The sequence below is a fragment of the Fibrobacter sp. genome (assembly GCF_045601785.1).
GTDB lineage: Bacteria > Fibrobacterota > Fibrobacteria > Fibrobacterales > Fibrobacteraceae > Fibrobacter.
Genome location: NZ_JAZSAF010000075.1, coordinates 1 through 57,671, shown reverse-complemented (window position 1 = coordinate 57,671; position 57,671 = coordinate 1). Strand labels below are relative to the sequence as shown.

The following is a 57,671-nucleotide window of genomic DNA, read 5'->3' as shown; positions in this document are numbered from 1 at the left end:
GGTTCTGTTCAAAGTCAACGGACGCCGTCGGAGCAGCTTCATGTTCGCCTGCATCAGCGATAGCACCTACAGAGAGAATCTTCTGGGAGTAGTCGCTCTGCCAGTTGAGCCTACCTGCACCCGAAAGCACTCCCGTCTGGAAATCATCTGACAGGTTGCCGCCAAAGTCCGGATACTTGCGTTCCACGATATGGTGTTCATAGAGCACTGCACCACTCAGCTTGGAACCAAGGATCGAGCCTTTGAAGTTCTTGTCAAGTCCACCGGTCAAGGTCGTATGGGTCTGCTCGTAGCCGTCGATGAAGGTCGCTGCATCCTTGGAATTCGCCGTGCTGCGGAAGCCCGTCGTGTCCCGGAGCGTATCGCCAATAGCTTCGCGGACAAAGCCCGCATGTGCCGAAGTTCCAAAGCGGGAGTTGTATTCGGCACCCACCACCAGGTATTCCTGCTTGCCTTCGATGATGTCGATCGAGTTCACTTGGTCGTAGGCGGTAGAGGTATCCTGATGGATGCTGTATTCATCGGAACTGTATAAGGTGCGAAGCGCCCAGGTATTTCCGCTGGAATCGGAACCATTGAACTGCGCGTAGATGTCATAGGCAGTCAGATCGAACGGATCCGAAGACTTCACGTTGCAATTATCGACGCATTCCCCGTCGCGTTTGCGGAATTCGGTAAAGAACTTTTCGCCCAGATTCTTGAGCATTTCGTCGTCGAGCCTGCGGAATGCAAAACGGAAGCTGTCCCAGAACATCCACGGAGCATCGACCACCACTTCCTGAAGCGTAATGCCAGCGGTTCCACGCAGGCCCCATTCCCCCTTGGTTTGCTCGGGAATGTACTGCACCGATGTTGCAAGTCCCTGACCAATGGGACCTTCGCCGTAGTGGTCGTGGATTTCGATGCCGCTCAAGATGTGCGGGTTCACAACCGAGAGGTTTCCAGGGAAACCGACATCTAGGTGGCGCATGTTCGGAATGCGCAAGCGACCCAGGTGGTAGGCAACATCACCTGCACGGGAGCCTTCGTAGTAAAGGGCGCTGCTAAAATCCTTCTGTCCCGAAATGCCAGGCATCTGGCTCAGGTGCTCGGTCACATCAAAGCGCATGCCGGCAGCATCTTCGAGTTTGTCCAGATTTACCTTACGCTCAAAGGTCCATTGAACCTTGTCGCCACCACCGCCGACCACGGTGCTCGTACCCAGGTTACGCACATCGGCGGTCGTCTGCATCGTCACCACCATGTCGAACAGGTCGGCAAAGTCCTGCAGTTCCACCGATACGCTGTCAAAGCCTGGCTTCTTGAAAATGAGCGAAGCATTCCTGGAATCGACCGTCAATTCAAAACGACCATCGGAATCCGTTTCGCCCACCTTCTTGCCCGAAACATAGGCAATCTCAACATCCTTCACCGGCAAGTCCGTTTCCGATTCCAGAACCACACCCACAATCAAAGTCGGAGTGGCAGCAAACACGGCTACCGCCAAAAACAGCACAAAAACAAACAGGGCGCGTAATCTCATATTTTTTAAAATAGAAAAAACTAAGTTCTAAGTTCTACCAACGAAGTTCTATATTTACCGTATGCTCGACATTTACCTAGTACAGATGGAAATCGCCCCAAATGACAAGGCGAAGAACTTCGCCAAGGTCCTTGAACTGACCGCAGGCATTCGCAAAACACCGAGTGATTCCATCCCTGGGCTGATTATTCTTTCGGAAATGTTTGCCACCGGGTACCTGCCCCTGCACCCGGAAACAGCCGCCGAAGATTTTTCGAGCAGCGACTCTGGGGAAACCGCCCACTTTTTAAGTACGCTTGCCAACGAGACCGGATGTACAGTGATGGGTGCCGGCATCAAAAGTTTGAACGGAAAACTGTTCAACCACAGCAGCGTTTACCAGCAGGGCAATCCGCTAGAATTCGCCTACTACGACAAGCGCCGTCCTTTTTTCATGGAGCAGGGAAAGTTCAACTCCGGCGAAAAAGTTAATTTATTCAAAATAGCAGATTGGAATATCGCGGCAACCATCTGTTTCGACTTGAGATTCCCCGAACTCTACCGCGACGCTGTCAAGGCAGAAGCTAGGCTCATCACGGTGCAGGCAGCATGGCCATCTGCAAGAATTGCACACTGGAAAACATTGCTACAGGCACGCGCCATCGAGAACCAAGTCTACATCGCCGCAGTCAACTGCACCAGTTCCGACGGCACCTACAACGGCTACTCCATGGTCATCGACCCGAAAGGAGAAATCATCGCCCAGGCACACTCCGAAGGCGACGAAATCATCCAGGCGCGCATCGAATCTGCACCTCAAGAAAACTATCGAAAACAGTTTCCCGTTTTAAGAGACTTACTCTAATCCAAAATATTCCAATCCAAAATATTTCATCTTAGATTGATCCAAATCACACTATACAGATTTTGCAAAATTGCAGTTAATCCACTACCTATCAACAAGTTAGGTTCATTTTTTCAAAATTGCGTGGCAAAAAAATAATTTTTGAGGGCTTTCCAGTGTCAAAAATTTAATATATCTTTCATTCTAAAGGATCGACAACGTCTAATGGTGTGAGGTAAATCATGTCGAACACAAGCAGACTCCAGTATGCGAAGGCGTTAATCAAGGCCGGCATCACGCGAGAACTGGTTCTCAAGATCACAGCAATCTCGAGCTACCAATATTCGCAAATCCAACGGGAACTCGCCGCCTAAGGAAATGACCCTTGCAGATGGTTCTTGTCATTCCCGCGCAGCCCGCCACCTCGAACGAGGAACGGCGAGCTGCGCTTTTTTGTTGCTATAAAGACGGTTCGCTTCTGCTCGAAGAAAAAGACGGGAAAAAACCGGCTAGGTTTTTCCTGAATCGCGGCGACACTTTCCCCTGGGACCAGTTTCTGCCCAAGCTGCTTGCCAACTGGCAACTCAGCGACTACAAGGACGTCCCCAAAGCTTTCGTTCCGCAAAAAAGAATTCCCGAATTTGTCATCGAAGGTTTTCTCAAAGAGCACCTTGAAAATCAACTCAAAATCCTTGCCACACTGAGAAGCCAAGGGTTCTTTTCTGCACTACCAAGTAGAAGATAGGATTTGATGATGGACAATAAATATTTTTAAATTATCAATCATCCATCATCAATTATCAATTAGGTAAATGCTTTCCGATATTTCTACCAAGCGCTGGTTCATGGGCAAGGGGCAGGCCATCCGTCAAATCAGCGAAATGGATTCTGCCGAAATCGCGGGCGTACAACTCCAAATTATTAAAGTTGAATTCGAAAACGGCACATGCGACCTGTACGCCACCATGAGCGACGAATCTAAAGCGGGCGCCCTTCTCGCCGAAGGTTTTGGAAGCTTTGCCGCAATCCAGGCGTACAAGGCCCGCAACGGGTTTTTCAAATTCCAGCGGTTCGCAGAACTTGACCGCGCGTCGCTCGCAACAGCAACCCCGCTAGGTGCCGAGCAGAGCAATTCCGCCTTCTATGTCAAGGGCAAGTCCTTTTTCAAGATGTTCCGCCGTCTACAGGCAGGCATTCACCCCGAACAAGAAATCCTCTCGCAACTGAACGCGACCCATTTTGACGGTGTTCCGCAACTTCTAGGATTCATCGAATATCAAGATTACACCGCAAGTTACGCTATCGGCATTCTCGAAAATCATATCGAAGGCGCTACAAGTGCTTGGGATTTAATGGTCCGCACACCGAACGAGAAAACGCAATCCGACAGCCAGAACTTTTTTGCAGACGCGGCACTTGAGCTCGGACGCACGACCGCCCAAATGCACAAGGCGCTCAAAGATTTAGACGGCACGCCCGTACAGTCCGAAGAAGTTCCCTTCGACAAATTGATTGCCTTACTGCAGGCAAACGGGAAACAGGATCTGGTGGCGCGAGTGGAAACGATTGCGAAAAGCGCAACCGATATAGATTCTATCGCTCCCGTTGGTCACTCCAGAATGACAGACACCTCCAAGATACTAGCGCCGCAGCGCATTCACGGGGATTATCACTTAGGACAGTTGCTTTATAAAGACGGCAAGTTTATCGTGCTGGACTTTGAAGGCGAACCCACCCGCACTCTGGAATACAGGCGCAGGCTCCGCTCCCCCGCCGCCGACATAGCCGGCATGCTCCGCAGCTTCGCCTATGCCAGCGCCGTTCGGCAAAACAACGCAACAGAAAAATGCCGCGGCGACAAGGAATTCGAGCAATTCACGGCCGAAGCCTTCTTGCAAGGCTACAGCCGTGAATCCGGCATTTCCGTTGCGCAATTAAAAGAAGAGGCCTCGCCCTATGTACTGGGCAAGGCCATCTACGAAGCTTGTTACGAACTGGAATACAGGCCCGACTGGTTCTGGATTCCTGAAGCAGCCTTAAAAAGCGGACTCTAAAGAATCAGCATTCCATCGCCGTAGCTGAAAAGCTTCATCTTGTTTTCAACAGCCATCTTGTAGGCTTCGAGGGTGTTTTCGCGGCCATAGAAGGCGGACACCAGCAAAATGAGGCTACTTTTCGGCCAGTGGAAATTGGTCAAGAGGCCGTCCACAATCTTGTAGCGGTATCCCGGATAGAAGAACGCATGGGTAATTCCCTTTTGCGGTTTCAGGAATCCGTTCGCATCGGCAATCGTTTCGATGACGCGGGTACTCGTGGTGCCCACCGTCACGATACGGCCACCGTCGCGTTTGGCCTTGTTGATGATGTCGGCGTTTTCGGCGGTGAGTTCATAATGTTCGCCGTGCATCTTGTGCTGCGTAAAGTCTTCCACCGAAATATTCTGGAAGGTTCCCGGACCCACATGCAGCGTGACTTCGGCAACGTAAACGCCCTTCGCCTTCAAGGCTTCGAGCATTTCTTCGCTAAAGTGCAGGCTCGCCGTCGGGGCGGCCACTGCGCCGGAATACTTCGCAAAAATGGTCTGATACGCTTTCTTGTCGTCTTCGTCATCGGGGCGGTCAATGTAAGGTGGCAGCGGTACATGGCCTTCGCGGTTCATCACCGCTTCGAGTTCCACCGGCGTTACCGCAAAGCGCAGCACGCGGGCACCGTCTTCCTTGATGTCTTCGACAACAGTCTTGACACCCGCAATATCGAGCTCGCGACCAATCTTGAATGCCTTGCCCGGGCGCACCTGCGCCTCGTAGCGAGCGGAGCCATCTTCGGCAGGAATCAAGGCCTGCACCAGGAGCGTTTCCACTTCGCCGCCGTGCATGGTATGGCCGTACAAGCGTGCCGGAATCACCTTAGTGTTATTCACCACCAGACAATCACCCGGTTTGAACAAGTCGACAATTTCAGGAGCCTTCATGATGCGGCGTTCGCCGCCATCTTTGGGGCAATGCAAAATGCGGGTTTTCCCCTTGCCTGCCGTGCGGCTCGCAATCAGCTCCTTCGGGAACTCAAAATTGTAATCGGAAAGATTATGCGATTCCATTTTAACGGTCCATTTCGGACAAAGCGTCTTTCAGTTTCTGCTTGACCGTTTCCTTAAGCGAAGCAGGTTTCAGAATACGAATATCGGTCGCAACACCCATCAGCCAAGAAACAAAGTCCGGCGTAATACGGAGTTTCATATCCACAATCATATTCTTGTTCTTGTCGTAACGCTTTGAAATCGCGGGATTAAAGTGGGAACGTTCAAACTGCGTCTGCAGCCACCTGTTGCGAATTTCCAGCGAGATATCTTCGGGTTTGTCTTTGCCCGTATACTTGCCGAATGCGTACTTGTAATGCGTCGCGGCGTCAAAAACAAACTTCGGCACGGCATGGTTCGTTTCCTGTACATTTTTGATTTGCTCGAACAGGTAATTCTTGAAAACCTGATTTCCCTTGTCGTCTTCTTCGCCGGCAATCAGATACAATGTATCCATTCGCATAATCACCTTGACCGGGAAAACTTCCTTGTTTTCGTCGATGACAGCGGAATGATCGGTTGCGTGGCTATACTGAATCTTGATCGCGAAACCTTCATGAATCGCCTTGAGTACCTTATTGACATGAGTCGAATTCAGCTTGTCGTCGCTAAACGGACCGTAATCAAGCACATAGTCCGGGTCCGTCGTAATGGCATCGGGCTTAAAATCTTCGGGATCGGTGGTCTGCATGACCTTGATCAGCTTGTCCAGCAGCTTAGTCGTCTTGATATCTGCTGCAGAAGTCTCGGACAAGTTTTTCTTGATCTTTTCGAGCTGTTTAACCACATCCTGATTAAAGTTCGCGCTCTTTTCGGTCTGGATAATATAATAGGTTTCGCCCGCTTCCTTGAACTTGCGGAGTCCGCAATTTTCTTCGGCAATGACTTCGAGATGGCGGAAAATGGTTCGGGGACCGCAACCCATCAGATGAGCAAGGCTTTTCACGGTCTGTTTGACTTTCAGCTTACTTTTAATGGCATTGATTTTTTCGTAACTGGTAGCCATAGGCATCTCCTATTTCAATCTTAAACGATTTTCGACAGCGGTCGTCTTCGCCTTTTTCAGAAGCGTAAACAACGCCAGCTGCTTTTGAATGGTCGACTGCACCCGACCTTCCAACAAGAACTTCTTGTTGTTGCACGAAACGCGGATAGATGTACCGTGCAGAAGGGAATTCATCGAAAGCTCAGTCTCTATTTCCTTGCAGAGTTCCACATTCATCGGATCGGAAATTTCATTGATCAAACAAATAAGGTCACGGACACCCGGGATCTCTCCAAGACGCATCTCGATATCCTTCGGACGTTCTCCAGAGTAGCAGGACGCTTCTACTTGCACCCTACCTCCAGACACACTCACCTTATAATCGAACATGCACATTCCGGGCGTTTCGAGCAGTTCATAAACCGCATTCTCAATTTCAGAATCCGTAATGAACGGAGAAACCTGTATCTTGGTAAAATTGACGCACCCGCGCACCCGGGGAAGCGCACTCACGCAGGCATCCATCTCTCGCTGGAGCGAAAAATTCTTGACCAAGCCCTTCAGAAAAACGATTCCCTGCCCCGCTTCCACCAAAATCTTGTCGCAATGTTCAGGGAACACCTGAGAGAGCTTACCCTTCACCATCTCGCACAACTTATCGTTAGGCAAATTCTGCGCCAGCGGCGGAAGCGTGATGAAAACCAGCGTATTGTCCTTGAGTAATACGACTAACTTGTCTTTTTCACCATCGTTTACAAGGCCGACCGCAATTCCAAACTGGTTACGGATGGCATGGTACACATAATCGCCCAGCAAGGTAAACGCACTCTGTGCCGGTAAGAGCCTGTAACCGTCCGGAGATTCTTCGCGGTCCAATTCCACCTTAGGGAGCTCAAACTTTTGGTCTGGCCCGCCATCGTAATTGACCACGACGATTTCCTTGTCAGGTCCCTGGAATATGCTCTTGACGACACCCGGCTTGGGCGTTCCCTTGAAGTAGATCCAGTTGCCCGGAGCAATACGGTTGAACCCGAAGATTTTTGCATAGTCCTGGTTTACGCAGTCGTGGCGGCAAAAGACGAACTCGTGAGAGAATGCGACAAAGATGGTCTTGCACGCATCACAGCAACACAGCAAGGGTATATGCGGATCCATCCCACCAAAGGTGGAATACGCCTCGCGGGCATAGACGCCGTGTTCTGTCACCTTTTGGCAACAGCGGCAAAACAGCCTTTGAGTGTACAACCTATGGGGAAACTGGGATCGCATGAGAAGTGGTTAGTGATTAGTGGTTGGTGGTTAGTGGTTGGTGGTTAGGATTTAGTGCTAGCTATGGGGTCGGCACTTCGTGCCTTTGGGGTATGAGGTCGGTCGCCTACGGCCTTCGGCCAGCTCCCTTTGAGGTTGCCCAAAGCGAGTTTACGAGCGCCCCCATAGCTCAAAACTATTTCATCAGCGGCATTGCGACGTCGATGCGGCGGAGGACTTCTTCCTTGCCGATGATTTCAAACATTTCCCAGAGGCCAGGGCCTGCGGTCACGCCAGAAACAGCGAGACGCGGAGCACCGACGAGTTCACCCACCTTGTGGCCGCAACGTTCGGCGAGATCGTAGAAACCCTTCTCGATAACCGGAGTCTTGAAGTCTTCGATAGAAGCGAGCATGTCGCGCACGAGGGTCGCCACTTCCTTGGAACCTTCGCCGAAGTGCTTCTTCACACCCTTCTCGTCGTAAGTCATCGGGGCCACAAAGAAGTACACCGCCATGTCGGCCAGGTCCTGCACAAAGTGGGCGCGAGGCTTCAGCTGCTTCACGATTTCGTCAAGGCGTTCTTCGGGTTCCTTCGAGAGGTCGATACCCTTGGCGGCCAGGCCTTCCTTCATGATGTTCTTGAGGAAAGCGTCGTCGCACAGGTGGATGTGCTGGCCGTTCATCCACTGCAGCTTCTTTTCGTCGAAGCTCGCGGACTTCGGGTTGATGCGTTCCAGCGTGAAGCTTTCGACCATTTCCTTGATGGTCATGACTTCGCGGTCGTCGCCCGGGTTCCAGCCGAGGAGAGCGAGGTAGTTCACGAGAGTCTCTGGCAAGTAGCCGAGGTCGCGGAAATCGCCCACGGAGGCGGCTCCCTTGCGCTTAGAAAGCTTACCGCCGTTCTTGTCGAGAATCACCGGCAGGTGGCACCATACGGGCGGCTGCCAGCCGAAAGCCTTGTACAAGAGTTCGTGCTTCGGCGTGGAACTGATCCATTCATCGCCGCGGAGCACGTGGGTCGTACCCATCAGGTGGTCGTCCACGACGCTTGCAAAGTGATAAGTCGGATAACCGTCGCGTTTGATGAGCACGAGGTCGTCCAGAAGTTCGTTCTGGTAGCTGATGTGACCGCGGATCATGTCGTCGAATTCGGTGACGCCCGTTTCGGGCACCTTGAAGCGGATCACCGCCTTTTCGCCGGCAGCAATGCGGGCTTCGGCTTCTTCGCGGCTAATGTTACGGCAATGGCGGTCGTATCCCGTAACCGGCACGTGGGACTTTTCCTGTTCGGCGCGGACTTCCTGCAGGCGTTCTTCGGTGCAGAAGCAGTAGTAGGCACAGCCCGCATCCAAAAGCTTCTTGATTTCGCGATGGTAAATGTCCAGGCGTTCGCTCTGGAAATACGGACCGCAGTCGCCTTCGCAACCCGGACCTTCATCCCACTGGAGGCCCAGCCACTTGAGGTCGCGCATCAGGTCATGCAGGGCAGTCTCGTTGTAACGCTTACGGTCGGTATCCTCGATACGCAGGTAAAACGTGCCGCCCATGTGTTTTGCAAAAAAATAGTTGTAAATAGCGGTGCGCGCACCGCCCACATGCAGGTAACCCGTGGGGCTCGGGGCAAAACGGACGCGGACAGGACGGTTAGAATTGCAATTTTCGCACATAATTTCCTCTTTTGTTTATTCCGTGTCAAAAATTAGCAATTTAAAATGATTCCTGATTCAACTTTTCTATCTTTGGGGCCGTTAATCGAAACAGCCACCCTTTTTTACGGGATTATTCATGGAAACTTTAAATTCCATTTTAGATACTATTGACGGCTATGTTTGGGGAGTCCCCCTGATTGTCATTATCCTCTTCGTAGGATTCCTGCTCACCATCCGCCTCGGCTGCATGCAAGTTCTGAACTTGCCCAACGCACTGCGTTACATGCTCCACAACGAAAAAGGCGGCGAAGGCGAAGTTTCGAGTTTTGGAGCCCTCTGCACAGCCCTTGCAGCCACAATCGGCACGGGTAACATCGTGGGCGTCGCCACCGCTATCGGTACAGGTGGTCCGGGTGCCCTCTTCTGGATGGAAGTGGCTGCATTCCTCGGCATGGCCACCAAGTATGCCGAAGGCCTGCTCGCCGTCAAGTACCGCACTATCGGCAAAGACGGCAAGGTATTGGGAGGCCCGTTCTACTACATCGAAACTGGCATCAAGGAACGCTTTGGCTGGAACATGAAATGGCTCGCTGTCATATTTGCCGTATTCGGCATCGGCGCGGGTCTCCTTGGCATTGGCACCATCACTCAGGTGAACGGTATCACCAGCGCCATGGCCCGCCTCACCCCGAACGCCCCTGAATTCATTAACCTCGGTGGCAATTCCGTTTCTTGGACCACCGCCATCGCAGGCCTTTTGGTTACGATTTTTGCCGCAACCGTTATCATCGGCGGCTTAAAGCGCATCGCAAAAGTTTCGACCTACATTGTCCCGATTATGGCGATTATCTACATTCTCGCCTGCATGCTCTTGCTGCTTTTGAACTTCGCCCAGATTCCGCTGGCGATCCAGACAATCGTGCAAGCCGCATTCAACCCGAGCGCCATTACCGGCGGTGCCGTCGGCACCATCTTTATCGCGATGCAGAAGGGAATCGCCCGCGGCATCTTCAGTAATGAAGCAGGCCTCGGTTCTGCCCCGATTGCAGCGGCCGCCGCCAAGACCAAGGAACCGGTTCGCCAGGGACTCGTCTGCATGACCGGCACCTTCTTCGACACCATTATCATTTGTACCATGACAGGCCTTGCCATCGTGGTTTCGGGCGCATGGGACCCGAAGCTCGGTCTCGAAGGCGTGAATATCACCATGGAAGCCTTCTCCCGCGGACTTGCCATCGTTCCGGCCGGATCTGTCATCGCACCGTTCTTCCTCGCCATCGCGTTGGTGTTCTTTGCGTTCACCACGATTCTTGGCTGGGCATACTATTCCGAAAAGTGCCTGCAGTACCTGATGGGCGGCAAGAACGAAAAGGCCACCCTGATTTACCGCTGGGTCTACATCGCGGCTATCTTTATCGGCCCGTACCTCACGGTAAGTGCCGTATGGACTAGCGCCGACATCTTCAACGGCCTCATGGCATTCCCGAACCTGGTCGCACTGATTCTCTTGAGCGGAATTGTCTCGAAAGAAACCAAGGATTACCTTGAACGCCTCCACAACGGCCACGTGGGCGACTAATTGATAATTGATAATTGATGATTGATAATTAATATTAGATTTTCGGTATGTGTGAAGCAAACTTGATTGGTAAATTTGCAGCGGTGCTCCCGGCGGGGGGACTCGGCAAGCGCATGGGCGGGAACATTCCCAAGCAGCTTATGGTTTTGGGCGGCAAGCCCGTTTACCGCTACAGCCTCGAGACATTCCTTTCGATGGATGAAATCGCCGAAGTCGTGATGGCCGTACCCGCCGACTGGAAAGATCATTTCGAGAAAGATTTTTCGCACCCGAAACTGAAAATTGTCGTGGGTGGCGCAGAGCGTTGGCAGTCCGTGGAAAACGGCGTAAATGCACTCACGAGTAATGCCGAATTCGTGCTGGTGCACGATGTGGCGCGCCCGTTCATCAGCAAAGAAATTATCCTCGATGTGTGCAAGACGCTTGTCGAAAAAGGCAGCTGCCTTGTGGCAAAGCCCGCAGTCGATACCATCAAAATTGCAAAAGACGGCTGCGTGCAGCAGACCATCGACCGCAATACCGTATGGATGGCACAGACTCCGCAAGCGGCCTCGGTCGCATTACTGAAAAAGCTCTACGGGCGCATTGCCGCAGAGCCTTTAAACTTTACCCCCACCGACGAAGCAAGCATTCTCGAATACTTCGGCGAGCCGGTCTACATCGTGAAAGGCAACAACCTGAACGACAAACTTACGACCCCTGAAGACTTCGAGATTTTCGCAAGCCGCGCCCGTTAAACTTTTCCGCCGAATTCAAATCCGGCTTCATCGACCGCCTTCTTGAGGTCGGTTTCGTCTATATCGTCTTCGTCGTGCCATTCCACGCGGAGTTCCTTTTTCGCGACATCGGCTTCGGCCGAAATCACGCCGTCTAGAACCCTTACGGCTTTTTCGACGCAAGCCTTGCAGTGACTGCAGCTCATGCCGTTCACGCGATAGAATTTGACCACATGTTCTTCATGGTGATGTTCGCCATGTTCGTGATGATGTTCACCGCATTCGCAATGGTTTTCGCCTTCGCAGCAGCAATCATGATCGTCGCAACCGCAGCCGCAATGTCCGCAGCCGCAACCCTTATGCGCAAACTTCGCGTAAATAATCAGCGCGGCAAACACGACTGCGCAAACGTAGTCAAATACGCCAAGTGCGCCGTGACCGTGACATTCCGCAGAACCGTGCGAGAGCATCGAAGCAAGGAACGAATCCATAAAGAAGGTGTCGACCACAAAGCCAAAGAACATGGCTCCAAGTGCAATCGAAACAAGGTAGGCCGCGAGAGTGCGCTTGCCAAAAGCCTTGCCCACGACCAACATGCTTGCGATACTCGTGGCAGGGCCCGCCATCAACAGCACCAAGGCAGCCCCCGGCGTAACGCCTTTTTCTACAAGGGCCAACGCCAGCGGAATAGAGCCCGTCGCGCACGTATACATGGGCATGGCAAGCACCAGCACCACCAACATGCAAAGCAGCGGGTATTCGTGCAGGAACAAGAAGAAATCATCCGGAACAAAGGCGGCAATCAGGGCACCGAGCAAAAGGCCAATCGTCAGCCACTTGCTCACATCGCCAATCATGTTTACAAAGCCGTATTCAAAAGTTTCTTTCAACTTTTGCGCAAAAGACTTTTTCGCATGCTCATCGTGATCATCATGGCCGCAGGAACAATGGTCGCCTTCACAATCGCGGTGTTTGTGATTGTGATGTTCGTGATGCTCATGCTCGTGAGAATTTTCAAGCACGGCAACACCCGTTTCAGGCTCGTTCTTTGTGACCAAGTTAGTAAACACGCCGCCAAGCATTGCCGTTACAAAAGCGGCCACCGGGCGCAAAATCGCAAACGGTCCGCCTAACAGCGAATACGTTGCCAAAATAGAATCTACGCCTGTCGCAGGCGTCGAAATCAAGAAGCTCACGCTCGCACCCTTGCTCGCCCCCTCTTTCCGGAGCGCAATCGATGTGGGAATTACGCCGCAGCTGCAAATCGGGAGCGGCACGCCAAACAGCGCAGCCCAAAGCACCGACTTAAAATTCGGCTTTGCAATCTTTGGCACATACAAGTGATTCGGCACCCACACATGCAAAATGCCCGCAAGCAAAAAGCCGAGCAAAAGGAACGGCGCCATCTCCGAAAACAGTGTAATGAATTGCCAAACAAACTTTTCCAGAATTTCTAAAACAGCAGGCATTTACTTACCCTTCTTGTGCAGAATATGTGTGAGACCCGTATTGAAAATCAATCCGATATGTTCATCGTCAAGCGAATAAAACATCTTGCGACCATCGCGACGCGGCTTGACCAAGTTCGCCGTACGCAGAATGCGCAACTGGTGACTCACCACGGACTGTTCCAGGTTCAACTTTTCAGCAATGTCATTCACCGAAATTTCGCCCGAAAGCATCAAGTGGATAATGCGGATACGCGTGGTATCGCCAAAGAACTTGAAGAACTCCGACAGTTCAAAAAGAACGTCCATCGAGACTTCGCTTTCCGAATTTTTTATATATGAACAATTATTCATATTTTCATATATAGAAACAAACCGTTCTTTTGTCAAGGGAAAACTGCATAATTTGCAAAATATTTCAATTTTCCCTCCAAATCCCTTGACACCTCCGCCCAATTATTCTATAATTGGGCAACCCCGCGGGAATAGCTCAGTTGGTAGAGCACGACCTTGCCAAGGTCGGGGTCGAGGGTCCGAGTCCCTTTTCCCGCTCTAAAAACGAAAGAACCACCTAACAGGTGGTTCTTTTGTTTTTACAAGTAGGCGATGGACACGGACACTCGAAGAGGGGCCGACTAAATTCTTTTGTGGGCGAAGCCCGTGAAAAGAATTTAGGACTTTGAGCGCAGCGATAAGCCCGTCAGGGTGAGGAGCTAGCCGGTCGCAGACCGGAGACTAGCGACGAATCAATCCCTTTTGACGCTCTTAAGCGCAGCTTGCATCGAGCCCGTAGGGTTAGACCGCAACCTTGCGCAAGCAAGGAATATTGCGGGCTAACAATCCCTTTTCCCGGGGGTTTTAGGGGGCGGAGCCCCTTAGGTGAGGGGGTGCTGGAAGACCCGGCTATGGATTGCTTCGCTACGCTCGCAATGACGTATGCCGGGGCTGCAAGCAGGGGGATTCTTCCCCCTTTTTATAAGTCATCCGGATTGCCTTTAAAAATTTTATTACATTTCACCCTACCGATGCAAGACGAGAAATACATACTGGTAGATAGCGAAGAATCGCTCGCGAATTTGCTCGCGGATTTGGAGCTGTACGAAATGGCCGCCGTCGATACCGAGGCGGATTCCATGTACCATTATACCACCCGTCTTTGCCTGATCCAGATTACTATCGGCGAGCACCATTACATTGTGGACCCGCTGTGTGGGCTTGACCTTGCCCCTCTGTTCAAGGCCCGCGCCATGCAGACGCTCATTTTCCACGGCGCCGACTACGACTTGCGACTGCTGTGGCAGACTTACGGATTCTCGCCCAAGCAGATTTTTGACACCATGCTCGCGGCAAAGATCCTGGGCGAAGATCACCTGGGCCTTGCGGACTTGGTGCGCGAATACTTCGGTGACGAACTCAAGAAAGAAAACCAGCGCGCCGACTGGACCACGCGACCGCTGCCGCTCGAAATGTGCGAATACGCCATCCACGACACGTTCTACCTGCACGAACTCTGCGCGATTCTCGTGGAAAAACTGCAGGAAGCTGGCCGCATGAGTTGGCTTACCGAACAGTGCGATGCCTTGATCGAACATGCCAAGCACCCTGCCCCGCCGAGAAAGGACCCCTGGCGCGTCACGGGTTCTGCTCCGCTTTCGCCGTGCGCCCTGAACGTGCTCAAGTTCCTCTGGGAATGGCGCGAAAACCAGGCTCAGGAACTGGACCGCCCACCCTACAAGGTGATGCCGGTGGAACTCATGCTCGCCATCGCACGCCGCAGCGAGGCCAACTTCCCGACCGTGGACTTGGAAAAGTTGCCGAAGCTCCCCCGCAATTTCCGCGACGAGCGTCTGGATTCGTTCGTGAACATGCTGCAGACGGCCGTGGCCGTGCCGCAATCGGACTGGCCCGAAAGACTCCCCAAGGCCCCGCCCCCGCCGGTGGTGCCGAACTCCGACCTGCTTTCGGTGCTCAAGACCTGGCGCGACCTTAAAGCCGAAGAACTGGAACTGGACCCGTCGCTCTTGGCCAACAAGGCGCAGCTCATTTGGCTAGCCGCTCCGGGTGACATGCCCTGGGAGGCCCGCTACGAAGAGGCGCACCTCATGAACTGGCAGCGCGTCCTGTGGACCGAAATTTTGCAACAGAACCTGCCCAACGCAAAGCGCGTAGGCGACCCCGACTAAATTTTTACGACTCACCTCAACCGCCCGCTACTGGACAAATCCCCCGCAGGCATACTATGGAATCTATACTTCTCGTTTCTGCCTTACTCCTTTTGATTTTCGGCTCCCGGCCGCTTTTCGAGATGTTGCGCAAAAAGCGCGACGGCGAAGAACTCATCGGAAACCCGTGGGAAGAAGTCCACGCCATCAAGGGTTACAGGGAATCGCGCAAGGTGGCGGCGTTCTACCCGCTCACGGGCGAACCGAATATCATGCCGATTATTGAACAGCTCGCCGACGAAGACCGTCTGCTGCTCCCCCGCTGCACGGGCCCCACGACCATGGAGTTCTGCCACGTGCAAAGCCTCAAGAAAGATTTGGTCAAGGGCAAGTTCGGCATCATGGAACCCCGCGGCGACATTCCGGCCTACGAAGGCGACTTCACCGTATTCCTGGTTCCCGGCACCAAGTTCAACCTGACCGGCGAACGCTGCGGGCACGGCAAGGGTTACTACGACAGGTTCCTGGCAAAGCACCCGAACGCCCACAAGGCAGGCATCGCGACACCCAAGCAGATTAGCGTCGAGCCGCTCGTGCAAAAGCTGACCGACATCAAGATGGACCAGATTATCATTTGTAGGGAAAAACCCTAAGACAGGACGTCGTTGCAAGCACGCCGTGCGAAGCAATCCAAGGAAAATTTTTAAAAGGAAGAAACATGGCTTTCGACAAGAACAAAGAAACTGAGTTCGGCATTATCCGCCACAACTTCAAGGACCGCGAACCGCGTGACGATTCCCGCGAACACCGCGAAGGATTCGAGGATTTCCGCCGCCGCGATTTCAACAAGCCGCGCGAAGGTTTTAACAGCGAACGTCCGCGATTCAACAAGGACCGCGAAGGTTTCACACGCCGCAAGACCGATGGCGACCGCCGCACAAGTTTCGGCGACCCCGATGGCGCTCCGCAAACCGCTATCGGCGGCATCCGCGAAGTGACCGACCTTCTGGAACGCAGCCCCATGCAAGTGCACCGCGTGCTCTTTATGCACCAGTCGGGCAACCCCAAGCTCTACGAACTGCAGAAGCTCGCGAAGCGTGCCCATGTGCACGTGCAGCAGGTGGATTCCAAGGTGCTGAACACTTATACGACGCAGCACCACGGCGTGGTCGCCCTGTTGAACGAAAAGGAACTCCTGGTTTGGGAAGACATTCGCGAAGAATACTTTGCCGCCAAGCAAAAAGGCGAACGCAAGCTGATTGCCGTGGGCACCAACATCGAAGACCCGCGCAACCTGGGCGCCTGCATCCGTAGCGCGCTCGCCTTGGGCGTAGACCTTTTGATGCTCCCGGCCAAGGGCATGTGCGGCATTACGCCGGCTGTCGCCCGCTCTGCCGCAGGAGCACTCGACAAGATGAAGATTTGCCGCCCGAACAACCTGGAAGCCGCCGTCGGCGAACTCAAACTCGCAGGCTACCAGATTCTCGGTCTCGATGCAGACACCGAGACGAACCTCGCCGGCTTTGAATTCAGCGACCAGGCGGTGATTGCCGTCGGTGGCGAAGACGTGGGCCTCCCGCCGTTTATCCGCAAGCAGTGCGACGCCGTGCTCCGCATCCCGATGATGCCCGAAGCGCACTCCTACAACGCCTCGGTGGCACTTTCGCTCGGTCTGTACGAATACGCAAGACTCCGCATCAAGTAAGCGACTCGGCTATTCGCCGAAAACAAAACGATTTAATACAAAAAAACGGGCCACACGGTCCGTTTTTTATACTCAAAGCGAGCTGTAAGCGAGCTATACAAGACTTGCCAATTTATTGGCTTAGTCGTTGTTATGCCCTATGGGTAGACCTCATACCTCAAAGGGCGAAGCCCGACCTCGCACCGCTTAGAACTGGGAGAGGAATCTCTGGTCGTTGCTGGTCAGGAGGCCAATTTCCGGGATGGCGTGGCGGAGCATCGCGATACGGTCGAGACCGAAGCCGAATGCAAAGCCCGTGTACTTCTCGGAATCGATGCCGCAGTTCTTGAACACGTTCGGGTCCACGGAACCGCAACCGCCGATTTCCATCCAGCCGGTTCCCTTGCAGCGACGGCAGCCCTTGCCACCGCAGAACACGCAGCTCACGTCCATTTCGGCGCTGGGCTCCGTGAACGGGAAGAAGCTCGGGCGGAAACGTGTCTTGACGCCTTCGCCGAACAGCTTGTTCATGAACACCTGCAAGACACCCTTGAGGTCTGCAAAGCTGATGTTCTCGTCGACCACCAGGCCTTCGCACTGCTGGAACATCGGGGCGTGGGTCGCATCGTTGTCGACGCGGAACACGTGGCCCGGAGCAATCATGCGGAACGGCGGCTTGTGGGTTTCCATGTAATGGATCTGCGTGCCGGAGGTATGCGTACGCAGCATCACCTTGTCGTCCACGTAGAACGTATCCTGCATGTCGCGGCTCGGGTGGTCGGGCGGCGTATTGAGCGCCTCGAAGTTGTACCAGTCCGTCTCGATGTCGCGACCGAAGTCCACTTCGAAACCCATCTGGCTAAAGAAGTCGATAATCTCTTCGCGCACGTCGTAAAGCGGGTGCGTGCTGCCGGCGGGGATTCCCGCGCCCGGGAGCGTCGTATCTACAAAGCCACTTTCCAGCTTTTTCTGGAGGGCAGCCTGGTTCGCGGTCTCGATAGCCTTGTCGATAGCCTCGGAGACGGCGACCTTAAGTTCGTTCACGAGCTTGCCGTAAGCCGGGCGTTCCTCGGCGCTCAAGCTCCCCATCTGCTTCATGAGGTCGGTGACGGCCCCCTTCTTGCCCAGGTACTTCACGCGGAGGTTGTTGACGGCTTCTTGGTTCGTAAGGTCGGTTTGCGCAAGTTCTGCGTCAAACGCCTGCTTCACATTGTTAATAGCTTCACTCATAGTGGCTACAAATTTAGCAATTTTCAGTCAAAGGTGGAGGTCTCCCCCTCGCTTTAGTCACGGCTCCGCCGTGTCTGCCGCTTCCCCCTCTACGGGCGCTCAAACGCCGCGCCCGTAACGCCTGGCTTTGACTTCCCGGTAAAATTCGTGCTCGTTATCTTGAATACGGTCACGGCGGCGGCCTGTGCGGGCGTGAATTCGAACTTGTGCGGGGCCGCGTGCGTAGACTGCGCCGGTTTTGCGGACTGCGCGGAACTTGAACCGTGCGCGGCGCCTGCGGCCTGTCGTTCCATCAGGAGCGAGAGCCCGCGGCATTTTTCTGCACTATCCTCAACGATTTCGGCCTTGCCCTGCCCGACAACGCTTGCATAAAAGCGTCCGCTCTTGCAATAAACATCTTCGTGAATCTCGATGCGGTTCTCGACGCACATGCTGAACGCCACATTCGGATTCTTGCGGATGCAGTCGAGTTTCTTGCCGACATGCGCACAGTGGAAATACAATTCCAGGACACCATCCATCAAACTATACCCGAACGACATCGGAATCACGTAGGCCATTCCCGCGTTTACATCGTCTATCATCGCAATGTGGCAGGTCGTACACTGCTCGATAATTTTTGCAATATTTTCGTCGCCTAAAACTTCTCTATCCTTGCGCCGCATTGTTTTCTCCAAAATCAAAGCAACCTTCCTAAAATGTAGTTATTTCATCAAGATCTACTTTACACGCCTTTTACACAAAAAGAAGTTTACTTTTATTGACTTTACCACCCATTGCAATTATTATTGTAGGCGGTGTCTACCTTTTTGGGATGTCGAAAAGCAAAAAGGAGTGTGTATGAAATTGAACAAGTTGCCAGTGTTCGCGGTGTCAGCAACTTTGTGGTTTGCAGCATGTTCCGACGAGAATAACGCCGTAGCGAATCTCGAAGGTTACGCCACTTCTCCCGAAGAATTTATTTCAGGCAACGAGATTCCGACGAACGATATTCCTGACACCCAAAATCCGGGAACAGAATATCCGGGCTACCAAAATTCAGGCCCCCAGGTTCCTGGCAATCAGTTTCCCGACTCAGGACTTTCTAGCGCAAGCAGCGAATTTCCCGGCGGTGAGCTAGGCGGCAACGACATTTTCAGTTCCAGCAGTGCTATCCCAGGCAACCCTCCCAACCCGAATCCGAGCAACGAAACTGGCGATGACGAAAACGACAATGAAGACGCTCGCACCTTGAACGGCACGCAAATTCTCTTGAAACTTTCCGGCACATCGGCTACGGTTGAAAACAACAACGGCTGTGTCGAAGTTGCAGACAAAGTTGCAACCATTACTTGCCCGGGCGCCTACTATGTAACAGGAGAATCTTCCGATTTTCAGGTGGTCGTAAATACTCCGGGTACCGACAACGAAGGCAACACCGGCATCTATCTCCATAACGCCACCTTGAAAAGTTCCAATTCCCCCATCCTCGTGAAGAACGCCGACAAAACGGTGATTCACCTGGTCAAAGGCACCACCAATGTGGTCGAAGACGGCAACGGGAATCATTTGTTCACAACGGTCAACGGCAAGCAGGATACGGCCAAGGCCGCAATTTACGCAAAAGACGACTTGAACATCAAGGGAGCAGGCAAGCTGACCGTGAATGGCAATTTCAAGAACGGCATCCAGTCCAGCAATGACCTTAAAATCAAAAATGGTGACATCACCGTAATCGCAGCCGACGACGGCATCAAGGGCAAGGGCAGTCTCCATATTTCCGGTGGAACCTTGAATATCACCGCCAAAGCGGGCGATGGCCTCGAAAGCGACGAATGTGTCGAAAACGCAGACGGTTCTTTCAAGGACACCGTGGCAAACAAGGGCTTCGTAAAAATTTCAGGAGGTAACCTTACCATCAAAGGGCGCAAGAGTGGTATCAAGGCTGCCAACTACATTGACATTAGCGATTCCACCGAACCCTCGACCGTCAAGATTGAATCTTCCAACAAGGGAATATCTGCTGAAAAATTTCTCTACATCAACAGCGGCACCATCGATGTAAAATCTGATTCTTCCGCCTTGCGCACCAACTGGCAAGTCTACATGAACGGCGGCGACGTGACTATTTCTACAAAGAAAAAAGGTATTCACGCCGATTCTGCCCTGTACCTGAGAGGATCTACCATCAACATCGTCACGGCCTTCGAAGGCATAGAAGCATTCAAGATTTTCGCCGAAGGCGGCGTGACATCTGTATTTGCAACCAACGACGGCTGGAACGGCGGTGGTGGTCCCAAAAACAACAGCAGCTCCATGGCCATGTTCAGCGAGAGCAGTGGCTATATCACCATTAGCGGAGGCTACCACTACATCAGCGCGAAAGGCGACATGATCGACGTTCTGGACGCAAACGGCACCGCCAAGATGACCGGCGGCGTGTTGATTCTTGAAATTACCGGCCAAAGCTACGAAAATCAGGGTGGCATGGGAATGGGGATGGGCATGGGTTGGGGTCCCAGTCAGCAGGGCGGCAACAACTGCGGAGCCTATAACTTTGCAGGAGGTCTCATCGACACCGATGACGGATTCTCGATTGCCGGCGGTGTACTCCTCGCATTCGGCAATTTCTCCACCGACACTCCCAGCTGCGCAAACCAGACCTACAACAGTAGCAACTACTACGGCTCCGACAAGGCCGCTTTCAAGCCCACCTACCAAGGCAATTACATCCTTTACGGTGGCGATGTGAATTCGGTCGCCCAGGTCAATACGGCTGGGATGCAGGAACTCAAGTTCCCCAACGGAACAAGCTACATGTACAGGTAGGGATTGTCGCGCATCGCTATGCTCAGGGAGCTCCCTCACCCAGCAAATGCATAATCACAGGCCGGTTCTTGCCGGCCTCTGTCTTATGGATTGTTAACTTACCTGTGCTATCGTAACTGAACTGTTCGCCCACGCGTTCACCATTCACATAGGTAAGGCTATCCATCAACACGCCATTTTTGTACCAGTTGCGCATGATTCCGTTACGCTTCAACAAGCCATCTTTCGGATCCACGCTCCAGAAGACTTCGCTCGCAAGACGCCCACCCATACTGTCCGGGAAAAAGCTCCTGCTTTCAACAATTTGGCCATCCTTCCAATATTCCTCGTAGAGCAGCAGGCGCCCTGGCTTGACATAGCGAATCGTCGCCGGGAATTTACCAATACTTTGTTCAAAACCCACACTCTGCGACAGATTGGAACCATCGAGTACCCCACTTATGCCGCCTACATACGAGGTCTCGGCACAGAACTTGGACATGTCGCCGTCACAGGCTCCATAGACCACCCCGGAGACGCGCAAATCCACTTCGCGGGCGAGATTTCCATTTTCGTTGAACCACCGCCATACAGAGTCCCGCTTGCCGTCGTTTCTCCAATGTTCCTGCTTCATGGGAGTCCCGTCGGCCCTATAGTAGGTAACCGTTCCAACAAGTACGCTGTCCTTTCCTGTCGGTCCCTCGCCGAGTACCCCCTGCACCCGCAGACGTCCCTTTCCACAGTTGGCGGAATCCACCACATCGCCGTAGCTTTCGTAATAGAGAGAGAACGGTCCTACCAGCTTTCCATCCTTGCAGGTCCATTCTTCGAGCAGGTGGCAATCCTTGGAGAAACGCTTCAAGTAAACCACGCTGTCCTGCCTGCCCTGGGCCGATTTAATTTCACGCTTGGGGTCCCATTTGGCATGGCAGTTTCCTTCCTGCTGCAAGGCGCCATTGTCGTACCATTTCTTCCAGATGCCCACAGCGTCCCCCTTGTCGTCGTAATGCTCCTCGAAGGCACGCATGCGGTTGTAGTGCCAGCCCTCCCAGTCGCCTACCGGATGATCGTCTTCGTAATAGTAATACGCTTCGACCTTCTTGTCGCTAAAAAGGGCTGTCCATTTGCCGTCTTTAAGTCCTTTCTTGTAGCGCCCAAGCAAGGCTACATCTCCAAAGCCAGTCCATCGCTTGAAGTCTCCGTGCGGCACCCCGTCCTTATAGGGAATCTCCAGTTCCTTGATGCCGTCAGTGTACCATTCGTTCCTTTTCAGGATTTCACCATCGGGGTACACCCAGATCGATGTCTTTTTTGCCCCGTTTGCGTGCTCGGCGAGCACCGTTTCTTCGGCTCGTTCCACCGTGCACCCCAAAAACAAGAGGCAAACCGCAAAAAACATCAAAAAAATGAAATTTCTCATAGCTATCAAAGTATAAAAAAGTTAATTTCTAAAAAGTGCTAGAGTTAAAGAACAAATCGATTGCCGATACCTTTAACGCAAGGATCCGCTCCCCCTGGGCGTGGGTCGTTTTGGCGGTTGCCGTTGGGCTCACCGTCCTGTTCTATTTTTCCCAGAAACCGCAGCTCATCATGTACTCCCGCTACATCAAGACGCTGTCGGACTTTCAGCTACAGGAATCCTACACCATGCGTAGCATGGAACGCGTCCGCATCGGTTTTGGAATCGACACCGTGTTCGTGCAGGCGCAAACGATGACACTCCGCGAAATGGCCGTTTCATTCTCCAAGGAAATGGATGAAATCCGAGGACTTGGAGTCAAAGCCCCCTCACGCGAATCCGTTGAGAGGCTCGAACGGGAAATACTCGCCAAGGTTTCCGGAATGCGGCGCTATGCGGCGAGCAGAGCCGCCTGGCACTCGGAACTCAAGACCGTAAAGCAACATGTCGCCGCACTTTCTTCTCCTGCAGAAGCACCCATCCAAAACTTGCTGGACTCGGCCCGCGCAGGTTACCTGGTCGGACTGGCCGGCCTTGGAGATAGCGTCGTCGCCACGATTCCCGATACCCTCCAACAATCCATCGCAGCTCTCCTGCAAGAAAACGAGGAACTATGTCTCGCATGGAGTCGTTTCAACAACGAGATGGCCGTGATGTACAGCGAGGACCTCATCCAATTTTTCCAGAGCAAAATCATAGACGAGATGTCGCTCAAGTCCAAGATTCCAATGGCGTTCTACTTTCTCACTCTCGTTCTGATGCTCTCCACCTTCTTCTTCATTTTCCGTTCCAAGCAATAGAGTTACGATGCGATTCTTTACTTCCCGCAAACCCGCCCTGCTGAACTTTTCGCTTTTGCTGATGTTCCTTGCCGCGTGGCTCATGTCCTACATTCTCCCCGCACTCAAAGGGCTCATTCAAGAAGACCAACTATTCTACGGCACTGTTTCGCATGCGGCGATCCCAAGCGTCTTTGGCGGGAGCAACGTTCCGTTTTTCGACAAGACCATTTTCCAGATTAATGGGGACGACCAGGTCAATTTTGTACTGTACGCATCCAAGGAAATGCTCGACGATATGTCGGACTGGTACAGCTTTGCCGCCATAAACGCAGGCGATGTTCCGCTCGAAGTTTCGGCAGCTCGCATCGACGAAAAAACATTTATCGTCCATAGCCTAGCCTCTTCCGACGGCGAAATGGACTTTGAAACGCTTGTCATGGACTACCAGGTCTATTACGGATTCATCGGATGCACGATCGTGCTTGCCATGATGCTTGCATCGCTAATCCTGTTCATCCTGTGGCTCGTGAAAAAGAGACGAAGATAGTCTAGACATGTCAAAATTATTCTTTCTGATTCTGTCGCTAGCAGCGCTTTGTTTAGCCGATCCGCCTTCCGACACGTTATTCGTAAAGCGATTGGATTCTCCACTCAAAGGCCCCCTTCTGGTTTCGTCTGGCGCAAAATCATCGGAAGTCCCTGTCGGAGTGTGGCGCCTCCCCAATAACAAGTCCACAGCAGGGACCATTCTCTGGTTCCACGGCGGCATGACCAGCGGGAACTGCCAGAAAGGGCTCATCGCCGGGAGCGACTTAGCCAAGTTGCTTCCCCAGTACACCATTGTGAGTGCATCGGCCTGCAAGCAGAACCACTGGGTCGATGAATCTACCATACAGGTTGTCGACAATGCGCTTGACTTACTCTCCCAGAGGAGCGGCAAGAAAATCGAAACGGTCTCGCTTGTCGGGATTTCAGACGGCTCCCTTGGCGTCATTGCCTATTCCCTTTGGGGCAAGCGCAAGGTTCAGAACAGAGTCCTCATGAGTTCCTACGGGGTCTCGCTTGGACCGGCAGTCCAGGTGGCAGGACAAGTTCCGCTAAAAAACGGACGCTGGAGGTTCATCCAGGGCGGCTCCGACCGACTCTACCCCGCCGAAGCCACGCTCCCCTGGATACAGGAATTCTGCCAAAACATAGGCACAGCCTGCGACCTCAAGTTCGACCCGCAGGGCGAACACGACTGGAGTTACTGGCAAAACAAGCACAAAGAGTGGTTTTTAGAGTTTTTTTCTAAATAACCCTTGACAAAAAAGGCAAAATTTTCAAAATTTGGCTTACCCCACGCGGATGTGGTGGAACTGGTAGACACGCTAGATTCAGGTTCTAGTGCCTGCAAGGGCATGAAGGTTCAAGTCCTTTCATCCGCACTGAAAAACCGCCGGATTCGTCCGACGGTTTTTATTTTCTCCAACGGCCCACCGCCCACTGCCTGCTGTCTACTATTTACTACATTCACATGTATGGAGAACTACGAGGACTTTTTCACCGAGAACTTCGAGACCGCCACCATCAAGGGCGAGCTCGTTACGCTCAGAGGCATCCACGAGACCGCCGAAGGTCCCGGCTCGGCAGAAAACATATTCAATGCCATTGAGGGTTCCCGCGAATTTCTCAACGAGCACCTCCCCTGGATTCAGGAAACAGACATATTTGATCTCCAGAAGCGCATCCGTTCCTGGGTATTGAACGAACGCTTCGGACAAGGCGGTTGCTGGCTCATCTTCAAGAACACCCCCGAAAATTCTGACGGGCTGTTTGCCGGCGCCATTATGGCAGAAATCAACCTAAGAAACCATTCCGCAACGCTCAGCTACTGGCTCACCAAGCCCTTTACCGGGCAAGGGCTCATGACCGAGTCGGTCCGACTCATCTCCAAGTTCGCCTTCGAAAAGTTGAAGCTCAACCGCCTGGAACTGCTTGTGTCCGTCCACAACGGGAAAAGCGCCGCCGTCGCCATGCGCTGCGGCTTTGTGGAAGAGGGCATAAACCGCGATTTTGAACTCATAAACGGGAAATTTGTGGACCACAGGCGCTTCTCGCTTCTCGCCCGCGATGTTTACTAACGGTTACATTGGTTACTGGGGTAAACGAGAAACGCAAAAAATATTTGTTTTTGGGCAAGAAACTCTTCTATTTTTTAGAATATGGAAAATGGAGAAAAGCAGAAACTCGTAGAACCAGATATCCTGCAGTACACGAACTACAGGGTATTCCTGCGCGATTACTACGAATACAAGAAGAAGACCTCGACGGCCTTCAGTTTGCGGTTTTTTGCCGAAAAGGCGGGGCTTTCGAGCCACGCCCACTTAAAGCTCGCCATTGACGGCAAGCGAAACATTACCAAGAACACTGTAACTAAGCTCATTCACGGCCTCGGGCTTGAAAACCAGCGCGCCGCCTATTTCGAAAGCTTAGTGTTCTTCAACCAGGCACAGACTGACGCAGACAAGCAGATTTACTACGCCCAGCTCATCAAGGCAAGCCCCCGTTCTAAGCTACACAAGATGGACAAGGCCCAGTTCCGCATCTTCCAGGAATGGCACCATTCCGTAATCCTTGAAATGGTAGGGCTCAAGGACTTCAGGCCCATTCCCGATGCCATTTCAAAGAAGCTCCGCGGGCTAGTCACCCCGGCGCAGGTTTCAGAATCCCTGAAGCTGCTAATGGAACTGGGACTGCTGGTCAAAACCGCGAACGGTTACCGCCAGCGTGACCCGTTGCTGACCACCGATGACGAAGTGCAGGACATGATGGTTAAACTCTATCATTTCCAGATGCTCAAGCTCTCGGCGACCATGCTCAGCGATCTTCCGGGGGCAGAAAGGGACATTTCGGCGCTTACTTTTGGAATTAAGCGCTCAGATTTCCCCAATTTGAAAAAACACATCCAACTAATGCGAAAAGAACTACTAGATTTCTCTGCTAAAGCAGGAGAAGCAGAAGATGTTGTGCAAGTCAACATCCAGCTCTTCCCCTTGACCCGAGGAGTGTGATGAATTTCTTTTTGCCCATTGCCACGATTGCCGCTTATGCCGTTACGGTTTTATCTTTAACCGTTTCCTTTGTCGCATGCTCCAACGACAAGTCCATGGCAGGCATCGAAATCGGCAATCCAGAACTCGCCGATGCAGATACCACAGAAAAAGATACTACCGTCAAGGACACTGCCGAAAAGAAGCAGCCCGCCCTTCCGCTAGTCGCAGCATTTTCTATTGACTACTCTGACGCAAGTTCCCAGGCGTTCGCCAAGAAGGCCGCCCAAGAAGAACCGATGCTGTTGGATTCGTTCTCGCTCGTGCTCACGCAGGTGCGTTCGTTCTCCAGCTACTATACTAGCGTCTCAATCGATCCAGTCCTTGGTCTCCAGTTGTGGCCCTATGAGGACAGCCCCGAGGAAGAACTCGAAATCTCGTTTACTGAAGGTTCCTCTATCGAAGACCCATTCAGGGACATCGACCTGCAAGAAGAAGGCTACCTGAAGGAAATGGGAGTCGGCTTCCGTCCCGACGAGACCTCGGCCATATTCGGCCGTCTGAAAATCGGCAAGAAGTACATTCCCTTCGTCTACAGTCTCTCGAACTTCCAGACGCTCATGCTCCGCTACCACTACTCGCAGATCGACACTGCGGGCGGAAAGGCGAACCTGTCCGTTGTCTTCAGGGTCAAGCTGTTCACAAGTGGTCTCGACTTCTCCGGTGTAGAGGTCGGCGAAGACAGCGTCATCCACATCGACTCCAAGTACAACTCGGGACTGTGGCAAGAACTCAACAAACAGTTCGTCACAAGCTTCCAGCCGCTGCGCTACGACTACACGACAGCCGCCGGCGAAGAGCTTTCCGAATATGTCCTGGACATTTGGAACGGCATCGCCGCGAAGAAAGGCGAAAACACGATTATCAACGGGAACTTTGCTTCTCCGTTCACCACGGACTGGATTCTGATGAACCAGTTTGGCGGCCAGGCAGACACTTCTGTCTTAGACGAGAAAGGCAAGGCGAGCATCATGTATGTGGACGTCACCAAGGGAGGCAAGCACTCCTACAGCGTACAGCTCATTCAGGAGAACGTGGCTCTCGTCAAGGATGTTCACTACAAGTGCATATTCACCATCTGGTCTGACATCGAAGACTCCATTACGGTGCGAATCGGTTCCTACTCCACCTACGAGACCGTCGGGTTCCAGCAGCATGTCAACGTGCAGACTACTGGTCACTCTGTCGAAATCGAATTCGACGCCAAGGAGAGCGATCCGTTCGCACGATTCGAAATGAACCTTGGCGGACAAGAACGCAAGTTCTGGATCAAGGAAGTCCAGGTTCTTCGACTAGAGTAAAAAAGCTTAACGAATTTTAAGGCTCGCCACGGCGGGCCTTTTTTGCTAAATTTTTAGTTACTATGGCTACAATTCCTACTCGCAAAGACAATCTCGTTATCGAAAACATTCGTCCCCAGATCGAAGGCGGACGATTCATGCTCAAGCGTGAACCGGGCGACACCGTCACGCTTACCGCGGACATTTTCCGCCACAGCCACGAAAAATATGACGCGGCGATTTTCTACCGCCACGATTCCAAGAAAAAATGGGAAAAAGCTCCCATGCACTTTGTCGATAACGACCAGTGGGAAGGCTCTTTCACGGTCAACAACATCGGCTACTATGAATACAAGATTTGCGCCTGGACCGTGGAACCCAAGGACGAGCCGACCGAAAGCCCCGTGATGAAACTCCGCGTGGATCCGTCTTACGCCCGCATCGGTACATGGTACGAAATGTGGCCGAAGAGCCAGGGCACCGACCCCAAGAAGAGCGCTACCTGGAAGGATTGCGAAAACCAGCTTGACTACATCGCTGGCCTCGGCTTCGACACCGTTTACCTTGTACCTATTCACCCGATCGGTGTCACGAACCGCAAGGGCGCGAACAACGCCCTGCACGCCAAGGTGGACAAGAAGGGGAAGCCCTTGGAACCGGGTTGCCCGTACGCCGTAGGTAACAAGAACGGCGGCCACTACGATGTGGACCCCGAACTTGGTTCCATGAAGGATTTCGAACACTTTGCCAAGGCCGCCCGCAAGAAGGGACTTCGCCTCGCGCTCGATATTGCGCTCAACTGCAGCCCCGACCACCCGTACGTGAAATCGCACCCGGAATGGTTCTACCACGAACCGGATGGCAGCATCAAGTTCGCCGAAAACCCGCCCAAGAAGTACGAAGACATTTACCCGTTCGACTACTACAATAAGAACTACAAGGCCCTGTGGCAGGAAATCGAAAACATTATCTTGTTCTGGGCCGACAAGGGCATCGAAATTTTCCGTATCGATAACCCGCACACCAAGCCGTTCCCGTTCTGGGAATGGCTGATTGCAGACGTCAAGGAAAAGCATCCTGAATTGGTGTTCCTCGCTGAAGCGTTCACCCGCCCGAAGATGATGCACCGCCTTGCAAAGTCGGGCTTCGACATGAGCTACACCTACTTCGCCTGGCGCTCTGCCAAGTGGGAATTCGAACAGTACCTCAAGGAACTCACGCAGTCCGATGCCAAGGAATACATGCGCGGAATCTTCTTCCCGACCACTCCGGACATCTTCCCGAAGTACCTCGCCTACAAGGGCCCGAATGCATTCAAGCAGCGCTACTTCTTGGCCGGTACGCTTTCTAGCCTCACCGGCATGTACAACGGCTACGAGCTCTGCGAAAACATCCCGAGCCCGATCAAGGAAGAGCTGCAGGACAGCGAAAAATACCAGTACAAGGTTCACAACTGGTACGGTCCCGGCATCCAGGATTTCGTACGCCGTGTAAACATGGCTCGTCAGGAGCATGTGGCACTCCAGGAATACGACAATCTTGAATTCCACTACTGCGCCAACGACCAGCTGATGGTCTACTCCAAGAAGTCTGGTGAAGACACCATCCTCTGCGTCTGCAACATGGACATGGATAACGCCCAGGAAGGCATGGTGGAACTTGACATGAGAAAGCTCGGTCTGAACGACGACTCTTTCTTCTTCTTGAAGGACCTGATTACCGACGAAAGCTTTGTGTGGCGCGGCAACAAGAACTTTGTGCGGCTCGATCCCGCCAAGGCTCCTGGTCACCTGCTGGTGCTCAAGAAGATCTAGTCAAAAAAATCTGCTCCGGAAAAGTCCGGGGAAATATGCCTAGTGTGAAATTAAAGAGTCCGCTCCTTCACGAGCGGACTCTTTCACATTCGATTTGCGCTTTGCGGAGGGCTTTACGACGCCTTCTTTTTTGCGGCGCGCCTCGCTTTAAATTCATCTACGATAGGGCGAATGATGCTTGCGAGATTCATCGCAGTTCCGATAAGGATCATGAACGATGCAGCCTGGATACCCACACCAGGTTCCACCTTCAGCAAGGGGATGCCCAGAGCCGAATTCAGCTGGCCAAGCTGCGCCAAGAAGAACCACATCGAAACCATGGTGAGCATTCCCATAGTTATAGACCCTAGCGGCGTAAACAAGGCGAATACGCCCGCAAGGACCGCTCCGATAAGGATTGCGTACAAAAACGGCACCGGTTCCATCTTCGGGAAGTTCGGCATCGTCTGCCTAAACTTTTGCATGGCAGAAGGATTTCCGGTCTGCATCTTGTTCAAGATTCCCAGCGCAGGTTCCTTCAGTTCCTGCTCCAGGTCCATGCCCGAGGCAACCTTGTACAGGGTGGGCTCAGCAACAACGACATCGTCGTCGCAGGAGACATTTGCCATCGGCATGAGCAGAGCCACCAGGACGAGTAAATAGGGAATCGCAGTCAGCTTCTTGAAAAGCTGCATAAATCCCTTCTGATTGACTTGCTTACTTTCCATTGCTTTCGAACAGGCTCCTAGGGAATGCGCATCGGAATCCAATAGATTCGGACCAGTAGCGCGGATCTTCGTCATCGCGTTCAGTCAAGTTCAAAAGGCTTTCAGAATCCTTCCAGGAACCGCCCTTGTACACCTTGGTAGAACCCATCATGGCACCCGTCGGGTTGGATGCTTCCACCCAGACCGAGAACATGAAGTACTTGTCACGGGTCCATTCGGCAACGTTACCGGACATGTCGAAAATACCCCAAGCGTTGGACTTCTTGCTGCTCACCGGCTGCGGACCATAACCTGGATTTTTCTTGCCTAGGCTATAGGAATTGGCCTTGTAGACAGCATAGTTGCTGGGATTGGGTTCTTCATCCAAATTCCAGAGGGCACCTTCGTTGTTGTCGGCACGGCCAGCAAATTCCCACTGGGCTTCCGACGGAAGGTCACCGCCAAGGATCTTGCAGAAGGCCTGTGCGTCGTCCCAGGTAATGTTGTGCACCGGATGGCGCGGCCCCTTGAACGTAGAACGATCCTTGATGCGCTTCGTGGAATCCTGCTTGTTCATAACATCGGCAAAGAGCTGCTGGGTCACTTCGGTCGTCTGGATGGCAAACGGGGACATGGACACCACCTTGCCCTTATAGCGGAAGGAACCGGAATCAATCAAAGCGACATTGCCGCGTTCCCTGTCGCGGACCACACGCGGTACATGCAGGGCGACATCGAGAACAATACCATCATCTTGAACCTTCAAAGTTTTCGCCTTCGGTTCCTTGACCTTGTGGGTCTTTTCTTCGACAGGACGGTTCAGCCATTCCTGAACTTCCGGCTGGTCAAAGATGTACTGCGGGAGCTCAAAACCGCCATGGGTCGTGAGTTCCTTGTTGTTGACGGAGAGCGTCAACTTGACATACTGATAGTGGTGGCGTCCCTTCAAGACACCCTGATCGTAAATCCACACCGGGTTGTTCTTCTCAATGGAAATGAATGCACGGGAAGAAGCGCCCGAGCTCAGCAGCTTGAAGAGTTCATCCGGAGAATATTCGTCTACGGTACCAGACCAAGACACATCGTAACGTTCACCTTCTTTTCCGAAGAACAGGCGAACTTCCTTGACCTTGCACCTGTATTCCGTCTTGGGCTTGCTTTCCTCGGCAGGTGCAGCTGAGGAATCTGCCGGGGCAGCAGAATCTGCCGGAGCTGCGGCAGGAGCCTTGGCAGACTCGACAACGACTTCTTCGCAATCGTTTTCGTCGTTGACAGCTTCAATCTTGGTCGGCACGAGCGACACCTGGAGCGGAAGAGCCTGCAGGCTGTCGAGCTTGCGACGAATAGCCCTATTGACGGTACCCGCGGAGCCCATCTTGTCGATGCGCCAACGGAGCTTAGCTTCTTCACGCTTGGCCTGGTAGAAATTCGCATACTTGATATAGACGCTGTCATCGGCAGAAACACCGAGCATCAGGGCCCTACGCTGCTTGGGATACTTGGATGCAAAGGCGTTTGTATCGACCAGGTCAATTTTCTTCTGAACATCGGAAGCAAGCGTATCGAACAGGACTTCCGTTTCTTCCAGGGACTGTGCGGCGGCAACCGCTTCCAGCGTGACAGACGTCGTCACCTTGACCTTGGCGGCCGTATCGGCAACTAGCATCTGCGGTTTAAGATCGATGACTGATCCTTCAGAAACCGATACGGCATCGACATAGGGCAGACGGTTAGGCGCAGAGAACGAGAAGGTGTAAACACCAGGCTTCATCGGATAAAGCTTTGACGGGACATCCTTCATGGGAACCGTAAGGGAGCTCACCGAAAGTCCCGGCACAGACTTGTCGATGGAAATGATGCCGGGGCGGCCCGTTTCCTGAATCATCTGCCATTGCCCGTTCTTCTTGAAATAAAGCTTGGGGACGCGTGGAGAATAGATGTATTCCCTATCAAAGTAGATATCTGCTTCGTCCTGGAAAGCCCTGGAAGTCTGCGTACCATAGAAACGCAGGAGCATCACTTCGGCGGGACGAAGGTAGTTTTCGGCCAAGCTAAAGGCGTGCAGCTTTTCAAAATTACTCCCGTGGACGGGACCAGAGAACCAAAGGTATTCCTTGGGGCCCTTCTTGTGGCGCAGGAACATGATGTTCGAGCGCAACGGAACCATCGGAGATTCCGACAAGATCATGGATTCCTTCTTAACAATCGCCATGTTGGCGATAGGCTCCATCAAGACCCCCTCCTTGAACATATTCGGGGCAACCCTGAAGTTTTTGTCGTTATCTGCCGCCCAAGTCAGAGCTGGCAACAGCAACAAAAGTGGAAGCAAACGAGCAAAGGACATAATAACTCCTGTATTCATACCTAATAGAAATATAAAAACATTTCAATTTTCTCACATAAAGATAACATCTTTAGTCCTGATTAGCCCCCATTTTGAGCAAATAACCGCCTTCGGAGCCCCCAACCGGGCCTAATTCCACCTTCCAATCCGAAAGCCGGATAATGTCCGGATGGTGTTCGATAACGATAACCGTATCGCCGCGGGCAGAAAGTTTGCGGAGCATGTTCCAGAGGATTTGAATATCCTTGAGGTGGAGCCCTGTAGTCGGTTCGTCGAGCAGGTAGACCATTTCCTGGGCAGGCTTGCGGGCAAGTTCCGCCGCCAACTTGAGGCGTTGCGATTCGCCGCCGCTGAGGGTCGTCACGGACTGGCCGAGTTTCACATACGGGAGGCCCACATCGCGCAGGCATTCCAACTTCGGAAGAATTTTAGGCTGGTCCTTGAAGAATTCGCAGGCTTCGGCCACGCGCATGTCGAGCACGTCGGCGATGTTCTTGCCCTTGAAGGTGACGGTAAGCGTTTCCTGGTTGTAGCGCTTGCCGCCGCAGACATCGCAGACTTCCCACACGTCGGAAAGGAAGTGCATTTCCACCGAAATGGCGCCACGGCCTTCACAGGCCTCGCAGCGGCCGCGAGCCAAGTTGTAACTGAAGCGGCCATAATCAAAGCCTTTCAACTTGGCTTGCGGCAGTTTGGCGAAAAGCCTACGGATTTCGTCAAACACGCCCGTAAAACTGGCGGGCGTGCTGCGAGGCGTCCCCGAAATCGGGCTCTGGTCCACCAGCAACACTTCGCCGCTCTGTTTTTTGCGACCGCGGGCCTGGAATTTCTTTTTCAGGCGCGGGTAGATTTCGTCCATGACCATGGAGCTCTTGCCCGAACCCGAAACACCGCAAACCACGCTAATCGCACCCTTCGGGAATTTTACAGACAAATTCTTCAGGTTGTTGTGCTTGAGCTTTTCGAACTCGTAGAATTCCGTAGAATCGGTAATGGGCTTTGCCGCAATCTCGTTCGCCATCGGGATGGTGTGCGTCAAATACTTGACCGTTTCGCTACGCGGGAACTGCTGCAAGGCGTAAGGCTTGGAAAGCTGTTCCGGAGAACCTTCGGCGACGACTTCACCGCCGAACTCGCCCGCCGCGGGGCCCATGTCAATAATGTGGTCCGCCGCCTGCATCATCTTCATGTCATGTTCCACGACCACGAGCGTATTGCCGAGGTCGCGCAGGCGGGAAAGCGTATCGAGCAACATGGCGGTATCGCTTTCGTGCAGGCCCACCGTAGGTTCGTCAAGCACATAAAGCACACCTTCGAGGCCGCTACCGATCTGGCTTGCGAGGCGAATGCGTTGCGATTCACCGCCACTGAGCGTGTCGCCCGCGCGGTCAAGGCCGATGTAGCCTAGGCCCACGCCCTTCAAGAAGTTGAGACGTCCGACAATTTCGCGGAGCAAAGGTTCGGCGACCGTCATCTTGCCGTCGGGATTCTTGTCACCCTTAAAGTTGTCGCGTTTGAAGTTTTCGTTACTGAACCATTCGAGCGCCTGGGCGATGCTCATGTGGTTCACGTCCATAATGTTCTTGTCGCCGATACGGACCGCCAGATATTCCGGTTTCAAGCGTTCGCCGTGGCAATCGGGGCAAACTTCGCCATCCTTAAAGTGGCCGAGGCCAAGGCAGGTTTCGCAAGCGCCCCAGTGCGTGTTGAAGCTGAAGTGTTTCGGGTTCAGCGCCGAATCCATGTACCAGCCGCAATCGGGGCAGCCCGGCTTTTCGGAGCAGGCCAAGCGACCGCCCTTCTCGTCTTCCACATACAGAATTCCGTTGCCATCGCGGTAGCCGCGTTCAAAGGCTTCTACCAGGCGGGCACGATTTTCTTCCTTGACCACCACCGTATCGACCACGGCGAACAACTGCTTTTCGCGAGTCGGAATCTTCGGCAGCGGAAGTTCCACCAGCTTATTGCCGAGGTAAACCTTGCGGTAGCCCTTCTCAGTGAGGATTTTCGAAAGTTTGAGCACGTCCTTGATTTCGAACGGGGCAAGCACCGTGACTTTCTTGTTCAAGTCGCGGTCGAAGGCGTATTGCATCAGGTCGCCCGCGCTGTACGAAGACACAGGCTTCCCGCATTTCAAGCAATGCGGGGTGCCGACCCTCGCCCAGAAAATGCGGAAGTAGTCATAAATTTCGGTGAGGGTCGCCACCGTAGAGCGCGGGCTCTTGCTAGCACTCTTCTGGTCAATCGCAATCGCAGGCGCCAAGCCCGAAATGGAATCGATGCTCCCGTGGTCAGGGCGGCCCAAGAAGCGGCGGGCGTACGTGCTCAAGGTTTCCACAAAGCGGCGCTGGCCTTCTCTAAACAGCGTATGGAATGCGAGGCTCGATTTGCCGGAGCCCGAAACGCCTGTGACCACCGTAAGCTTGTGGCGCGGAATCGTCACGTCGATATTCTTGAGGTTGTGCTTGCGGGCGCCATGCACCTCGATATCCAGCGACAAGTCTTCGCCGCCCTTGAGCGTGCGGTCAAAATGATGATTTTCGCCGTGCTTTTTCGCAAGTACCGGCGCGAGGTACTTACCCGTCTCGGACTTCTTGCTCTTCGCAATCTGTTCCGGCGTTCCCGTCGCAATCACTCGCCCGCCGTGAATACCCGCATCCGGGCCCAAGTCGATAATCCAGTCGGCGCACTTGATCACGTCCAAATTGTGTTCGATAATCACGACGCTGTTGCCAAGGCTACGCAGACGATTCAGGCAATCCATGAGCTTGCGGATATCTTCGAAATGCAAGCCCGTCGTCGGTTCGTCGAGCAGGTAAAGCGTCTTGCCTGTACCCGGGCGACGCAGTTCAGAAGCAATTTTAATGCGCTGCGCTTCACCGCCGCTGAGCGTTGTCGAAGGCTGGCCCAAAGTAAGGTAGCCGAGGCCCACTTCCACAAGCAAGTTCAGCGGTTCTGCAATCTTCGGAATATCCTTGAAGAATTCCGCCGCATCGGCAATGCTCATATCGAGAATTTCGGAGACGTTCTTGCCCTTGAAATACACTTCGCGCGTGGCATCGTTAAAGCGCTTGCCACCGCAGACTTCGCAAGTCACCTGCACACTGGGCAAAATGTGCATGTCCACGATTTTCACGCCCGCGCCTTCGCAGGCATCGCAGCGGCCGCCCTTCACGTTGAAGCTGAAACGGCTCTTGCTGTACCCGCGAATTTTGCTTTCTTCCATGCTGGCGAAAAGGTCGCGAATATCGTCCCAAATCTTCGTGTACGTTGCCGGGTTGCTTCGCGGCGTGCGGCCAATCGGCGTCTGGTCGATTTCAATCACCTTGTCGATATTCTCGAGGCCTTCCAGGTGGTCGAACTTGCCAACCGGCTCTTCGGAATTATAGAACACGCGGGCCAATTCGCGGCGCAGAATCTGGTTAATCAGCGTACTCTTGCCAGAACCCGAAACACCCGTCACCACAGTCAAGGCGCCATCGAGCGGGATTTCCACATCGATGTTCTTGAGGTTGTTTTCGGCGGCACCGCAAATCTTGAGTCTCGGCGTATTCTTGTCAATCTTCTTGCGTTTATCGGGAATTTCAATGGCCTTACGACCGCTCAAGTACGCGCCCGTCAGCGAAGCCTTGTTCTTCTCCAACTCTTCGACGGTTCCAGCCGCAATCACGCGGCCGCCTTCCACGCCGGCACCCGGCCCCACGTCAATCACGCAGTCCGCATGGCGCATGGTATCTTCGTCGTGTTCCACGATAATCAGGGAGTTGCCCTGCGCACGCAAATGCTCCAGCATCCCGAGCAGTTTATCGTTATCGCGGGGGTGGAGCCCGATGCTCGGCTCGTCAAGCACGTAAAGCACGCCCTGCAGGCCGGCGCCCACGGCACTTGCAAGCCTGATTCGCTGCGCTTCACCGCCCGAAAGCGTGGACGCCTTGCGGTTGATGGTCAGGTAACCCAGCCCCACCGCATTGAGGAAACTCAAACGCCCGCGAATCTCTTTCAGAATCTCCTTGCCGATTCGCTTTTCCTTCTCGGACAAGTCAATCTTATTGAAAAATTCCACCGACTTCTCGACGGACCATTCCGTCATCTCGGTCAGATTCACGCCATGGAACGTGACCGCATTCGCCGTGCGGTTGATTCGCGTGCCGTGGCATTCGGGGCAAACGCCAATCTGCATGTACTTGCGGAAGTGGTAGATGTGCCACATGTCCCACAGTTCTTCCATGATGGGCATGATTCCCCGTTCGCTCCCGCTGGGCGTGCCGTACAGCACGGCATCCTGTTGCGCCTTCTTGAGCTTGTTCCACGGCGTATCAAGCGAAAAATGCATCTCGTTCGCGATGTTACGCAAGTTGCGGCGGCCGAAGTCGCTGAAAATCAGCGTGCCGTCATCCTTCTTGATCGTCGCGATGCAGCCGTCCTTAATCGATTTCGTCTTGTCCGGGATAATCAGGTCCAAGTCGAACTTGTAGCTTTCGCCCATGCCCTTACAGGCGGGGCAGCGGCCCTTCGGGTCGTTAAAGCTGAAGAATCGCGGTTCCAGTTCCGGGATGGAGATGCCGCACTTGGGGCAAGCGAGCAAAGTGCCCTGCAAGCGATATTCTTCCTTGGCCGACGCATTTCCAGTCTGCGACGCATCCCCCGCACCATCCTTCCCTGAGCCACCAGCCGACAGCAAGAAACTCACCAGTTTTCCGTCGGTCAATTTCAGTGCGCCTTCCAGCGCCTCGCGCAGGCGGCTCATATTCTTGCGTTCCAGCGTCAAGCGGTCAATCACCGCCTCAATCGTGTGCTTCTCGTAACGCACCAGCGCAGGCACTTCTTCAAGCCTGTAAATCGTCCCGTCCACACGGGCACGCACAAATCCGTTTTCCTTGAGTTCGGCCAATTCCTTGCGGTATTCACCCTTGCGCTCCTGCACAATCGGGGCCATCACCGTAATCTGCTTGCCTTCGTCACTCACATACAAATTATCGACAATCTGGTCCACCGTCTGCGCCTGGATTACGCGCCCGCAATCGGGGCAGTGCGGCACGCCGAGGCGGGCAAAAAGCAAACGGTAATGGTCCAAGATTTCCACCACCGTACCCACCGTCGAACGCGGGTTACGGTTCACCGTCTTCTGGTCAATCGAAATCGTCGGAGAAATGCCGCGCACGCTCTCCACCTCGGGGTGTTTCATGCGGCCGATAAACTGACGCGCATACGCCGAGAGCGACTCCACAAAACGCCGCTGCCCTTCCTGGAACACCGTATCGAAGGCAAGGCTCGACTTGCCCGAACCCGACACTCCGGTCACCACCACGATAGAATCGCGTGGAATGGAAAGGTTCACATGGCGTAAATTATGTTCGTGTGCGTCGCGGATTTCGATAGACTTTGTCATGCCCCCCAATATAGAAAAAGACGGCCCTGCCGTCTAATTTTTAGTGAACAAATGTGCAATTTACTTAACGTTTGCGTTTTTTGCGCGGGAGCCTCTCCGCAAGCCCTTCCAACAGGGACTGCGTTAATTCGGCATCCTTTTCAATCAGACGCTCCTTGTCCTTCGCCGACAACTTCTTGATGCGGGCTTCCAGGCGAAGCGCATACTCGTAGCTAGGCAATTCAAAACGGCAGGCGATACTTTCCGGCGGAAAAGCCTTGGTGAACTTCGCGCCCTTGCCCTCCAAATGCTGCTTGAAACGCGCATCGACATCGACTGCATAGCCCGTATAGATACGGCCTCCGGCGCAGCGCAACATGTAGACAAAATGAGGCATCAAAAGCCCCGCGGCTTACTTGCGGCGCATCCAGAAAGCGAGAAACGCAAGCACCGAGAGAATACACACCGCGATAATCAGCCAGAATGCCATGGGCGAACCGACTGTGGCGTCTCCGTTCATGCCGAAGGGCAGTTTCACGTTCATGCCGAACAAGCTTGCGAAGAACGTCGGGAGCGAAATAGAAATCGTCACGATGGTGAGGTTCTTCATCAGCGTGTTCACGTTGTTGCTGATAACGCTTGCACGCGCATCCATCATGGATGTCAAAATGTTCGCGTAGATTTCGGCCTGTTGCAAGCTCTGGCGGTTCTCAATCACGATATCGTCCAGCAGTTCCCGTTCGCCCTCGGTCCAGTTCAGGCTACGGCCAATCTGCAACTTTTTCAGGAGCGTATCGTTACTGTTCAAGGCGCTCACGTAGTAAATCAAGCCCTTGTTCAAGCTGAACATAGAAAGCAGGTACTTGTTTTCCATGGCCGTACGCAGTTTCTGTTCCAACTCGTCATTGATACGATTGATAATCTTCAAGTGTTCGTTGAAGTGGAAAATAGCGTAGCTCAACACGCGCAGCACAAAGGTGTTCAAACTGTCAATTTTGGAAAAGCGCTTTTCGTCCATCACCGGAATATCAGAGTCGGTCAGCAAAAGCACCCAGTCCTTGAAGATGAAGATACCGAAAGATTCCACGCGGAACTGGAAGTTATCGCTTGCGGAATAGTTCTTCGGTTTTTTGAACACGATGGTGGTAAAATCATCGTCGTATTCGATACGGGAAAGCTCGTCCGAGTCGAATGCGGAAGCTATCGTATGTTCGGTGATTTCGTACTCTTTAACAAGCACGCTTCGTTGCTCTTGGCTCAAGGAACCCATCATGACGATGTCGGCGCTGTCTTCGTTCGGGGCACTAGCGAGGCGACCCGATTCGATCTTGTAGTACTTCTTGAGCATAGGAGCCCCCTTTATCGAACGGCTTCAAATATAAAAAAAACCTCGGCAAAACCGAGGTTTTTTTAAGCTTTTTTGAGGATTAGTGCTAAATTACACACCCTTCTTGAAGCGCTTGCTCCACCACAGAACGATCGGAGAGCAGATGCACACAGAAGAGTAAGTACCGATAAGGATACCGAAGCACTGCACCAGACCGAAGTCGCGGATGGAAGAGCCACCCTTCACGGCGAGGATCACGCACACGAACAAGGTCGTGAGAGAAGTCACCATGGTACGGCTGAAGCACTGGTTCAGGGACTTGTTGATGGTTTCCGCAAAGTTGCCGGAACCAAATACCGAGGTGTTTTCACGAATGCGGTCGAAGTTCACGATGGTGTCGTTCACGGAGTAACCGATCATCGTAAGGAGCGAGGCAATCAAGGCGCCGTCGAAGGAGAGACCGAAGGCGGAGATAAAGCCCAGGGTGATGATGGTATCGTGTACCAGGCCGAGCACGGCAGCGACACCGAAACCGAGACCGAACTTGCCGAAACGGAACCACACATAAATCAGAATACCGAGCCAAGCGAGAATCACAGAAAGGATCGCGTTGAAGCGCAGTTCCTTACCGATGGTCGGACCCACATTGTCCTTGGCAACGATTTGGCACTTCTGACCGGCCTTGTCAAATGCCTGCTGCATCTTGACTTCAAACTGAGCGTCGTCAGAGGCGCGCATGCTGATCTGGTAAGAGTTAGCGGAAGTACCACCCAGGGTGCGAACCTTCGTGCCAGAGATACCTGCAGCAGACAGAGCCTTGCTCAAGTCCTTTTCGTGCTTGGCGTCATCTTGGTACTGAATCGTATAGACCTGACCACCGGTGAAGTCGATACTGAAGTCGAAACCCTTCACGGCGATGAACGCAATACTTGCAACGATAAGAATCACAGAAACGAGACCGAAACGGCGACGGTTCGGAATAATCTGGAGGTTAGCTTCGTTGATAGCCTTGAAGCCACCACCGATAGAAAGCGTCGTCGCATCGCGCTTAGCGAGTTTCCAGTCAAGGATAGCGCGGGTAACCGTAATGGCGCAGAACAAGGAAGTCAGAATACCGATGGTCAAAGTAAGACCGAAACCCTTCACGGAACCGGTACCGATTTTGTACAAAATAAGACCCGTCAAAACCGTCGTCAAGTTAGAGTCCAAGATGGCGCTGAAGGCACGATCGTAACCCTTGGCCACGGCGGCGCGGGCGGTAAGGCCATTCTTGATTTCTTCACGGATGCGTTCATAGATAATCACGTTAGCGTCAAGAGACATACCCACCACGAGGATGAAACCTGCGATACCGGGGAGAGTCAAGGTGGCGTTGAACACAGACATCACGGCGGCGGTCACGAGCGTGTTGATCACCATACCGAGGCTTGCGATAAGACCACCAAGACGGTAGTAGGCAACCATGAACACCAAGCAGAGGATAAGGCCGATAGCGCCGGAACCGAAGCCCTGCACAATGTTTTCTTCACCGAGGGTTGCACCCACGCTACGGCTTTCAATAATCTTCATCGGGGCCTTCAGGGCACCGGCGCGGAGAACGACTGCGAGGCGGTTTGCTTCAGCCATGTCGTCGAGACCGGTAATCTGGGCTTCGCCGTTGGGGATACGGTCGCGGATGACCGGAGCAGAAATCACCTGGTTGTCGAGCACAATGGCCATCTGCTTGCCAATGTTTGCGGCAGTCACGGCAGAGAACTTCTTCGGGCCGATGCCAGAGAACTTGAGGCTCACAGCCACTTCACCGGCGTTGGTACCGTCACCCACGCGGTAGGGGCGGGCGTCAGACACATCGTCACCGGCCATTTCGGCACGGCGCTTGAGGAGGTAAAGACGCTTGGCCTTGATCTTGGAATCGCGCTGCACCGGTTCGAGACCGCTGCCAAAAGCAAAGGCAACATCACGCGGGATGAGCTTCTGGACACCTTCGGTTTCAAGGAGCTTCTTCACCTTTTCAACATTTTCTTCGGCGATGAAGCCACCGTTACCAAAGCTCATGTAGTAAGCGCTAAGAGCAATTCCGACTTCAGATGCCGGTTGGGCCTGGGCGGAATCCTTAGCAGAATCTGCGGCAGCAACTTCAGCGGCAGGAGCCTTACCGAGCAGTTCATCATCGGAAAGGATCTTGGTCGTATCTTTGGCGGAATCGGCCTTTGCAACCGTCGAATCCTTAGCCGTGGAATCCGTAGCGGCGGAATCTGCCACGATATCGGTCGTCTGACGGGTCAGGTACTGGTCGATGAGCCCCACCACCTGAGTAAACTTTTCAGCTTCGGCCAAGATCTTGAATTCGAGCTTTGCGGTAGAACCCACGAGGGCCTTTGCAGTGGAGTCGTCCACACCTGCCAGTTCAACCACAATTCGATCGTCGCCGGACGGAGAAATCTGCGGTTCAGAAAGACCGTACTGGTCAACACGGTTACGGATGATTTCGAGGGACTGTTCCTGGATATCCTTGATATCGTCGCCCTTGATGCCGGACTTGTCGATTTCCAGCGTAATCGCCGTACCACCGGCAAGGTCCAAGCCGAAGTTGATCGACTTGGATGCAATCTTCGGGTTTTCCTTGAGGAAGGTCTTCTTTTCTTCGCCCTTCTTGGTGTGAACCTGGATAGAAGGCCATACAGTGTAGGCCGAAAGTGCAATGACAATGAGAATAATCAGTTCTCGCATGCCGAATCTATTTTTTTTCATTTGTAATCCCTTAATAAGGCATTAATCGATAAGTTTTGCGCGCAAAAATAGAAATTTAGACGAAAGGAGATATTTGCGTAAGGCGAATATCGTGTCAAAAAACTTGTTTTTTGACATCAATCCATTTCAAAACAAATAAAAGGGGGAAGACTCCCCCTCGCGAAAGCCTTGCCAAGTTTAGCACAGGCCTCCTTGCGATATTTGCACTCACTCGCTAGCCGGTTACACCGGGGCTCGTTCGTCACAAATCTCACAGTCGGCCTACAACATCGGTACAAGTCTTTCGCTACCCCTTCGCCTAGGGGCTTTGCCCCTAAAACCCCGCAAGGCGAACGCCGCGACAATCGTGCTTGCACGAATTGTTATGGCTGAGCCGAAGGTGTTTCTGCAACACCCCAACGGCTCCAGAATCTATACGAAACTTGGCAACTTGTTGCCGTAGTTGAGTTATACTCTATGTGTACCAGCTCGTCTCGCGGACAAATTACGGCCTTCGGCCTTTACCGTCCTCTCGACGACTTATCTTCTTCCGCCTTTGGGCATGCCAATAGCTTTCAACTTGCTGCTAAACTATATTAAACTTGTATTCAGCGCCGTCCTGCAGCACAACGAGGGTCATCGTTTTCTTGCCGAAGGTACGCTCGATGGCAAAACCGTTGTCGGCAGAGCGGATTTCAAGCGAGCCATCGCGAAGGACAGCATTCTTGTTGCGCAGTGCAATCATCTGCTTGATAAAACCGTACAGCGGCATGGCCTGCATCTCGGAAAGCCTGCTCCAGGGAACACTACGGCGGTTATCAGGATCCTTGCCGCCCTTCATCGAAAGTTCTTCGCCGTAATAAATGCACGGCGCCCCCGGCAAGAAGAAGAGAATCGTATATGCGAGCTTGATCCGTTCGAGGCTTGCGCAGGGTTGCGACAAGAGGCGCGTGGTATCGTGGCTTCCGAGCAAGTTCATGGGAATGTCGCCGCGACCCTCGGGGAAAGCCTTCTGCAAGCGCTCGCCGAATTCCTTGATCGAAATAGGATTTTCGTCGAACAGGAACTGCATCGCCGCCTTGCGGAACATGTAATTCATCACGCCGTCGAACTGGTCGCCCTTGAGCCAGCGAGAAGGCTCTTCCCAAATTTCGCCCACAATGTAGGCTTCGGGGTTTACCGCCTTCACGCGGCGGCGGAATTCCTGCCAAAAGCTATCGTCGTCGATTTCGTTCGGAACATCGAGGCGCCAGCCGTCAATGCCGCGCTTCATCCAGTACTCGCCTACCGAGAAAAGGTATTCGCGCACATCGGGGCAGTCCGTATTGAATTTCGGGAGCGCCGGAAAATTCCACCAGCATTCGTAATTGGGCTTATCGGTATAGGCGTTCAGCGGCCAGCCCTTTACATGGAACCAATCCACGTACGGCGAATGCTCACCCAGCTCCATCAGGCTATTGAACTGAAAAAATCCGCGAGAACAATGGTTGAACACGCCATCCAAAATCACACGGAGTTTTAATTTATGCGCCTTCTTGACCAAGCGGTCAAAATCTTCGAGCGTACCGAGCACCGGGTCAATCTCGAAGTAGTCCACCGTGTGGTAGCGGTGGTTCGAATTGCTCTTGAAAATCGGACACAGGTAAATCGCGTTGACGCCTAGGCCCGCAATGTATTCCAGCTTGTCCTCGATACCTGCGAGGTTTCCGCCAAACATGTTTTCGCGAGTGGGCTTGCTCCCCCACGGGACGAACTTGCCTACGGCACGGTAACGCTCCGAACGGCAGAACCGGTCGGGAAATATCTGATAGAAGATTGCGTCTTTAACCCAGGCAGGAGCAAACATAAGCGGTAATGAGCGCGGGCCTTACGGCCCTTTGAGTGATGAGGTCGGGGCTTCGCCCCTTTGAGATCCTAATATCAACATCTTTTACAATACTAAACTCAAAGCGACCCTGCAAGGGGAGCGAACTCAAACCTCCTAGATTTTCCACATCGGGCGGCGCTTGCGCACATCCACGAGCATACGGATGTCGGAGCAAAGCGATGAGTAGTCCATCAGGTCGTCCACGGAACATGGCATGCGGTAGCACCAGTTCCTGCCGCCCACAGTTCCAGGGATATTCACACGTTCTTCTTCGGGCGCGCACTTGGAAAGGCTTGCCGACAGCGCTAAGTAATCCTGCACCGGCAAGATGCAGAAAAGACTATTCGCCGAGAACACATGCGTAAGAATGATGCGGGCCACCGACGGCGTAATCTCTTCGGGAGCCTTGCCAGGCAGATGTGCATGCGACCAGTAAAGTTCACGATCGAAGTCGGCTTCCTGCCACAGCCCACGGAGCGTCGAAGTATCGTGGCAGCTCGTGGCGCACACGGACATGCGCGGATATTCGTCCATGTCGTAGTAGGGCGAATACGGGGCGTTCCAGTTGCGGGCCCAGCGTTCAATACGCAGCGAAAGAATGTTGAGTTTGTTGAGCACGGTCGGCACGCAAGGGGGAACGGCGCCCAGGTCTTCGGCGCAGACCAACATGTCTGTCTCCTGAGAAAGCACCGACAAAAGTTTGGTCGCGTTTGCTTCCCATAGGCCGTTCTGAGCGTTCTCGTTTTCGTTGATGATTTCGCGGAGCTTCGCCTGCTCGTTTTCGGGGAGCGTGAAAAGCACCGGAGCATTGTACCAGTACCAGTAGGGGTAGAAGGTGTTCTCGTCTCCGGACGGAACGAACACGCGGTTCCAGTAGACCTTGAGCAATTTGTCCTTGACTTCCTGCGGTTCCTGAAGAGCAAGGATGGCCTTTTCGGAGCTGTACTCCGGCTTAAGCACAAGGCGATCCGGATGGCCTTCGAGTTGCGTAAAGCAGACGGGAGCGAGACGGTCGGTGTCATTGCCTAGGAATTCGCGGAGTTGGTCCACGCCATAGTTCGGGCGGCGCAGGTACTCGAGCGTTTCGCGGATGAACCCTGCGGAACTGAGCTTATCCCAGGTGAGCGGCACGCAGGGATTGAAGTAGCCAAGGATTCCCGTCACTTCGCTCTGCGGAATGGACCAGATGCGGAAGAAACCGAGCACATGGTCGATGCGGTAGGCATGGTAGAACTTGCTTGCCTGAGCGAGACGACGGCGCCACCATACAAAGTTGTCCTGTTCGATGACATCCCAGCGGTAGGTCGGGAAACCCCAGTTCTGTCCACTGTAGCTGAACATGTCAGGAGGCGCTCCCGCGCGGTCGTCGAGCGAGAAATACTTACGGTCGGCCCAAACGTCCGCGCTGTCTTCGTTAATCAAAATCGGAATATCGCCCTTCAGGCGGACATCCATCTTGGAAATTTCTGCGACGGCAGCACCGAACTGCTTTTCGGCTTCAAACTGCATCCAAGCCTGGAACAGGTTGTCCTTCTCGAACTTTTTCCAAAGCTTTTCGATGTCCTTTGCCGACGGGTCACGATATTCGCGCCAATCCTTCCAGCTCGATTCCTCGTTCTTCGCCTTCAGGGTACAGTAGATACAATAGGGCTTTGACCACTCATTGTCATCGATCCAGCGTTGCAGATCCCTATCCTTTTTAAGTTCGTCGTAGCGGTTGTCAAAAATCTTGCGGAGGACAAAACGCTTCCACGTCGAAATGTGGTAGTAGTCGATCTTGCCAAGCTTTTCAAACTCGAACTTCGCATCCTGAATTTCATCTTCGTATTCCTGCGAGCCCTCGACCGATTGCACATTGATAAACACCGGGTTCAGAGCGAACGCACTGCGAGCGCTGTAGGGGCTGGATTCCGCCCCCGTGTCATTCACCGGCAAGAGCTGGATGATGTTGAATTCGCAGAACTTAGCCCACCGTGCAAACGGAATCAAGTCCAGGAATTCGCCAATGCCAATGCTCTGCTTGCTGTAAAGGCTAAAAAGGGGAACGGCTACGCCGCTCTGGAAATAAGAAATGTCACCGTAACGCATATTCCAAATTTAGCTAATTCGGACACCATAAAAAAAAGCCTTTTCTGAACTCCCCGCAGAAAAGGCACCTGAATAGTTTACGATTTTATTACTTAGATTAGCCGGAGAATTTCCTGGGCGGTCTGCTCGGCGAAGGTATTGTCCTGCACAAAGCGGCGAACTTCGGTCGGGTTGATTCGGGCGTATTCCGAAAGGGCTCGGCCGATACCATTTCTAATATAGTAGTCGTCGTCCTTTGCGCAAGTCAGGCAGAACTGCCTAAGAAGCGGCCAGTCCGTGCGGTCCTTGTACTGGATCTGGAAAATAATCGCACTGCGGCGCACCCAGACATTCGGGTCGCGAATCCAGGAGGCAATCTTGGAACGAAGCGCCGGGAGGCGCAGAGCCAAGTCGCCCAGAACGCAAGCAGCGAGCGTATCGACGGTATCGCGCCAGGCACGGGTCTTGATTAGTTTTTTTAGGAAAGCAAGGTGTTGTCCACCGAGCAAAGCCCTGTGACGGAACAGGTAGTCACAAGCAGCATACTGGATTTCGCGGTACGGCTGCGCCCACATGTCCTCAACCCTAGCCACCAATTCGTCACCATCCTTGGGAGGATACTTATCGAATATGGGATAGGTCACCTCGCGACGCGGAACAAGCCGAATTCCGAGGAAGTCAAACTGTTCACGTGCCTTCTTTGACATTTCATGCGCTTCCTCCTCATTGGAGATAGCGCGGAGTGCAAGTAGTATTTCTTGAGTAAAGCGAAGCATGTATGCCAAAAATAGTCCAAAAAAAATTTTTTTTCTAGACCTTGACAAGCATTTTTTTTCATTTTTTTTAAATTTGCTCCACATTTTTACAATAAAAAGACAAATTTTACTCTTGACAAGCTAAAAAAACGATCCAAAAAGCCTTTATGAATCCAAATTCAACCAATTCTACGCTCCAAGTGATTGATGTACCCCCCGAACTCCGTGGCATGACCGACGAAGAAATTATCGAAAATTCCGAAAAGCCAAGGAAGAGCTTTTGCGGAAAACGCAAAAACGGGGCGGCAAGGCCTTCCAAAAAAGACCGCATCGCCGCCATTTTCCAAAACAGGGCCGACCTTACGCATATATCCCCCATCAGCGAGCTTCCCCACGAAAAGCAGTCCATGCTGAACACGGCGTTCACCCCGAGCAGCAAAAGCCTTTCGGTCTACAAGTTTGCAGAAAATCCAGAACCCGCAGCAGAGCACAAGATTCATGCACACGCACTATCCGAAATCCCTATGCCCGCGACGGGACGCGTCCTAAAAGCATCTTTTGGAATCAAGGGCAAAGACAAGCCCAAGGCAGTCATCGTGTCGGCAACAGACCTTGCTAAGCAAAAGGCCGAAGAACGCGCCAAGAAGATTCAAAAATTCTTTACGGCCAGACACCCCGAAGCAACCATGATGCCCGACGGAACTCCAATAAAGCGCGGACGTGGAAGACCTAGAAAAGTCCGTTCGGCTCTATAGCCTTCATAGACATGTGACTTAGCCTCACTCTCGCAACCACGCCTCGTCAATACGAGGCGTTTGTTGCTCACGGAAAGTCCGTTCGGCTCCATAGCCTTCATAGACATGCAGCTTCGCCTCACTCTCGCAACCACGCCTCGTCAATACGAGGCGTTTGTTGCTCACGGAAAAATCCGGTGGTTTAGTAGACAGTAGGAAGTAGACAGTAGACAGTAGACAGTAGACAGTAGACTGTAGGCGGTAGGCTGGTGGTTTAGTATAAAATCAGACGGACTTTGTCCGTCTTTTTTTGATATTCCCTTGCAAGCAAAAAAAACTCCTTCTCGAGGTGAGAAGGAGTTTTGAGAGGCAACGATCAGACTCGAACTGATGAATAAGGCTTTTGCAGAGCCGCCCCTTACCAACTTGGGTACGTCGCCAAAGTGAAACGCAATATAGGTAAATTTATTTCCTTTTTCAAGGGCAAACCGGCCTTTTTTTGCATTTTTTTATCTTTTATGTATGCTTAAACCACCACTCAAGGTCAGACTGGCAGCCTTTATCGCTTCGCTCTGGGTAAAAAGCCTTCGCGTCAGGCTCTCCACTCCGGAGAATTTCGCGCCGGGTGTCCTTGGTGCATGGCACAAAGACCTCCTTGCCGCAACGGCCGCATTCAAGAAATGGGGAGTACATGCCCTGATTTCGGAATCGAAAGACGGCAATCTTTACGCAACAGTCGCTGAGAACCTGGGCTATGTCGTGACCCGCGGCTCTAGCAGCCACGGGGCAAGCAACGTGCGTCACCTGCTGAAGGCCCTAAACGAAGGAAAGTTTGTAGGTATGGCCCTCGACGGGCCACATGGCCCTGCCATGGAAATCAAGCCAGGATCGCCCTGGCTTTCAAAATCTAGCGGACGCCCCCTTTGGGGGCTAAATGTCAAATATGGGCTTCATTTTACGCTAAAAACTTGGGATAACTTTGTTTTGCCCCTGCCGCTGACATCAATTGACATCGAAATTAAACTATCTTTGTAATTGCAAAACTACCAAGGTGATGACATATTAACTAAGGAACATATCGTGATTTTAATGCCTCCCAAATTTGTCGCCTTTGACCTCGAAACCACAGGTCTCAACAACCAGAAAGATGAAATCATCGAAATCGGCGCCGTCAAGTTCACCGTCGAAACCAAGAACGGCAAAGTCGTCCCCAAGCTGCTCGGCGAACTCGAAACCTTCGTGAAGCCGAACATGATGATTCCCGCCGAAGCATCTTCCGTGAACCACATCTACGACAAAGACGTGCAGGATGCGCCCCCCGTTGGAGACGCCATCAAGAAATTCACCGAATTTTGCGGCCAGAGCTCAATACTGCTCGCCCACAACGCGAACTTCGACGCAAGTTTTTTGCGCGTCGCCTACAAGAACAACCCGCAGCTCGTGCCGGGCAACCCGGTCATCGACTCCCTCGCCATATCCAAGGCGATTTTGCCCGAAGCTAGTTCCCACAAGCTCGGCATCCTGGCAGCCATGTTCAAGCGCAGAGACGAAATCTCTATGAACATCGAATCCGACAAGATGCACCGCGCCGTCTATGACTGCCTGATGCTTATGGAAGTGTTCGTGGCGCTGCTCCGCCGACGCTTCAAGGAAAAGGACTGGGAAATGGCCTGCATCATGAAGAACATGGAAAAGTACAAGGGAATCCCCCAGTTCATCAACAAGGCATAAAATATCTAGGCTTCCTAAAAAGAAAACCCAGGACTTAGCATCCTGGGGTCTTTTTTATATGCCAAAAACCACCTAACAGAGATACACCCCGTTAGGCGGAAATTTCAACCTGGCAACAAGTAATTAGATGCCGAGTTCAGCGGCAACAGCCTGGATACCAAGCTTGTTGATCGTGCGCAGGCCAGCGGTGCTGACGCGGAGCGTCACCCAGCGGTCTTCTTCAGGAATGTAGAAACGCTTCTTCTGAAGGTTCGGCAGCTGCTTCATCAACTTCTTGCGGTTAGAGTGGGAAACCATGTTGCCCACGAGGCCGGCCTTGCCGGTAACTTCACAAATGCGGCTCATAATAAACTCCGTTGTTTTATAACGGACGCAATTTTAGAAAAAAATCGTCAATCCGTCAAGGTCAAATTGTTATTCTTGCAGTGCCTTTGGCAGGCTAAACTTGGTAGATTCTACCAATTTTACGAAATTTTCGATTTCTACGGGGGCAAATTTTTCTTTAATCCAATCTACCACCCCCTGAACGAGCACCTCTGGAGCGCTCGCGCCACTCGAAATTCCGACCGATTCGATGTTTTCGAACCATTCCGGCTGCAAATCATCTACCGAGGCAATCAGGTGACTCTTGATTCCCTGTTCAAGCCCCAGCTCCATAAGACGGCTCGAATTGGAAGAATTCTTCGCCCCCACCACCAGGAGCATATCCACCTTGGAGCAGAGATCGAGGACTGCCGCCTGGCGGTTACCCGTCGCATAGCAGAGGTCTCCCGCATCGGGACCGATGATGGCGGGGAATCGAGCCTTGAGCGCATCGATAATCTTGCGGGTTTCGGCCACCGAGAGCGTCGTCTGAGTAATGTAGGCCAGTTCCTTGTCGGCAGGCACTTCTACAGTGCGTGCATCTTCCTCATTCTTGATCAGCGTAATCGCACCAGGCGGGAGCTGGCCCAAGGTGCCAATCACTTCGGCATGGCCCGCATGGCCAATCAATATGATATGGCGACCGGCAGCATAGTGGCGTTTGGCACTGTAATGCACCTTGAGCACCAGCGGGCAGCTGGCGTCCAGCACCTGCAGTCCACGCCGTTCCGCATCCGCATAAATTTCTTCGGCAACACCATGGGCCGAGAAAATCACCACTGAGCCCGACGGCACCTCGTCCAGTTCATCAACGAAGACCACCCCTTCGGACTTGAGCGTATCGACCACGAACTTGTTATGCACGATTTCGTGACGAACATAAATGGGCGTGCCAAACTTTTCAATGGCGCGTTCCACCACATGAATGGCGCGGTCTACGCCGGCACAAAAACCGCGAGGAGTCGCAAGGATCACTTTTTTCATCAGACCAGGTCCTTTAAAAATTTCAACAACATCGAATAGGATTCACAGACCTTCTTCTTTTCGCCCGCAAGGAACAACCGGGCACACGCTATCGAAGGACGCCTGCAATTTAAAAAATCTTCGGCCCGGCGAATCTGCGTCACAGCCCTCTCCTGGCAAAGCTGCGCAACTAAATCTTCATGTCCCTTGGCATAGGGCCCGACGAAAGTTTCGACGCCCAGAGTAAGCGGCTCCCAGAAATCATGGATGCCAAGCTTGCGAGAAAAAGAACCGCCCACAACGGCTGCGCGACTCATTCCAAGGATTTCCTTAACTGCACCGAAGCAGCTCACCAGGGACACTGATCCACGCTGCACCGACGGATAGTCCACAACGGGCAGCCCAGCCTGTTTCATCTGACTGCGGAACTGCACCGATTCCGAAAGGCGCCGCGGCACAAGCACAACGGACATTCCCTTTTCGATGCAGGCCTTGGCCATCCAAATGAACGAGTCCGCCTCTTCTTGATGGAACGAAAGGAAGGCGACATCAACAACCGGTTCCTGGGGTTCCTTAGCGGAAATTTCTCCAAGAGCCCACGAAAGCAGTTTCCAGTCTCCACCGACCGTACAGGGAACGCGACCCTTGGATGTCTTTGCAAAGCGCCCTAGATCAACCACCGTCTGCATACAGGCAAGGCCTACCCCCGAAAAATCCAGTCCGGGAAAAGACCTGCGGTAACGGCCCGAGACAAGTGCAATATTCTTCTTGGTCGAAATCCGCGACAAGGTAGAAAGGTAGCCCGGCCAAAGTTCGTTTTCGGCAAGAACCAACCCTAGCGGTTCAACGCTGCGAACAAATTCCGTCAGAGCCGATGGACAATCTGCAGGAGCAACAGCAACGGAAGCAAGTCCCGCACATTTCCCCTGTAAAAAAGAGACAATTTCTGCCTTTTGGGACGTAAGCAGAATACGGGGACAACGGGGAAGATCTTCCTTGAGTTTTCGGGCAAGCCCAATCAGCATGCGGCATTCACCAAGGCTTGCACCATGCAGCCAAAGACAAGGGCCCGTAGGCCACGGGCCACGCAGCCGAGATTCGATGCCGTATTCGCTATCTAGGCCAGGACACTTGCTTAAAATTTTTGCCACCACTTCGACAGCGGCACCGACTGCTAAGCGCCCCGCTTTTGCAACATCTAATCCCATAGCATGAACGGAATCTTACGGACAACGATCAACATAAGAATCATGACCATCCAAAGCCACGTAAAGTGGTCTGCAAGAAAAGCCTCCCGAGCGGAACGCATGGGGCCTTCTCGGTGGAATTCACGCGGAATAAAGGCAGGGGTCTGCTGGGCCCAAATCTTCCACTCGTCGCCGAACTTTTTCGCTAGGAAACGGTCATCGAGCTTACCCAGGTAAGCTTCAAACGCGACAAGAACCACGATGAACGGAATGACACGCAGGCTTACGCCTAGGTGCAAAAAAATCAGCGAAATTCCAAACGCCGCATTGGACACGTACAACGGATGACGCAACCTGGCGTAGGCCCCCCAGGTCACCAATTGATCCGCCTCTTGAATATCGCCGCGCGTGTGTTCGCCAATGACGCGGCGGGTCTTGACGCGCATGTAAAACGCCAAGATGAATATATTGATAAAAACAAGGAACATGATGATTTCGAGATCAGCCGGTTCAAACGCCAGCATCACAAGCGAAAGAATTCCAAGAACCCAGCCGCGATAGCGGAAAAGGAACTCGCGTTTCGGTTTCTCTTCGGGAAGCGGAGCCGTTTCGACAGTCGAAGTTTCACTCTGTTCGACAGCATTCTCAACCGGCTTTATCTGTTCGTCCTGATTTTTAATTGGTTCGTCCATGACACCTCCGCTAAAAGCACACAACTTTAAATATACATTCAACTTCGGAGGAAAGCACATCGTGACTGACAATAATGGTCCATTTGCCTAGAGTTTGGGCGGCGTCCAGATACGCCACGAGCAATTTTTCGCGGTCGTCCAGGGCAACCGAGGCAAAAGGTTCGTCCAGCAGCACCGTCGACGAATCCGAAACGAGCGCCCAAAGGAGCGCAATTCTCGCGCGTTCACCCCCAGATAGTCCACTCTTTTTCAGAATCGATGCCACCCCAGACCTTTCTATAAAGGTTTCAACAGCAGGATTCGTCGATTTTTCGAGAAGCCGCAGCAGCATCCATCTGGGAGGGAGCTCCAAATCCTGCGCCACAAAGAAAACATGGGGAGAAACATCTACTTCGCCAGATTCCCAATATTCAAGCCCCGAAAGCAGGCGAAGCAGCGTAGACTTGCCCACGCCATTCTTGCCGCGGACAAGCACAGGCTTTTCGCGGGACCACTCTATATCAAGCCCATCGAATACAGGCGACGGAGTTTCTTCGTAATGAAAGCGACCTCCGCGAACAAGGACTCCCAATTCGTCACCACCGCACCGGACCGCATCCCGAGATGCAGTTTTCAGTTGTTCAAAGGAATCCAACACGTTTAGGGCGCTCATTGCCGCACGGAACTGCGGCATGACCCGGGCACATTCCTTGACAGGCTTGTAGCAAAGCAACACCGCCGAGGTAAAAAGCACCAGGCCGGAAGCATCCATGTAACCACGTTCCATCAGCAAGGCACAGAAAGCAAGCACCAGAACCATCGCCACCACCGAAACGGTCTCGGCCAACAGGGAAAGTCCCTGTTTCTTGATAGAAGAAGAGAGTCCATTGTCGCGGATGCCCCGGACTGCGCGCAGAAGCCCCATTGAAATTTCACGCCGTTCATCGCGGGCGCTCCACTTGCGGAAAAGGCTTCGGGCAAGCGTCAGGTCGCCACGAAAATCGGAACGGGATCGCATCAGAGTCTCTTCGGCGGGACCAAGCTTATGGAGCTTACGCTGAAGGACCGCCACCAACGGCACAATTACCACGAAAAGGAATGCGGTAAGCGGCCAGGAGATATAGAAAAGCACCGGCAAAAAAACAGCCAGCTGCAGCACAGCCTGCACGGCCTGGAAAAAGACACCCCCGTTATTCTGCAGCACGACCGTCGCTTCGTAAGCGGATTCCACTTCGCGGTCACCCGTAGCAGTATGGAACACACGCGGAGACAGGGAGCGTAGCCGATGCAGAAACCAAGCCTGCACCCGTGACGACACCCCGTAAAGCCAAGACTCCGATATTTTGGACTTGTAATACAGGAAGACTAGGCGAGCAAAGGCAAGCAGGAGCATTCCCAGGAGCCAGGCCACCAAGGGTATTTTCGCGACGCCTCCCACGATATCGATGAAGGCACGTATTCCCCAAAGCACAGCCGCATCGGCTGCACTAGCCAACAAAGCCATCGGCAAGAAGCGCATTACGCCTTTTTTTAGGGAAGTTTTCAGCCAAATTCTCAGATGCACAAAAAAAATTTAATTTTTTTTGACTTGGACCCTTTACAAGCGTAAAATACTTTCTTATATTTGGTCTCACAAATCGCCCCTATCGTCTAGTGGCCCAGGACTCGGGATTTTCATTCCCGCAACAGCGGTTCGAAACCGCTTGGGGGTATAAAAGGAACCTTTCGAAAGAAAGGTTCCTTTTTTTTGTTTCCGCAAAAAGAAGGGCTTTGGGCTCGTAGACAACCGAAAAATATTTTACTACATTGTGCAAACCTCGGAGAGATGCCAGAGTGGTCGAATGGGCCGGTCTCGAAATCCGGAGTCTGTCACAGGACCGAGGGTTCGAATCCCTCTCTCTCCTTGAAACAAAAAGCGGGGCCTTATGGCTCCGCTTTTTGTTTCACTGAAAATAGGAAGAGAACCCTCGCAGAGGGTTCGATTAACTGCGCGAGAGCGAAGCGAACAAAGCGCAGTTAAGGATTACGGCCAAAGGCCGTAACCCGAAGGGCGATGAAGGAAACGAAGTGACTGAATCGTCCCATCCCTCTCTCATTTTGAAGAATATGTATAGAAGAACAACAATTGAACGGAGAGAAATTGTTGTCTTATCCCTCTCTCGTAATGAGAGGAGGACACCTAGTGAAATAAAATGAGCTTGTAGTCCAAACCCGCTCTTGTTTTGAGAGAAAAAGCGTCGGCCAAGGAAAGGGAGGGTGCAGGGAGGGAACCGTGCGGCCTTCGCAAAAGTGTGCAAGTGAGTGTCGCACAGGCAAGTTTACTTGCCTGTATGACTGAACGTAGCCACGGACGCATAGCGTCCACTCCGAGCTGGGTTCCCTCCCGCAACAATACATTTTTACTAAAAAATTTCACGCCCTTTAAAAAGGGCCATCTTATTTCTACATTTGGCCGCAAATCCAACAAAATGGATCCAAAGAACTTCAGGTTTATAAGCGCGAGTGCGCTTCGGGGCTTTTCAAGGTTCAGCCGGACAACCGGCATAAGAACCATTCGATAGTGCGGCATGGGCCGCAGATGAAGTTTACGGGTCCTGAAGGCGTATTATGACGAAGAATACTGAAGAACGTATTCCCGAAGAATCTATTGACCCCAAATCCAAGATTGCACGCGAAGCAGACGCGTTCTTGAACGCCATTGCTGGCGGTGCCGACGAAGACGAAGCAGATGAAGCCGCATTCCTCGAGGTGAACCCGAACGGCGTGGTCGTGGACGAAGAAGGCGACGTGCTCAAGAAGGGCAAGAAATCAGCCATCGAAGTCGGCACGAAGGTCGAAATTGAAGAAGGCGAAGTCGAACAGCCCGAAGATGACTGCGCCGAACCGGTCGAAGAAGAACAACGCGCTGTGGAAGACGCCGCTGACAGAGCTCCGGCCAACGAAACTGTTGCTGAAGAATCCGACATCAATTCTGACGATGAACAGACCGAAGATGCGGAACCCGCTGACGAAGCGCTGGTCACATTCGAAGACCTCGGACTTGCAGACGAAGTTCTTGAAGCCATCAAGGCGCTGAACTACGAGACGCCCTCCCCCATTCAGGCGAAGGCGATTCCCGCCCTGTTGCAGGGAGCAAACCTGCTCGGCACCGCCCAGACCGGTACCGGAAAGACTGCAGCATTCTCGCTCCCGCTGCTTTCGAGACTCGACTTTAACGGTCACGAAACCTCGATGCTCGTGCTCACGCCGACTCGCGAACTCGCGATCCAGGTAGCCGAAGCAATTCAGCAGTACGCAGCCAAGATGCCGAAGGTGCATGTGGTTCCGGTTTACGGCGGACAGGACATCGCCGTGCAGTTGCGAGCCCTCAAGCGCCAGGCGAACATCGTGGTCGCCACTCCAGGCCGCCTGATTGACCACATCAAGCGCGGTTCCATCGTACTTTCGGGCGTAAAGGCCATCGTTCTCGACGAAGCCGACGAAATGCTCGACATGGGATTCATGGAAGATGTGGAAACCATCCTCAAGGAAATCCCGGCAAGCGCCCAGCGCGCCCTCTTTAGCGCCACCATGCCTAAAGAAGTCAAGAAAATTATTGAACAGCACCTGGGCGAATACGAAGAAGCCTGCATCGAAGGTAAGACGACGACGGTGGAAAACATCCGTCAGCGTTACTTGCTCGTAAAGAACGAGCACAAAATTGAAGCGCTCGCCCGCGTGCTCGAAGGCGAAGATTTTGACGGTGTACTGATTTTCGTGCGCACCAAGCAGAACACCACCGAAGTCGCCGAAAAACTCGAAAGCCGCGGATTCAACGTGGCCCCGCTGAACGGCGACCTCGCCCAATCCATGCGTGAACGCACCATCAACCGACTCAAGATGGGTAAGCTCGATATCGTTGTCGCCACCGACGTGGCCGCCCGCGGAATCGACGTGGACCGCATTACGCATGTGGTGAACTACGACATTCCCTTCGTCACCGAATCTTATGTGCACCGCATCGGCCGTACAGGCCGCGCAGGCCGCAGCGGAAACGCCATTCTCTTTATCACGCCGCGTGAAAAGAAGATGCTGAAAATTATCGAGAAGGCGACCCGCCAGCCGATCGAAACGATGGAATTACCGACGGCAGAAATCATCAGCGCAAAGCGCGTGGCCGCCTTCAAGGACAAAATCAAGAGTGTGATTACCACCGGCGAACTCGACAAGTTCAAGGAACTTGTCGAAAGCATGGTGAGCGAAAGCACCACCGAAGGTGCAGAACCGCTGACCGCCGCAGACATCGCCGCCGCCGTCATCAAGATATGGCAGAAAAAGCAGCCGCTGTTCCCGGAACTCAAGCCGCTTGACGTTCCGCGCGAAAGAGGCGAACGCCGCGACCGCAGCAACGACAACTTTGGCCTCGACCGCGAAGAAAAGAGCAGGCTCCGCAAGGAACGCAACGAAGGCGCAAACGGCGTCGAAGAAGGCTACCTACGCTACTACCTGGGCGTGGGCCGCCGCGACCACGTGACACCGCGAGACATCGTAGGCGCCATCGCCGGCGAAGGCAACATCAGCAGTTCCAACATCGGGCGCATCAAACTGTTCGACAAGTTCAGCACTGTTGAACTCCCCGAAACCATGCCGCAGGAAGTCCTCGACATTTTGGCCGACATGACAATTCGCGGAAACGAATCCAGATTCCGCTTGATGACCGACGAACCGCCTACCGGCCCCGCTCCGGGAACCCGCCCGCGCGCCAGCCGCGAAGACCGCCGCAGTTTCCACCGCGGTGAAGGCCGCAAGGACTTTGGCGACCGTCACGGCAAAAAGTTCGGTGATGACAAGCCTTTCGAAAACCGTAAGGCCCGCCGCGAAAAGATGTTTGCGAACCGTAAGCCGGGCAAGTTCGAAGATCGCCCGTTCCGCAAGGACCACGACGAGCGAAGCTTTGGCGACAAGCCATTCCGCAAAACCCGCCGCTTTGGCAGAGTGTAATCACGGTCATATTCGCATCCAACCAAAAGCTCTCATTTCCGAAAAGATATATATTAGATGTGTTAGGGAAACGCCACTTTTCACAACTAAAACCAGGGAACGGGAGCATGAAAAAATTTGTTCTTTTAGGAGCATCAGCACTGTTAGCCGCAAGTTTCATCGCCTGCGGTGACGACGGTAGCAGTGCCGCCTCGGTCGAGGAGTCGAGTTCTGCGGGCACGACGCCAGCACCGATTTCCAGCGAATCCGGGGGAACAGAGGGTTCATCTAGTAGCTCTTTACTTACATCGTCATCCTGGAGCGGAGCGATAGGATCCAGTAGCGCCGATCCCTCTCGCGTGAATTCCAGCAGCAGTCTGACTGGAACCGGCAGCAGTTTGGCTGGTGAACCCGGCGACACCTCCAGAATCACCTACTCCCTCAGGCGTTTCGATGGCCCGCTCACCAACCCGCACAAGGGTTTTACCGTCCCGACGGAAGCCGCATGGACTTTCGACCCGGGCTTTGAATATGGCCCCCACGGCTCCTTGAACAACGGCGCATGGAACCTGGTTACCTAC

At 53.1% G+C, this 57,671-nt stretch carries 45 protein-coding genes, 5 tRNA genes and 1 pseudogene (1 of these 51 running past the window's edge); 26 read left to right on the top strand and 25 right to left on the bottom strand.

All coding sequences use genetic code 11. The annotated features are described in order from the left end of the window. Nucleotides 1-1,522 carry the 5' portion of a hypothetical protein gene (locus ACKI61_RS12015; protein WP_407457928.1) on the bottom strand. Its footprint begins 839 nt before the window's first position, so only the first 1,522 of its 2,361 coding nucleotides appear in the window; its start codon is at nucleotides 1,520-1,522; its stop codon lies off the left edge, out of view. Nucleotides 1,523-1,583: 61 nt separating this feature from the next. On the opposite strand from ACKI61_RS12015, the gene ACKI61_RS12010 reads away from it, so the two are divergent. From ACKI61_RS12010 to ACKI61_RS11995, 4 genes are all read left to right on the top strand, one after another. Then, nucleotides 1,584-2,366 carry a nitrilase-related carbon-nitrogen hydrolase gene (locus ACKI61_RS12010; RefSeq protein WP_407457927.1) on the top strand — a complete coding sequence of 261 codons (783 nt, stop codon included), beginning with the start codon at nucleotides 1,584-1,586 and terminating at the stop codon, nucleotides 2,364-2,366. Between the two features lie 221 nt (nucleotides 2,367-2,587). Beyond that, entirely contained in the window at nucleotides 2,588-2,719 is a 132-nt protein-coding gene (locus tag ACKI61_RS12005; RefSeq protein WP_407457926.1) for a hypothetical protein, read from the top strand. Between the two features lie 11 nt (nucleotides 2,720-2,730). Then, entirely contained in the window at nucleotides 2,731-3,090 is a 360-nt protein-coding gene (locus ACKI61_RS12000) for a hypothetical protein (RefSeq protein ID WP_407457925.1), read from the top strand. A 67-nt stretch (nucleotides 3,091-3,157) separates the two neighbouring features. Beyond that, a complete protein-coding gene (locus tag ACKI61_RS11995) occupies nucleotides 3,158-4,399 on the top strand; it encodes a phosphotransferase (protein WP_407457924.1) in 1,242 nt (413 codons plus the stop codon). Here the strand turns inward: ACKI61_RS11995 and queA are convergent. The 4 genes from queA to gltX all read right to left on the bottom strand — a co-directional run bounded on the left by queA (nucleotide 4,396) and on the right by gltX (nucleotide 9,323). Beyond that, entirely contained in the window at nucleotides 4,396-5,442 is a 1,047-nt protein-coding gene (queA, locus tag ACKI61_RS11990) for a tRNA preQ1(34) S-adenosylmethionine ribosyltransferase-isomerase QueA (protein ID WP_407457923.1), read from the bottom strand. The genes ACKI61_RS11995 and queA overlap by 4 nt on opposite strands. Nucleotide 5,443: 1 nt before the next feature. Continuing rightward, nucleotides 5,444-6,427, bottom strand: a complete 984-nt coding sequence (locus ACKI61_RS11985; protein WP_407457922.1) for a helix-turn-helix transcriptional regulator — start codon at nucleotides 6,425-6,427, stop codon at nucleotides 5,444-5,446. A 9-nt stretch (nucleotides 6,428-6,436) separates the two neighbouring features. Then, nucleotides 6,437-7,612 (bottom strand): BON domain-containing protein, encoded by a 1,176-nt coding sequence (locus tag ACKI61_RS11980; RefSeq protein ID WP_407457921.1) that lies wholly within the window; start codon nucleotides 7,610-7,612, stop codon nucleotides 6,437-6,439. Nucleotides 7,613-7,850: 238 nt separating this feature from the next. Continuing rightward, nucleotides 7,851-9,323 (bottom strand): glutamate--tRNA ligase, encoded by a 1,473-nt coding sequence (gene gltX / locus ACKI61_RS11975; protein ID WP_407457920.1) that lies wholly within the window; start codon nucleotides 9,321-9,323, stop codon nucleotides 7,851-7,853. 118 nt (nucleotides 9,324-9,441) lie between these two features. On the opposite strand from gltX, the gene ACKI61_RS11970 reads away from it, so the two are divergent. Together ACKI61_RS11970 and ispD are read left to right on the top strand one after the other, a co-directional pair. Then, nucleotides 9,442-10,884 carry an alanine/glycine:cation symporter family protein gene (locus tag ACKI61_RS11970; protein WP_407457919.1) on the top strand — a complete coding sequence of 481 codons (1,443 nt, stop codon included), beginning with the start codon at nucleotides 9,442-9,444 and terminating at the stop codon, nucleotides 10,882-10,884. Nucleotides 10,885-10,931: 47 nt separating this feature from the next. Further along, entirely contained in the window at nucleotides 10,932-11,621 is a 690-nt protein-coding gene (ispD, locus tag ACKI61_RS11965) for a 2-C-methyl-D-erythritol 4-phosphate cytidylyltransferase (RefSeq protein WP_407457918.1), read from the top strand. On the opposite strand, the gene ACKI61_RS11960 is transcribed toward ispD, so the two are convergent. Continuing rightward, entirely contained in the window at nucleotides 11,618-13,069 is a 1,452-nt protein-coding gene (locus ACKI61_RS11960) for an SO_0444 family Cu/Zn efflux transporter (RefSeq protein ID WP_407457917.1), read from the bottom strand. The genes ispD and ACKI61_RS11960 overlap by 4 nt on opposite strands. After that, the gene (locus ACKI61_RS11955) at nucleotides 13,070-13,402 is read right to left on the bottom strand and encodes an ArsR/SmtB family transcription factor (RefSeq protein ID WP_407457916.1); all 333 of its coding nucleotides are present in this window, start codon (nucleotides 13,400-13,402) and stop codon (nucleotides 13,070-13,072) included. It abuts the gene before it with no gap. Between the two features lie 125 nt (nucleotides 13,403-13,527). Between ACKI61_RS11955 and ACKI61_RS11950 the strand changes: the two genes are divergently transcribed. From ACKI61_RS11950 to ACKI61_RS11935, 4 genes are all read left to right on the top strand, one after another. Beyond that, nucleotides 13,528-13,600, top strand: a tRNA-Gly gene (locus tag ACKI61_RS11950). A 473-nt stretch (nucleotides 13,601-14,073) separates the two neighbouring features. Next, nucleotides 14,074-15,231: an HRDC domain-containing protein gene (locus ACKI61_RS11945; protein WP_173653552.1), complete on the top strand. Its 1,158-nt coding sequence runs from the start codon at nucleotides 14,074-14,076 to the stop codon at nucleotides 15,229-15,231. 122 nt (nucleotides 15,232-15,353) lie between these two features. Further along, a complete protein-coding gene (locus tag ACKI61_RS11940) occupies nucleotides 15,354-15,863 on the top strand; it encodes a 5-formyltetrahydrofolate cyclo-ligase (RefSeq protein WP_407457915.1) in 510 nt (169 codons plus the stop codon). Nucleotides 15,864-15,928: 65 nt separating this feature from the next. Beyond that, nucleotides 15,929-16,915 (top strand): TrmH family RNA methyltransferase, encoded by a 987-nt coding sequence (locus ACKI61_RS11935; protein WP_407457914.1) that lies wholly within the window; start codon nucleotides 15,929-15,931, stop codon nucleotides 16,913-16,915. A 186-nt stretch (nucleotides 16,916-17,101) separates the two neighbouring features. Here ACKI61_RS11935 and pheS read toward each other — a convergent pair whose 3' ends face one another. Further along, nucleotides 17,102-18,124 (bottom strand): phenylalanine--tRNA ligase subunit alpha, encoded by a 1,023-nt coding sequence (gene pheS, locus ACKI61_RS11930; protein ID WP_072801315.1) that lies wholly within the window; start codon nucleotides 18,122-18,124, stop codon nucleotides 17,102-17,104. A gap of 89 nt (nucleotides 18,125-18,213) precedes the next feature. After that, on the bottom strand, nucleotides 18,214-18,789 hold the full coding sequence (locus ACKI61_RS11925) for a pyridoxamine 5'-phosphate oxidase family protein (RefSeq protein WP_407457913.1): 576 nt from the start codon (nucleotides 18,787-18,789) through the stop codon (nucleotides 18,214-18,216). A gap of 175 nt (nucleotides 18,790-18,964) precedes the next feature. Between ACKI61_RS11925 and ACKI61_RS11920 the strand changes: the two genes are divergently transcribed. Continuing rightward, nucleotides 18,965-20,932: a carbohydrate-binding domain-containing protein gene (locus ACKI61_RS11920; RefSeq protein ID WP_407457912.1), complete on the top strand. Its 1,968-nt coding sequence runs from the start codon at nucleotides 18,965-18,967 to the stop codon at nucleotides 20,930-20,932. A 22-nt stretch (nucleotides 20,933-20,954) separates the two neighbouring features. On the opposite strand, the gene ACKI61_RS11915 is transcribed toward ACKI61_RS11920, so the two are convergent. Next, nucleotides 20,955-22,271: a toxin-antitoxin system YwqK family antitoxin gene (locus tag ACKI61_RS11915; RefSeq protein ID WP_407457911.1), complete on the bottom strand. Its 1,317-nt coding sequence runs from the start codon at nucleotides 22,269-22,271 to the stop codon at nucleotides 20,955-20,957. 95 nt (nucleotides 22,272-22,366) lie between these two features. Here ACKI61_RS11915 and ACKI61_RS11910 point away from each other — a divergent pair, with 95 nt between their 5' ends. The 8 genes from ACKI61_RS11910 (at nucleotide 22,367) to ACKI61_RS11875 (ending at nucleotide 29,338) form a co-directional block, all read left to right on the top strand. After that, entirely contained in the window at nucleotides 22,367-23,170 is an 804-nt protein-coding gene (locus ACKI61_RS11910; RefSeq protein WP_407457910.1) for a hypothetical protein, read from the top strand. Nucleotides 23,171-23,177: 7 nt separating this feature from the next. Then, nucleotides 23,178-23,699 carry a hypothetical protein gene (locus ACKI61_RS11905; RefSeq protein WP_407457909.1) on the top strand — a complete coding sequence of 174 codons (522 nt, stop codon included), beginning with the start codon at nucleotides 23,178-23,180 and terminating at the stop codon, nucleotides 23,697-23,699. A gap of 7 nt (nucleotides 23,700-23,706) precedes the next feature. Continuing rightward, nucleotides 23,707-24,450: a hypothetical protein gene (locus ACKI61_RS11900; RefSeq protein WP_407457908.1), complete on the top strand. Its 744-nt coding sequence runs from the start codon at nucleotides 23,707-23,709 to the stop codon at nucleotides 24,448-24,450. A gap of 45 nt (nucleotides 24,451-24,495) precedes the next feature. Continuing rightward, nucleotides 24,496-24,579, top strand: a tRNA-Leu gene (locus ACKI61_RS11895). Nucleotides 24,580-24,672: 93 nt separating this feature from the next. Continuing rightward, nucleotides 24,673-25,275 carry a GNAT family N-acetyltransferase gene (locus ACKI61_RS11890; RefSeq protein WP_407457907.1) on the top strand — a complete coding sequence of 201 codons (603 nt, stop codon included), beginning with the start codon at nucleotides 24,673-24,675 and terminating at the stop codon, nucleotides 25,273-25,275. An 81-nt stretch (nucleotides 25,276-25,356) separates the two neighbouring features. Next, nucleotides 25,357-26,205: a TIGR02147 family protein gene (locus ACKI61_RS11885; RefSeq protein WP_407457906.1), complete on the top strand. Its 849-nt coding sequence runs from the start codon at nucleotides 25,357-25,359 to the stop codon at nucleotides 26,203-26,205. Further along, complete coding sequence (locus tag ACKI61_RS11880; RefSeq protein ID WP_407457905.1) at nucleotides 26,205-27,545, top strand: carbohydrate-binding protein CenC; 1,341 nt, start codon at nucleotides 26,205-26,207, stop codon at nucleotides 27,543-27,545. Before ACKI61_RS11885 ends, ACKI61_RS11880 begins: the two co-directional genes overlap by 1 nt. 62 nt (nucleotides 27,546-27,607) lie before the next feature. Next, a complete protein-coding gene (locus ACKI61_RS11875; RefSeq protein ID WP_407457904.1) occupies nucleotides 27,608-29,338 on the top strand; it encodes a maltotransferase domain-containing protein in 1,731 nt (576 codons plus the stop codon). A 113-nt stretch (nucleotides 29,339-29,451) separates the two neighbouring features. Here the strand turns inward: ACKI61_RS11875 and ACKI61_RS11870 are convergent, their stop codons facing one another. The 9 genes from ACKI61_RS11870 to ACKI61_RS11830 form a co-directional block, all read right to left on the bottom strand. Continuing rightward, nucleotides 29,452-30,045 (bottom strand): hypothetical protein, encoded by a 594-nt coding sequence (locus ACKI61_RS11870; protein WP_407457903.1) that lies wholly within the window; start codon nucleotides 30,043-30,045, stop codon nucleotides 29,452-29,454. Beyond that, nucleotides 30,035-32,368: a formylglycine-generating enzyme family protein gene (locus ACKI61_RS11865; RefSeq protein WP_407457902.1), complete on the bottom strand. Its 2,334-nt coding sequence runs from the start codon at nucleotides 32,366-32,368 to the stop codon at nucleotides 30,035-30,037. Before ACKI61_RS11865 ends, ACKI61_RS11870 begins: the two co-directional genes overlap by 11 nt. A 70-nt stretch (nucleotides 32,369-32,438) precedes the next feature. Next, a complete protein-coding gene (gene uvrA, locus ACKI61_RS11860) occupies nucleotides 32,439-37,757 on the bottom strand; it encodes an excinuclease ABC subunit UvrA (RefSeq protein ID WP_407457901.1) in 5,319 nt (1,772 codons plus the stop codon). 64 nt (nucleotides 37,758-37,821) lie between these two features. Then, entirely contained in the window at nucleotides 37,822-38,133 is a 312-nt protein-coding gene (locus ACKI61_RS11855; protein ID WP_407457900.1) for a GIY-YIG nuclease family protein, read from the bottom strand. A 15-nt stretch (nucleotides 38,134-38,148) separates the two neighbouring features. Then, complete coding sequence (locus ACKI61_RS11850; RefSeq protein ID WP_407457899.1) at nucleotides 38,149-39,084, bottom strand: magnesium transporter CorA family protein; 936 nt, start codon at nucleotides 39,082-39,084, stop codon at nucleotides 38,149-38,151. Nucleotides 39,085-39,174: 90 nt separating this feature from the next. After that, on the bottom strand, nucleotides 39,175-41,814 hold the full coding sequence (secD, locus tag ACKI61_RS11845; RefSeq protein WP_407457898.1) for a protein translocase subunit SecD: 2,640 nt from the start codon (nucleotides 41,812-41,814) through the stop codon (nucleotides 39,175-39,177). 565 nt (nucleotides 41,815-42,379) lie between these two features. Then, entirely contained in the window at nucleotides 42,380-43,639 is a 1,260-nt protein-coding gene (locus tag ACKI61_RS11840) for a glycoside hydrolase family 13 protein (protein ID WP_407457897.1), read from the bottom strand. 135 nt (nucleotides 43,640-43,774) lie between these two features. Next, nucleotides 43,775-45,748, bottom strand: a complete 1,974-nt coding sequence (locus ACKI61_RS11835) for a 4-alpha-glucanotransferase (protein ID WP_407457896.1) — start codon at nucleotides 45,746-45,748, stop codon at nucleotides 43,775-43,777. 92 nt (nucleotides 45,749-45,840) lie between these two features. Further along, on the bottom strand, nucleotides 45,841-46,503 hold the full coding sequence (locus ACKI61_RS11830) for a DNA alkylation repair protein (RefSeq protein WP_407457895.1): 663 nt from the start codon (nucleotides 46,501-46,503) through the stop codon (nucleotides 45,841-45,843). 146 nt (nucleotides 46,504-46,649) lie between these two features. Between ACKI61_RS11830 and ACKI61_RS11825 the strand changes: the two genes are divergently transcribed. Then, the gene (locus ACKI61_RS11825; RefSeq protein WP_407457894.1) at nucleotides 46,650-47,237 is read left to right on the top strand and encodes a hypothetical protein; all 588 of its coding nucleotides are present in this window, start codon (nucleotides 46,650-46,652) and stop codon (nucleotides 47,235-47,237) included. Nucleotides 47,238-47,583: 346 nt separating this feature from the next. Here the strand turns inward: ACKI61_RS11825 and ACKI61_RS11820 are convergent. Continuing rightward, nucleotides 47,584-47,656: transfer RNA gene (locus ACKI61_RS11820), tRNA-Cys, on the bottom strand. Nucleotides 47,657-47,738: 82 nt separating this feature from the next. Here ACKI61_RS11820 and ACKI61_RS11815 point away from each other — a divergent pair. Both ACKI61_RS11815 and ACKI61_RS11810 read left to right on the top strand, forming a co-directional pair. Continuing rightward, a complete protein-coding gene (locus tag ACKI61_RS11815) occupies nucleotides 47,739-48,251 on the top strand; it encodes a lysophospholipid acyltransferase family protein (protein ID WP_407457893.1) in 513 nt (170 codons plus the stop codon). Between the two features lie 54 nt (nucleotides 48,252-48,305). Continuing rightward, complete coding sequence (locus ACKI61_RS11810) at nucleotides 48,306-48,947, top strand: PolC-type DNA polymerase III (protein WP_407457892.1); 642 nt, start codon at nucleotides 48,306-48,308, stop codon at nucleotides 48,945-48,947. 123 nt (nucleotides 48,948-49,070) lie between these two features. Here the strand turns inward: ACKI61_RS11810 and rpmB are convergent, their stop codons facing one another. The 5 genes from rpmB to ACKI61_RS11785 all read right to left on the bottom strand — a co-directional run bounded on the left by rpmB (nucleotide 49,071) and on the right by ACKI61_RS11785 (nucleotide 53,695). Continuing rightward, entirely contained in the window at nucleotides 49,071-49,292 is a 222-nt protein-coding gene (gene rpmB, locus ACKI61_RS11805) for a 50S ribosomal protein L28 (protein ID WP_407457891.1), read from the bottom strand. 69 nt (nucleotides 49,293-49,361) lie between these two features. After that, nucleotides 49,362-50,294 carry a 4-hydroxy-3-methylbut-2-enyl diphosphate reductase gene (gene ispH, locus ACKI61_RS11800; RefSeq protein WP_407457890.1) on the bottom strand — a complete coding sequence of 311 codons (933 nt, stop codon included), beginning with the start codon at nucleotides 50,292-50,294 and terminating at the stop codon, nucleotides 49,362-49,364. Further along, nucleotides 50,294-51,481 (bottom strand): 3-deoxy-D-manno-octulosonic acid transferase, encoded by a 1,188-nt coding sequence (locus ACKI61_RS11795; RefSeq protein WP_407457889.1) that lies wholly within the window; start codon nucleotides 51,479-51,481, stop codon nucleotides 50,294-50,296. Before ACKI61_RS11795 ends, ispH begins: the two co-directional genes overlap by 1 nt. After that, on the bottom strand, nucleotides 51,472-52,152 hold the full coding sequence (locus tag ACKI61_RS11790) for a methyltransferase family protein (RefSeq protein WP_407457888.1): 681 nt from the start codon (nucleotides 52,150-52,152) through the stop codon (nucleotides 51,472-51,474). Before ACKI61_RS11790 ends, ACKI61_RS11795 begins: the two co-directional genes overlap by 10 nt. Before the next feature lie 10 nt (nucleotides 52,153-52,162). Next, a complete protein-coding gene (locus ACKI61_RS11785) occupies nucleotides 52,163-53,695 on the bottom strand; it encodes an ATP-binding cassette domain-containing protein (RefSeq protein WP_407457887.1) in 1,533 nt (510 codons plus the stop codon). Nucleotides 53,696-53,770: 75 nt separating this feature from the next. Between ACKI61_RS11785 and ACKI61_RS11780 the strand changes: the two genes are divergently transcribed. The 4 genes and pseudogenes from ACKI61_RS11780 to ACKI61_RS11765 all read left to right on the top strand — a co-directional run. After that, nucleotides 53,771-53,843: transfer RNA gene (locus ACKI61_RS11780), tRNA-Glu, on the top strand. A gap of 107 nt (nucleotides 53,844-53,950) precedes the next feature. Beyond that, nucleotides 53,951-54,035 (top strand) — tRNA-Ser (locus ACKI61_RS11775). A 703-nt stretch (nucleotides 54,036-54,738) separates the two neighbouring features. Beyond that, nucleotides 54,739-57,111 carry a DEAD/DEAH box helicase gene (locus tag ACKI61_RS11770; RefSeq protein ID WP_407457886.1) on the top strand — a complete coding sequence of 791 codons (2,373 nt, stop codon included), beginning with the start codon at nucleotides 54,739-54,741 and terminating at the stop codon, nucleotides 57,109-57,111. Between the two features lie 107 nt (nucleotides 57,112-57,218). Continuing rightward, nucleotides 57,219-57,671 (top strand): annotated as a pseudogene (locus ACKI61_RS11765) (hypothetical protein); the annotation flags it as partial.

Coding starts and splice junctions, on each gene's coding strand:
- ACKI61_RS12010 (WP_407457927.1), top strand. CDS start 1,584: ATGCTCGACATTTACCTAGTACAGATGGAAATCGCCCCAAATGACAAG.
- ACKI61_RS12005 (WP_407457926.1), top strand. CDS start 2,588: ATGTCGAACACAAGCAGACTCCAGTATGCGAAGGCGTTAATCAAGGCC.
- ACKI61_RS11995 (WP_407457924.1), top strand. CDS start 3,158: ATGCTTTCCGATATTTCTACCAAGCGCTGGTTCATGGGCAAGGGGCAG.
- queA (WP_407457923.1), bottom strand. CDS start 5,442: ATGGAATCGCATAATCTTTCCGATTACAATTTTGAGTTCCCGAAGGAG.
- ACKI61_RS11985 (WP_407457922.1), bottom strand. CDS start 6,427: ATGGCTACCAGTTACGAAAAAATCAATGCCATTAAAAGTAAGCTGAAA.
- gltX (WP_407457920.1), bottom strand. CDS start 9,323: ATGTGCGAAAATTGCAATTCTAACCGTCCTGTCCGCGTCCGTTTTGCC.
- ACKI61_RS11970 (WP_407457919.1), top strand. CDS start 9,442: ATGGAAACTTTAAATTCCATTTTAGATACTATTGACGGCTATGTTTGG.
- ispD (WP_407457918.1), top strand. CDS start 10,932: ATGTGTGAAGCAAACTTGATTGGTAAATTTGCAGCGGTGCTCCCGGCG.
- ACKI61_RS11960 (WP_407457917.1), bottom strand. CDS start 13,069: ATGCCTGCTGTTTTAGAAATTCTGGAAAAGTTTGTTTGGCAATTCATT.
- ACKI61_RS11955 (WP_407457916.1), bottom strand. CDS start 13,402: ATGAATAATTGTTCATATATAAAAAATTCGGAAAGCGAAGTCTCGATG.
- ACKI61_RS11945 (WP_173653552.1), top strand. CDS start 14,074: ATGCAAGACGAGAAATACATACTGGTAGATAGCGAAGAATCGCTCGCG.
- ACKI61_RS11940 (WP_407457915.1), top strand. CDS start 15,354: ATGTTGCGCAAAAAGCGCGACGGCGAAGAACTCATCGGAAACCCGTGG.
- ACKI61_RS11935 (WP_407457914.1), top strand. CDS start 15,929: ATGGCTTTCGACAAGAACAAAGAAACTGAGTTCGGCATTATCCGCCAC.
- pheS (WP_072801315.1), bottom strand. CDS start 18,124: ATGAGTGAAGCTATTAACAATGTGAAGCAGGCGTTTGACGCAGAACTT.
- ACKI61_RS11925 (WP_407457913.1), bottom strand. CDS start 18,789: ATGCGGCGCAAGGATAGAGAAGTTTTAGGCGACGAAAATATTGCAAAA.
- ACKI61_RS11920 (WP_407457912.1), top strand. CDS start 18,965: ATGAAATTGAACAAGTTGCCAGTGTTCGCGGTGTCAGCAACTTTGTGG.
- ACKI61_RS11905 (WP_407457909.1), top strand. CDS start 23,178: ATGCGATTCTTTACTTCCCGCAAACCCGCCCTGCTGAACTTTTCGCTT.
- ACKI61_RS11900 (WP_407457908.1), top strand. CDS start 23,707: ATGTCAAAATTATTCTTTCTGATTCTGTCGCTAGCAGCGCTTTGTTTA.
- ACKI61_RS11890 (WP_407457907.1), top strand. CDS start 24,673: ATGGAGAACTACGAGGACTTTTTCACCGAGAACTTCGAGACCGCCACC.
- ACKI61_RS11885 (WP_407457906.1), top strand. CDS start 25,357: ATGGAAAATGGAGAAAAGCAGAAACTCGTAGAACCAGATATCCTGCAG.
- ACKI61_RS11880 (WP_407457905.1), top strand. CDS start 26,205: ATGAATTTCTTTTTGCCCATTGCCACGATTGCCGCTTATGCCGTTACG.
- ACKI61_RS11875 (WP_407457904.1), top strand. CDS start 27,608: ATGGCTACAATTCCTACTCGCAAAGACAATCTCGTTATCGAAAACATT.
- ACKI61_RS11870 (WP_407457903.1), bottom strand. CDS start 30,045: ATGGAAAGTAAGCAAGTCAATCAGAAGGGATTTATGCAGCTTTTCAAG.
- ACKI61_RS11865 (WP_407457902.1), bottom strand. CDS start 32,368: ATGTCCTTTGCTCGTTTGCTTCCACTTTTGTTGCTGTTGCCAGCTCTG.
- uvrA (WP_407457901.1), bottom strand. CDS start 37,757: ATGACAAAGTCTATCGAAATCCGCGACGCACACGAACATAATTTACGC.
- ACKI61_RS11855 (WP_407457900.1), bottom strand. CDS start 38,133: ATGCCTCATTTTGTCTACATGTTGCGCTGCGCCGGAGGCCGTATCTAT.
- ACKI61_RS11850 (WP_407457899.1), bottom strand. CDS start 39,084: ATGCTCAAGAAGTACTACAAGATCGAATCGGGTCGCCTCGCTAGTGCC.
- secD (WP_407457898.1), bottom strand. CDS start 41,814: ATGAAAAAAAATAGATTCGGCATGCGAGAACTGATTATTCTCATTGTC.
- ACKI61_RS11840 (WP_407457897.1), bottom strand. CDS start 43,639: ATGTTTGCTCCTGCCTGGGTTAAAGACGCAATCTTCTATCAGATATTT.
- ACKI61_RS11835 (WP_407457896.1), bottom strand. CDS start 45,748: ATGCGTTACGGTGACATTTCTTATTTCCAGAGCGGCGTAGCCGTTCCC.
- ACKI61_RS11830 (WP_407457895.1), bottom strand. CDS start 46,503: ATGCTTCGCTTTACTCAAGAAATACTACTTGCACTCCGCGCTATCTCC.
- ACKI61_RS11825 (WP_407457894.1), top strand. CDS start 46,650: ATGAATCCAAATTCAACCAATTCTACGCTCCAAGTGATTGATGTACCC.
- ACKI61_RS11815 (WP_407457893.1), top strand. CDS start 47,739: ATGCTTAAACCACCACTCAAGGTCAGACTGGCAGCCTTTATCGCTTCG.
- ACKI61_RS11810 (WP_407457892.1), top strand. CDS start 48,306: ATGCCTCCCAAATTTGTCGCCTTTGACCTCGAAACCACAGGTCTCAAC.
- rpmB (WP_407457891.1), bottom strand. CDS start 49,292: ATGAGCCGCATTTGTGAAGTTACCGGCAAGGCCGGCCTCGTGGGCAAC.
- ispH (WP_407457890.1), bottom strand. CDS start 50,294: ATGAAAAAAGTGATCCTTGCGACTCCTCGCGGTTTTTGTGCCGGCGTA.
- ACKI61_RS11795 (WP_407457889.1), bottom strand. CDS start 51,481: ATGGGATTAGATGTTGCAAAAGCGGGGCGCTTAGCAGTCGGTGCCGCT.
- ACKI61_RS11790 (WP_407457888.1), bottom strand. CDS start 52,152: ATGGACGAACCAATTAAAAATCAGGACGAACAGATAAAGCCGGTTGAG.
- ACKI61_RS11770 (WP_407457886.1), top strand. CDS start 54,739: ATGACGAAGAATACTGAAGAACGTATTCCCGAAGAATCTATTGACCCC.